The sequence below is a fragment of the Salegentibacter echinorum genome (assembly GCF_900129445.1).
Classification (GTDB): Bacteria; Bacteroidota; Bacteroidia; order Flavobacteriales; family Flavobacteriaceae; genus Salegentibacter; species Salegentibacter echinorum.
Window position 1 is genome coordinate 57,672 of record NZ_FQVT01000003.1, and the last position, 57,671, is coordinate 115,342.

Annotated in this window: 51 protein-coding genes (2 of these 51 cut by a window edge); 37 read left to right on the forward strand and 14 right to left on the reverse strand. The window is 38.1% G+C overall.

Translation table 11 applies throughout. The features are described from left to right. The 6 genes from BUA71_RS06310 to BUA71_RS06340 all read left to right on the forward strand — a co-directional run. Positions 1–27, forward strand: the 3' end of a protein-coding gene (locus BUA71_RS06310; RefSeq protein ID WP_072877859.1) for an NADPH-dependent FMN reductase. It extends 528 nt beyond the left edge of the window; 27 of the gene's 555 nt are visible here — the last part of the coding sequence; the start codon falls outside the window, past its left edge; it ends in the stop codon at positions 25–27. Between the two features lie 540 nt (positions 28–567). Then, a complete protein-coding gene (locus BUA71_RS06315; protein WP_072877862.1) occupies positions 568–1,959 on the forward strand; it encodes an anthranilate synthase component I family protein in 1,392 nt (463 codons plus the stop codon). A gap of 110 nt (positions 1,960–2,069) precedes the next feature. Next, positions 2,070–3,380 (forward strand): tRNA lysidine(34) synthetase TilS, encoded by a 1,311-nt coding sequence (gene tilS / locus BUA71_RS06320; RefSeq protein ID WP_072877864.1) that lies wholly within the window; start codon positions 2,070–2,072, stop codon positions 3,378–3,380. A 266-nt stretch (positions 3,381–3,646) separates the two neighbouring features. Then, the gene (locus BUA71_RS06325) at positions 3,647–5,494 is read left to right on the forward strand and encodes a CocE/NonD family hydrolase (protein WP_072877865.1); all 1,848 of its coding nucleotides are present in this window, start codon (positions 3,647–3,649) and stop codon (positions 5,492–5,494) included. Positions 5,495–5,502: 8 nt separating this feature from the next. After that, on the forward strand, positions 5,503–6,669 hold the full coding sequence (locus BUA71_RS06335; RefSeq protein ID WP_262506745.1) for an aldose epimerase family protein: 1,167 nt from the start codon (positions 5,503–5,505) through the stop codon (positions 6,667–6,669). Between the two features lie 125 nt (positions 6,670–6,794). Then, the gene (locus BUA71_RS06340; protein ID WP_072877866.1) at positions 6,795–8,471 is read left to right on the forward strand and encodes a sodium/sugar symporter; all 1,677 of its coding nucleotides are present in this window, start codon (positions 6,795–6,797) and stop codon (positions 8,469–8,471) included. Positions 8,472–9,119: 648 nt separating this feature from the next. Here BUA71_RS06340 and BUA71_RS06345 read toward each other — a convergent pair. Beyond that, positions 9,120–11,675 (reverse strand): adenosylcobalamin-dependent ribonucleoside-diphosphate reductase, encoded by a 2,556-nt coding sequence (locus BUA71_RS06345; protein ID WP_072877868.1) that lies wholly within the window; start codon positions 11,673–11,675, stop codon positions 9,120–9,122. 289 nt (positions 11,676–11,964) lie between these two features. After that, positions 11,965–12,846: an alpha-amylase domain-containing protein gene (locus BUA71_RS06350; protein WP_083572047.1), complete on the reverse strand. Its 882-nt coding sequence runs from the start codon at positions 12,844–12,846 to the stop codon at positions 11,965–11,967. Positions 12,847–12,884: 38 nt separating this feature from the next. Here BUA71_RS06350 and BUA71_RS17980 point away from each other — a divergent pair, with 38 nt between their 5' ends. The 28 genes from BUA71_RS17980 to argH all read left to right on the forward strand — a co-directional run bounded on the left by BUA71_RS17980 (position 12,885) and on the right by argH (position 43,135). After that, positions 12,885–12,977: an alpha-amylase family glycosyl hydrolase gene (locus BUA71_RS17980; RefSeq protein WP_394333529.1), complete on the forward strand. Its 93-nt coding sequence runs from the start codon at positions 12,885–12,887 to the stop codon at positions 12,975–12,977. After that, entirely contained in the window at positions 12,977–13,489 is a 513-nt protein-coding gene (locus BUA71_RS06360) for an alpha-glucosidase C-terminal domain-containing protein (protein ID WP_072877869.1), read from the forward strand. Before BUA71_RS17980 ends, BUA71_RS06360 begins: the two co-directional genes overlap by 1 nt. A 275-nt stretch (positions 13,490–13,764) precedes the next feature. After that, on the forward strand, positions 13,765–14,751 hold the full coding sequence (gene pfkA, locus BUA71_RS06365; protein ID WP_072877870.1) for a 6-phosphofructokinase: 987 nt from the start codon (positions 13,765–13,767) through the stop codon (positions 14,749–14,751). Positions 14,752–14,767: 16 nt separating this feature from the next. After that, positions 14,768–15,766, forward strand: a complete 999-nt coding sequence (gene gap / locus BUA71_RS06370; RefSeq protein WP_072877872.1) for a type I glyceraldehyde-3-phosphate dehydrogenase — start codon at positions 14,768–14,770, stop codon at positions 15,764–15,766. An 88-nt stretch (positions 15,767–15,854) separates the two neighbouring features. Beyond that, complete coding sequence (locus BUA71_RS06375; RefSeq protein ID WP_072877873.1) at positions 15,855–16,712, forward strand: N-acetylglucosamine kinase; 858 nt, start codon at positions 15,855–15,857, stop codon at positions 16,710–16,712. 57 nt (positions 16,713–16,769) lie between these two features. Then, positions 16,770–18,308, forward strand: a complete 1,539-nt coding sequence (locus BUA71_RS06380) for a YifB family Mg chelatase-like AAA ATPase (protein ID WP_072877875.1) — start codon at positions 16,770–16,772, stop codon at positions 18,306–18,308. 133 nt (positions 18,309–18,441) lie between these two features. Further along, the gene (locus BUA71_RS06385) at positions 18,442–19,593 is read left to right on the forward strand and encodes a DUF2891 domain-containing protein (RefSeq protein WP_072877876.1); all 1,152 of its coding nucleotides are present in this window, start codon (positions 18,442–18,444) and stop codon (positions 19,591–19,593) included. Then, positions 19,593–20,816 (forward strand): Nramp family divalent metal transporter, encoded by a 1,224-nt coding sequence (locus BUA71_RS06390; RefSeq protein ID WP_072877878.1) that lies wholly within the window; start codon positions 19,593–19,595, stop codon positions 20,814–20,816. Before BUA71_RS06385 ends, BUA71_RS06390 begins: the two co-directional genes overlap by 1 nt. A gap of 87 nt (positions 20,817–20,903) precedes the next feature. Further along, positions 20,904–21,644: a 5-oxoprolinase subunit PxpA gene (gene pxpA / locus BUA71_RS06395; RefSeq protein ID WP_072877879.1), complete on the forward strand. Its 741-nt coding sequence runs from the start codon at positions 20,904–20,906 to the stop codon at positions 21,642–21,644. Continuing rightward, positions 21,641–22,372, forward strand: a complete 732-nt coding sequence (gene pxpB, locus BUA71_RS06400) for a 5-oxoprolinase subunit PxpB (protein WP_072877881.1) — start codon at positions 21,641–21,643, stop codon at positions 22,370–22,372. The genes pxpA and pxpB overlap by 4 nt, the downstream gene beginning before the upstream one ends. Further along, positions 22,362–23,231, forward strand: a complete 870-nt coding sequence (locus BUA71_RS06405) for a 5-oxoprolinase subunit C family protein (protein WP_072877882.1) — start codon at positions 22,362–22,364, stop codon at positions 23,229–23,231. The genes pxpB and BUA71_RS06405 overlap by 11 nt, the downstream gene beginning before the upstream one ends. A gap of 496 nt (positions 23,232–23,727) precedes the next feature. After that, positions 23,728–24,126, forward strand: a complete 399-nt coding sequence (locus BUA71_RS06410) for a hypothetical protein (protein ID WP_072877883.1) — start codon at positions 23,728–23,730, stop codon at positions 24,124–24,126. A gap of 705 nt (positions 24,127–24,831) precedes the next feature. Then, positions 24,832–25,620, forward strand: a complete 789-nt coding sequence (locus tag BUA71_RS06420) for a sensor histidine kinase (RefSeq protein ID WP_072877886.1) — start codon at positions 24,832–24,834, stop codon at positions 25,618–25,620. Then, positions 25,613–26,239: a response regulator transcription factor gene (locus tag BUA71_RS06425; RefSeq protein ID WP_072877887.1), complete on the forward strand. Its 627-nt coding sequence runs from the start codon at positions 25,613–25,615 to the stop codon at positions 26,237–26,239. The genes BUA71_RS06420 and BUA71_RS06425 overlap by 8 nt, the downstream gene beginning before the upstream one ends. A 524-nt stretch (positions 26,240–26,763) precedes the next feature. Further along, positions 26,764–28,437 carry a dihydroxy-acid dehydratase gene (gene ilvD, locus BUA71_RS06430; protein ID WP_072877889.1) on the forward strand — a complete coding sequence of 558 codons (1,674 nt, stop codon included), beginning with the start codon at positions 26,764–26,766 and terminating at the stop codon, positions 28,435–28,437. Between the two features lie 11 nt (positions 28,438–28,448). Then, entirely contained in the window at positions 28,449–30,182 is a 1,734-nt protein-coding gene (ilvB, locus tag BUA71_RS06435) for a biosynthetic-type acetolactate synthase large subunit (RefSeq protein ID WP_072877890.1), read from the forward strand. Then, on the forward strand, positions 30,182–30,712 hold the full coding sequence (ilvN, locus tag BUA71_RS06440; RefSeq protein WP_072877892.1) for an acetolactate synthase small subunit: 531 nt from the start codon (positions 30,182–30,184) through the stop codon (positions 30,710–30,712). Before ilvB ends, ilvN begins: the two co-directional genes overlap by 1 nt. A 9-nt stretch (positions 30,713–30,721) precedes the next feature. After that, a complete protein-coding gene (gene ilvC, locus BUA71_RS06445) occupies positions 30,722–32,197 on the forward strand; it encodes a ketol-acid reductoisomerase (protein WP_072877893.1) in 1,476 nt (491 codons plus the stop codon). Then, positions 32,198–33,472, forward strand: a complete 1,275-nt coding sequence (gene ilvA, locus BUA71_RS06450) for a threonine ammonia-lyase IlvA (protein ID WP_072877894.1) — start codon at positions 32,198–32,200, stop codon at positions 33,470–33,472. Between the two features lie 337 nt (positions 33,473–33,809). After that, on the forward strand, positions 33,810–34,457 hold the full coding sequence (locus BUA71_RS06455; RefSeq protein ID WP_072877896.1) for a GNAT family N-acetyltransferase: 648 nt from the start codon (positions 33,810–33,812) through the stop codon (positions 34,455–34,457). Between the two features lie 166 nt (positions 34,458–34,623). After that, complete coding sequence (gene argG, locus BUA71_RS06460) at positions 34,624–35,811, forward strand: argininosuccinate synthase (RefSeq protein WP_072877897.1); 1,188 nt, start codon at positions 34,624–34,626, stop codon at positions 35,809–35,811. Further along, the gene (gene argC / locus BUA71_RS06465; protein WP_072877899.1) at positions 35,808–36,770 is read left to right on the forward strand and encodes an N-acetyl-gamma-glutamyl-phosphate reductase; all 963 of its coding nucleotides are present in this window, start codon (positions 35,808–35,810) and stop codon (positions 36,768–36,770) included. Before argG ends, argC begins: the two co-directional genes overlap by 4 nt. A gap of 190 nt (positions 36,771–36,960) precedes the next feature. Next, complete coding sequence (proC, locus tag BUA71_RS06470) at positions 36,961–37,755, forward strand: pyrroline-5-carboxylate reductase (protein WP_072877900.1); 795 nt, start codon at positions 36,961–36,963, stop codon at positions 37,753–37,755. A gap of 2 nt (positions 37,756–37,757) precedes the next feature. Then, positions 37,758–38,885: an aspartate aminotransferase family protein gene (locus BUA71_RS06475; protein ID WP_072877902.1), complete on the forward strand. Its 1,128-nt coding sequence runs from the start codon at positions 37,758–37,760 to the stop codon at positions 38,883–38,885. A 77-nt stretch (positions 38,886–38,962) separates the two neighbouring features. Continuing rightward, positions 38,963–39,937, forward strand: a complete 975-nt coding sequence (locus BUA71_RS06480; RefSeq protein WP_072877903.1) for an N-acetylornithine carbamoyltransferase — start codon at positions 38,963–38,965, stop codon at positions 39,935–39,937. 17 nt (positions 39,938–39,954) lie between these two features. Then, complete coding sequence (gene argB / locus BUA71_RS06485; protein ID WP_072877905.1) at positions 39,955–40,734, forward strand: acetylglutamate kinase; 780 nt, start codon at positions 39,955–39,957, stop codon at positions 40,732–40,734. Next, positions 40,734–41,804, forward strand: a complete 1,071-nt coding sequence (locus tag BUA71_RS06490; protein WP_072877906.1) for a M20 family metallo-hydrolase — start codon at positions 40,734–40,736, stop codon at positions 41,802–41,804. Before argB ends, BUA71_RS06490 begins: the two co-directional genes overlap by 1 nt. Positions 41,805–41,857: 53 nt before the next feature. Beyond that, a complete protein-coding gene (gene argH / locus BUA71_RS06495; protein ID WP_072877907.1) occupies positions 41,858–43,135 on the forward strand; it encodes an argininosuccinate lyase in 1,278 nt (425 codons plus the stop codon). 236 nt (positions 43,136–43,371) lie between these two features. Here argH and BUA71_RS06500 read toward each other — a convergent pair whose 3' ends face one another. The 6 genes from BUA71_RS06500 to BUA71_RS06525 all read right to left on the reverse strand — a co-directional run bounded on the left by BUA71_RS06500 (position 43,372) and on the right by BUA71_RS06525 (position 48,863). Further along, entirely contained in the window at positions 43,372–43,713 is a 342-nt protein-coding gene (locus tag BUA71_RS06500; protein WP_072877909.1) for a HepT-like ribonuclease domain-containing protein, read from the reverse strand. Further along, on the reverse strand, positions 43,697–44,005 hold the full coding sequence (locus BUA71_RS06505) for a nucleotidyltransferase family protein (protein WP_072877910.1): 309 nt from the start codon (positions 44,003–44,005) through the stop codon (positions 43,697–43,699). The genes BUA71_RS06500 and BUA71_RS06505 overlap by 17 nt, the downstream gene beginning before the upstream one ends. A gap of 395 nt (positions 44,006–44,400) precedes the next feature. Then, positions 44,401–45,516, reverse strand: a complete 1,116-nt coding sequence (gene leuB / locus BUA71_RS06510; RefSeq protein ID WP_072877912.1) for a 3-isopropylmalate dehydrogenase — start codon at positions 45,514–45,516, stop codon at positions 44,401–44,403. 177 nt (positions 45,517–45,693) lie between these two features. Next, positions 45,694–46,305: a 3-isopropylmalate dehydratase small subunit gene (leuD, locus tag BUA71_RS06515; protein ID WP_072877914.1), complete on the reverse strand. Its 612-nt coding sequence runs from the start codon at positions 46,303–46,305 to the stop codon at positions 45,694–45,696. A gap of 1 nt (position 46,306) precedes the next feature. Beyond that, positions 46,307–47,689 (reverse strand): 3-isopropylmalate dehydratase large subunit, encoded by a 1,383-nt coding sequence (gene leuC, locus BUA71_RS06520; protein ID WP_072877916.1) that lies wholly within the window; start codon positions 47,687–47,689, stop codon positions 46,307–46,309. Between the two features lies 1 nt (position 47,690). Further along, positions 47,691–48,863: a 2-isopropylmalate synthase gene (locus BUA71_RS06525; protein WP_072877918.1), complete on the reverse strand. Its 1,173-nt coding sequence runs from the start codon at positions 48,861–48,863 to the stop codon at positions 47,691–47,693. A 147-nt stretch (positions 48,864–49,010) separates the two neighbouring features. Between BUA71_RS06525 and BUA71_RS06530 the strand changes: the two genes are divergently transcribed. Next, a complete protein-coding gene (locus BUA71_RS06530; protein ID WP_072877920.1) occupies positions 49,011–50,555 on the forward strand; it encodes a hypothetical protein in 1,545 nt (514 codons plus the stop codon). On the opposite strand, the gene BUA71_RS17985 is transcribed toward BUA71_RS06530, so the two are convergent. The 4 genes from BUA71_RS17985 to panB are packed head-to-tail and all read right to left on the reverse strand — an operon-like array spanning position 50,552 to position 52,689. After that, entirely contained in the window at positions 50,552–50,797 is a 246-nt protein-coding gene (locus tag BUA71_RS17985; protein ID WP_139277077.1) for a type II toxin-antitoxin system RelE/ParE family toxin, read from the reverse strand. The two genes, BUA71_RS06530 and BUA71_RS17985, sit on opposite strands and share 4 nt — an antisense overlap. A 35-nt stretch (positions 50,798–50,832) precedes the next feature. Next, a complete protein-coding gene (locus tag BUA71_RS06540; protein WP_072877924.1) occupies positions 50,833–51,072 on the reverse strand; it encodes a hypothetical protein in 240 nt (79 codons plus the stop codon). A gap of 38 nt (positions 51,073–51,110) precedes the next feature. Further along, entirely contained in the window at positions 51,111–51,812 is a 702-nt protein-coding gene (locus BUA71_RS06545) for an RluA family pseudouridine synthase (protein WP_072877926.1), read from the reverse strand. Between the two features lie 58 nt (positions 51,813–51,870). After that, a complete protein-coding gene (gene panB / locus BUA71_RS06550) occupies positions 51,871–52,689 on the reverse strand; it encodes a 3-methyl-2-oxobutanoate hydroxymethyltransferase (RefSeq protein WP_072877928.1) in 819 nt (272 codons plus the stop codon). Positions 52,690–52,928: 239 nt separating this feature from the next. On the opposite strand from panB, the gene BUA71_RS06555 reads away from it, so the two are divergent. Then, a complete protein-coding gene (locus tag BUA71_RS06555; RefSeq protein ID WP_072877930.1) occupies positions 52,929–53,390 on the forward strand; it encodes a hypothetical protein in 462 nt (153 codons plus the stop codon). Between the two features lie 39 nt (positions 53,391–53,429). On the opposite strand, the gene BUA71_RS06560 is transcribed toward BUA71_RS06555, so the two are convergent. Together BUA71_RS06560 and BUA71_RS06570 are read right to left on the reverse strand one after the other, a co-directional pair. Then, the gene (locus BUA71_RS06560) at positions 53,430–54,116 is read right to left on the reverse strand and encodes a CPBP family glutamic-type intramembrane protease (protein WP_245812547.1); all 687 of its coding nucleotides are present in this window, start codon (positions 54,114–54,116) and stop codon (positions 53,430–53,432) included. Between the two features lie 436 nt (positions 54,117–54,552). Further along, entirely contained in the window at positions 54,553–55,986 is a 1,434-nt protein-coding gene (locus BUA71_RS06570; RefSeq protein ID WP_072877934.1) for an L-serine ammonia-lyase, read from the reverse strand. A gap of 537 nt (positions 55,987–56,523) precedes the next feature. Between BUA71_RS06570 and dnaK the strand changes: the two genes are divergently transcribed. Then, a protein-coding gene (gene dnaK, locus BUA71_RS06575; protein WP_072877935.1) for a molecular chaperone DnaK crosses the window boundary here: on the forward strand, positions 56,524–57,671 show its 5' portion. It continues 784 nt past the right edge of the window; the window shows 1,148 of its 1,932 coding nt (coding positions 1–1,148); its start codon is at positions 56,524–56,526; its stop codon lies off the right edge, out of view.

The window sequence follows — 57,671 nt, forward strand, 5'->3', positions numbered from 1 at the left end:
GATCAAATTGAAGCAAATGAATCCTAAATTAATGGCATTAGTTTCTTATGCTACGGGATAGATAAAATCTGGTCTTAGAAAAACAATGTGGTTAATTACTCGAACTCCCCAAGTAATTGGCTTTTTTAACTTCTGGAGTAAATTCCTCATTGGTCCGGCCTATATTTTTTAAATCTGCTGCAGTTTTACCGGCAACCTCCATATCTTCCCAACTTCAATTCACCCGTGAAAAACGAGAAAAAAGGATTAAAGGAGTTTACTTGATAACCGAAATTTATCGCGAAACGTATCTGGAGCACCGAGACTTGCCTCGAAATTAAATTATTACTCATTTATAATACCTCATGGGCTTACCCCGGGGTAGTTTGTTGGTTTGGTAAAACCATAACCGGGTTTAGCAATGCAAAAAAGAATAAATCATTTTAGAAAGTTTAAAGATAAATTCTGTTCTAAAATTAAATAGGATAATACTGATCTTTTTCTTAGAAAATCAAACAAAATACAGAAGCTTTAAAATAGTGGCTACATTAAATTGTTTTTATCTTTGCTTACCAAATTCACAATCGAGTGCGTACTACTAAAACCTTTATTTTAGAGAATCCGTTATTATTCAAGCAGCAATTACTGGAATGGAGCTTACAGTTTGAAGAGATTGCCTGGTTGGATAGCAATAATCACGCAGAAAACTATGGTGAATTTGATGCGGTTATGGCAGCAGGAGCTTTTACTGCTTTAAAAACTGATGCTGTGCAAGGCTTCGATAAACTCAGGGAATATCAGGAGACCACAAAAGACTGGATTTTTGGTTATTTATCTTATGACTTAAAAAATGACGTGGAGCAACTGACTTCCAAAAATTTTGATGGTCTCGATTTTCCAGATCTTTATTTTTTTCAACCTCAAAAGTTATTTCTGCTGAAGGGGAACCAGTTAGAAATGCAGTATTTGCGAATGGTAGATGATGAAATTGAAGAAGATTTTACTAAAATATGTTCTCCGAGCTCGCAAAAGGAGAGTAGCGAGAGTATCAATGAATGTGAAAACGATAATAAGAAAGTCGATAACCAAAACCCGATATCTGATAACTCACAACAGACAACTAATAACCGCAGATCTTCAACCGGCAACCTGCAAACAAGCATGAATTCTCGAATTTCAAAAAAAACCTACCTTAAAAAGGTGGAGACAATGCTTTCACATATTCAACGCGGCGATATTTATGAAGCTAATTTTTGTCAGGAGTTTTTTGCTGAAAACAGGGAAATTGAACCTGTTTCAGTTTTTAGGGAACTTAATGACATTTCAAGTCCGCCCTTCGCCACTTTTTTAAAATTAGAAGAACATTATTTACTCTCTGCTTCTCCAGAGCGGTATTTAAAAAAGTTTGGAGAGAACTTAATTTCCCAACCTATTAAAGGTACTGCCAGGCGTGCCGATAATGCTTCTGAAGACCGGGAACTCGCTCAAAAGCTTTCTAAAGACCCTAAGGAACAATCGGAGAACGTGATGATTGTAGATTTGGTGCGAAATGACCTTTCAAAGATTGCAGCGAAGGGCAGTGTGCGGGTGGAAGAATTGTGTAAAGTTTATACCTTTAAACAAGTACATCAAATGGTCTCGACGATTTCAGCAAAAATAGCCGAGGGAATTCCGCCGGTAGAAGCATTACGGGTTACATTCCCAATGGGGAGTATGACCGGAGCCCCAAAAGTTTCAGCAATGAAAATTATTGAAGATCTGGAGGAAACAAAACGCGGACTTTATAGCGGGGCTGTGGGATATTTCACTCCTTCTGGTGATTTCGATTTTAATGTTGTAATACGCAGTATTCTTTATAATGCTGTGAAAAAATATGTGTCTTTCTCTGTAGGAGGTGCGATTACCGCTGCTTCGGTGCCAGAGAAAGAATATGAGGAATGCCTGATAAAAGCTGCCGCTATGCAACGGGTTTTGAATTAAAAAGCCCATCTCCAACCCTTTCCAAAGGGAAGGGAAAAAACGCGAATATATCAATGTTTGCTATTTACTGGAAAGGATTTAGGTAAGGCTTATTTTGTATATTTGATTTTATGGAAAAAGCCTTTAAAAACCTGCTGAAATCAAAGCTTGCATATCTTACCAACCACAAATTATTATTGGCGGTAAGTGGTGGTGTAGATAGCGTAGTGCTTACCTATTTATGTCACGCAGCAAAATTGGATTTTAGTATTGCGCATTGTAATTTTCATCTTAGAGAAGGAGCTTGTGATGAAGATGAGACTTTTGTGAAAAATTTGGCTGAAAAATTAAATGTAGATTTTTATGTAGAGCAATTCAATACCAATAAATATGCAGAAGAGCAGGGGGTATCTACCCAAATGGCTGCTCGTGATTTGCGTTATAATTGGTTTAATGAATTAAGATTTCGCAATCAGTTTGAGTATATCCTTACCGCACATCACGCCAATGACGATTTAGAAACTTTTTTCATTAATTTAATTCGAGGTACCGGTTTAGAAGGCCTTAGCGGCATAAAAGAAGTGAATAATGCTATAGTTAGACCTTTACTTGGTTTTTCCAGGAGCCGGATAGAGGTCTATGCCGAAGCAAATAACATTGAGTGGCGGGAAGACTATACCAATGCAGAAACCAAATATATTCGGAATAAAATAAGGCATCATCTTGTACCAATGCTCGAGGAAATGAATCCCAAATTTTTGGAGAGTTTTTTAAAAACCCAGTCTCATCTAAGAGAAAATGAGGCTTTGGTGGAAGATTATTTAAGTTTATTGTATCCTAAAATAATAAGTAAATCGGCTTATGGTTATAATTTGGATATAAATTATCTTAAAAAGATTCCAAATACACCGGCAGTGCTCTATCAATTGCTCAAAACTTTTGATTTTACCGAGTGGGATGATGTGTATAACTTGTTAAATGCACAACCTGGTAAAGTGCTTTTCTCTAAAACCCATCGTTTGGTAAAAGATAGAGAATACCTTATTCTTACAGAACGGAACCAGATAGAAGATAAGGTTTATAAAATCACAAAAAATGATGAATTCGCTATGTTGCCAATGGGAACTTTTTCTTTTAATAAAGTTGAAGAGATCGTAGAAAAAAATAAAAATTGCATTTATGTAAACCCCGATAAATTAAATTATCCATTAACGGTAAGAAAATGGCAAAATGGTGATTACTTTTATCCTTTTGGTATGAAAGGTAAAAAGAAGATAAGTGATTACTTTAAAGATAAAAAGCTATCCTTACCGGAAAAAGAAAATACCTGGCTACTCTGCTCTGGGAATGAAATTGTTTGGGTTATAAATATGCGGGCAGACAGGCGTTTCGCTATTACTTCTCCCCGGCAGGAAATAGTGAAAATCACGTGTAACCCATAAAGTTGTAGCCATTTTTCTATCGCTTTTTTGTGGAACATACCGGGGTAGAAGATTTTGATCGATAATCTATTCGTCTCGAAATTAAAATAATATTTCTGTCTCATACATATCCCTCCAACTCGTTCCGGAATAGTTTTTTTAGAAAAACTTGAATATCTAAGCAGCTTAAGGTTTTCCTAAATTAGAAAATCCGCGGAAAATTTAATTTTTCTTTAGGTTTATCGGTGTAATTTCTATCTTTAGGCACTTTAAAAGTATGCAATACTATGAAATTACTTCAATTATCCCTCCTGGTCTTTTTTCTGAACTTTCTTCCATTTTCATCGATAAGTCAAGAGAAATATAATGTAAAAGAAAATTATAATAAGATGGAGGTAGATATTCCAATGCGGGATGGCACCTTGCTTCATACCACCATTTATAGTCCCAAAGATACCTCGCAGGAATATCCAATTATTATGCAGCGAACGCCATATAGTTCCAGGCCTTACGGGAAAGATCAATTTAGGTCTAGAATTGGCCCCAATAAATATTTGATGCAAGAAGGAAATATTATCGTGTATCAGGATGTTCGCGGGCGTTGGATGAGCGAAGGGAGTTACGATAATATGCGTGCCATTATTCCGAAGAAAACTAAAAAAGAGTTCGATGAATCTACCGATACTTATGATACCATAGAATGGCTTGTCAATAATGTAGAAAACAATAACGGAAGGGTAGGCACCTGGGGGATTTCATACCCCGGGCATTATAGCGTGGTTTCCCTGGTAGATTCCCACCCCGCTCTAAAAGCGGCATCTCCACAAGCCGGAATTGGTGATTTCTTTTTCGACGATTTTCATCATAACGGGGCTTATTTGCTTAGCTACTGGCGTGCGACCGCACTTTTTGGTTACGAAAAAGACGGCCCAACTACCAAAGCCTGGTATGATTTACCAGATTTGGGCACACAAGATCAATATCAATTCTTTTTGGATATTGGACCTTTAACTAATTTAGATAAATATTACGGTGAGGATAATATTTTCTGGCAGCAGTTAAAAGACCATCCCAATTATGATGAATTTTGGCAGAGCAGGGATATTATACAACATTTAAACGATGTAAAACCGGCAGTAATGGTTGTGGGCGGATTATTTGATGCTGAAGATTTATACGGCCCATTCAATACTTATAAAAAGATTGAAAAAACCAGTGATAATTTTAATATGATGGTTTTTGGCCCCTGGAGCCACGGCGATTGGGCAAGACAATCTAAGAGACAGGCTGTGGGTAATGTATATTTTGGCAATGATATTTCCAAACATTATCAAAAAGATATTGAAACGAAATTTTTTAATCACTTTTTAAAAGGTGATGGCAGCAAAGATGTAGATCTGCCCGAAGCTTATGTTTATGATACCGGGGCAAGAAAATGGAATGCTTATGCCCAGTGGCCTCCAAAAAATGTCCAGGCTAAGGTTTTTTATCTAGGCGATGAACAAAAACTGACTAACGAGCCCGATGATAATAAAGAAAGCTTTGTTAGTGATCCCAAGAAACCGGTTTCTTACAACAATGAAATTAAAGCAGTTTTTACACCCAGGGAATACATGACCGGAGATCAACGTTTTGCTGGCAGAAGACCAGATGTGCTAACTTTTGAAACCGATGTTTTGGAAGAAGATATGAAATTGGCAGGTGAGATAGAGGCCCGTTTACAGGTAGCGACCACGGGTAGCGCTGCAGACTGGATTGTAAAGGTAATAGATGTTTATCCAGCAGATGCCGAGGATTATGAAGAAACCATGGAACATTTAGATATGGATAATTATCATATGATGGTGCGAAGTGAGGTAATGCGCGGCAGATTTAGAAATAGCTTTGAGCAACCCGAGCCTTTTGAACCCAATAAGAAAACTGCCGTGAATATCACACTGCAGGATATTAACCATACTTTTAAAAAAGGTCATAAATTGCAAATACAGGTGCAAAGTACCTGGTTTCCGCTTATCGATTTGAATCCGCAAACTTATGTGCCCAATATTTTTAAAGCTGAAGAAGATGATTTTCAAAAACAAACCCACAGTGTTTATGGAGATTCGGCTATAGAATTTTCAGTTTTAAAAGAGTAGCATATAAAATTAAGGTTCATAAAATATTGGAACTGCGAAAAACTGCAAAGAAAAAAATAAAAGATTTTAAAATTAAGCAGTTTCATGAGGTGATTCTTGTGCGTGGAACCTTACCTTTGAGCATTCTGGAAGAAAAAGTTAATGACTGGATTGTCGAAAAAACAACTAAAGAATATATTTTGGATAAAACAGAAGAAAAAGCGCTAAAAGTTATCACTTTAAATAATGAAGCTGGTAATTCGTTGGAAATTTTGAATTTTGGAGCGGCTATTTTAGGCTTTAAGATGAATGATAAAAGAGGAGAAGAGGTAAATGTAATTGTCTCCCCGCATTCAAAAGAATATTTAAGCCCGGTTTACAAAGAGCACAATAAGTGTTTTGGCGCTTCGGTGGGACGTTATGCAGGTAGAATAGCTAACGGCACTTTTACATTGGATGATAAGGAATATAAACTTAGTACAAAAAACGGTGTTCACCTGCACGGTGGAGAATCTGGTTTTCAATATAAGTTTTGGGAAGTTGGCGAAGAGAAATCGGCACCTAACCCATCGGTAAAGCTTAGCTATACCAGTGAAGATGGTGAAGAGAATTATCCCGGTAAGCTTGAGGTAAGTGTACTATATACCCTAACCGAGAATAATGAGATCCTCATTGAATATTCAGCAAAAACCGATAAGAAAACAGTGGTGAATATCACTAATCACGCTTATTTCAACTTAAATGGAAAAGGTAGTGTTAGCGATCATTTTCTACAAATTGAAGCTGAAAAAATACTGGAAGTAAATGAAGAGCTACTGCCTTCTGGAAATTTGACCAAATTGAAAAAACATCCTAAGAATTTTAATGAAAGTAAGCTCATTGGTAATAGAAGCCTTGATGATGCATTTGTGCTTAGATCTGGTAAAGATGAGGTTGCTGCAAGGCTATTCTCACCATTAACAGGTATTAAGTTGGAAGTAGAAAGCAATCAACCTGCGCTTATTGCTTACGCACCAGAAGATCTTCCCGAAGATTTAAATTACCGTACAGAAATCGCAGATGAATATCCATCTATTTGTTTAGAAGCACAAAACTTTCCAAATGCACCCAATTTTAGAAATTTTCCTGTTGCATTATTAAAACCGGGAGAGGAGTACTATAATAGAATAAACTACCGATTTTCGGTCTCAAAATAATACTAGTAAAAAGAACTTTTTAGAAATTTAATTTTAAATTAGCGAAACTTTGCTAATATCAACTATTAGGTTTTGAAACTTAAAGTCACACCCTACGCTTTTCGCGTTTTTTAATAGCTTATTTTATGGAATTTGGATTATTAGATCAAATTATTTTTGCGGCATATGCTCTGTTAATCGTGGGCATTGGTTTGTATGTATCTAGGGGGAAAGGAGATTCTTCTGAAGGATACTTTTTAGCAGATAAAAGTTTACCCTGGTGGGCCATTGGAGCCTCTTTAATTGCAGCAAATATCTCTGCAGAACAGTTTATTGGCATGTCTGGCTCTGGCTTTGCTATAGGTCTCGCCATTGCTTCCTATGAATGGATGGCGGCAATTACCCTACTTCTTGTAGGGAAGTTTTTCCTGCCTATTTTTATTAATAAAGGTCTATACACAATTCCCGAGTTTATTGAGGTGCGATACGGTTCGAACTTAAAAACAATTCTGGCCGTCTTCTGGATTTGTCTTTTTGTGTTTGTAAATCTCACATCTGTGTTATATCTGGGTGCTACAGCCTTAGATACCATTATGGGGGCCGGTGATGGATCTTTCTTTATTTATGCCATTATAGGCCTCGCCTTTTTTGCCGCAGCTTATTCGCTATACGGAGGGCTTTCGGCTGTAGCCTGGACCGATGTTGTGCAAGTAGTCTTGCTCATTATTGGTGGGCTTATTACCACATTTATTGCCCTTTCACACGTGACAGAAGATGGCGGGGTAATCTCTGGAATGGTCGCTGTATATGAAGAAGTTCCCGAGAAATTCTCTATGATTCTCGATAAAGGAGAAATTATTACCCCAAATGGCAAAGATGCCTGGTGGGATTTACCCGGTCTTGCAGTATTAATTGGTGGTCTATGGGTAGCTAACCTTTACTATTGGGGCTTTAATCAATATATCATTCAGCGTACTTTAGCGGCAAAGAGCCTTAGGGAATCACAAAAAGGAATTATCCTAGCCGGATTTTTAAAATTAATTGTTCCATTAATTGTAGTTATTCCCGGTATCATCGCTTTTGTGATGAATACTGGGCCAGATGGTACAATTTCTCAATCTTTTACCGATGCTTCCTTCTTTAGTGGTAATGGTAATATCATTAATGATAATGCAGCACCCTGGCTTATTCAGGAGTTTGTTCCTGCCGGTTTAAAAGGTTTGGTGCTTGCAGCCTTGGCGGCGGCGATTGTGTCTTCTGTCGCTTCTATGCTTAATTCTACAGCCACAATATTCACTATGGATATTTATAAACCATACTTTGGCAAAGCTTCTTCAGAAAAGAAATTAGTAACTGTAGGAAGACTTTCTGCAACCATAGCACTGGTTATTGCAGTTATATTGGCACCTCAATTAAATAATTTAGGGCAGGTTTTTCAATATATTCAAGAATACACCGGGGTAGTTAGTCCGGGGATATTAGCTGTATTTATGCTAGGTTTATTCTGGAAGAAGACAACAAATAAAGCGGCAATCTATGGGGTGCTGGCTTCTATTCCTATCGCACTTTTCTTTAAAATAGGTCCTAATGGCTGGATTGATAACCCTATTTTTGTAACGCTTCCATTTATGCATCAAATGATGTACACCTGGATCCTTACTATGCTCTTGATGATAAGCATTAGTTTGGCAGAAAATAAAGGACGTGATCACGAGAAAGGAATTGAGCTTAGCAGTAAACTATTTAAAACAGGACCGGCATTTAATATTGGTGCCTTTGCAATTCTTTTAATTGTTACTATGCTTTATGCGATGTTCTGGTAAATGATATTGACTTATTAGTTTAGAAAAGTCCGGTTTTGCCGGACTTTTTTATTACTGAAAATTGGCGTTGTTAATGACTGGCGGTTTATACCAATTTAACCATATAATGACGCATTCAAACTCGTTCATTTTTTGCTCTATTTTCCCTGCCTGCCGGCAGGCAGGTTGCTCATAATTTCCATAGCTATGCTTCGACTAAGCTAAGCACAGGCTTAATGCTAAACCATTTCCAGCGTCATAGAACAAAAAACAGCTTCGCCTTCTGTGCGACATTACAAATGTTAAATTGATATTATAAAAATAAAAACGCCGTTTTTGCTGTAATGGAACCAGGTTAATCGTAGAAAAGTCGCCACGAATTCACAAATATTCTTTATTATTTCTGAATACTTAATTTTTCAACTTGAATATTTAAGATTTAGAAAACGCCGAATTTACTTGATTCTCAAAAAAGACTTAGTTGAGAAATTTTATTTCTGAAAAAAATAAAGTTTTTCAGTTAATTGCAGTTTAGTCTTTTCTCTTTTTTCTTACAGCGAGAGCGATCTTGGTTCTTTAACCGAAAAATAGTGATAAAAATAAAAAGGTCTTCTGAATTAATCAAAAGACCTTTTATAATCTAATCTGTAAATTACAAGAGCTATACTACTATCCACATTTGGAAGAGCCGCAATCCTGGCAGGTTAAGCAACCTTCCTGATAGATAAGATTAGATGAGTTACAATTGCTACATTTTTGTTTTGGCGCCTTGGTGCCATCGGCGATAAAGCGTTTCAATGCTCGCGCCACCCCATTTTTCCAGGTGTTGATAGATTCACTGTCCAACTGCAGGCTATTAATAAGATCTACGACCTTATCTATAGACATTCCGTGGCGCAGCGTACTGGAAATTAATTTCGCATAGTTCCAATATTCGGGATTAAATTTATGCGATAAACCTTCTATAGTAGTTTTATAACCACGTTTATTCACGTATTGAAAATCATAACGGGAAGTTCCATCTTCATTACGGTTTTTAATAATATAACCATTGGTCACCCAACGCGGGATTAAAATTCCGTCTTCATCATCGGCAAAACCAGTAAAGATTTCATAAGGTTTGTCGTCAATAAGCCCTATAAATGCAATCCACTTATCCTTATTGTTTTGAAACCTTACCACATCTGCATTTAAAGTTTGCGGTCGGGTAGTGGGGAACGGGGAGTTGCTCTCACCATCTTCGCTCTCTTTTTTCTCCTCATTAGAGATTAAAACCCCAGAGCGTGAACCGTCGCGATAAACGGTTACCCCTTTACAGCCAGCCTGCCAGGCTTCTAAATATAGTTTACCTACCAGGTCTTCACTAACATCGTTTGGAAGGTTAATTGTAACACTAATGGAGTGATCTACCCATTTCTGCACCGCTCCCTGCATCTTCACTTTGCTTAACCAATCTACATCATTGGAAGTCGCTTTGTAATAAGGTGAAGCTTTAATAAGCTCATCTAATTCGGTTTGGGTATAATCGTCTGTAATTTCGTGACCATTTACTTTCATCCATTCTTTAAAGCGATGATGAAAAACTACATATTCTTCCCAGGAATCCCCAACTTCATCTACAAAGTCAACTCGGGAATCTTTATCATTGGGATTAACTTTTCTTCTTCTTTTATAAACCGGAAGAAAAACTGGCTCAATCCCAGAAGTTGTTTGGGTCATTAAACTGGTAGTGCCGGTTGGTGCAATGGTGAGCAAAGCGATATTACGACGGCCGTATTCCAGCATATCATAATAGAGTTTTTCATCGGCTTCTTTTAACCTAAGAATAAACGGATTTTCCTTTTCACGCTCGGCATCAAAAATACCGAAAGCGCCTCTGTCTTTGGCGGCATAAACTGAAGCTCTATAAGCTTCAAGAGCGATGGTTTTATGAATTTTTACTGAAAAATCCACGCCTTCATCACTTCCGTATTGAATACCCAGGCCGGCAAGCATGTCGCCTTCTGCAGTAATACCAATTCCGGTTCTACGTCCTTCTTTTGCTTTTGTTTGAATATTTTTCCAAAGATTATATTCTACGCTTTTAATTTCACCGCCTTCAGGATCGGCGTCAATTTTCTCGAGAATAGCGTCAATTTTTTCCAGCTCCAGGTCAATGATATCGTCCATGATACGCTGCGCTGCGGCAACGTGTTTTTTAAACAATTCAAAATTAAAGGAAGCTTTTTCGGTAAATGGATCTTCTACGTAAGAAAATAAATTAATAGCCAGTAACCTACAGGAATCGTATGGGCAAAGAGGAATTTCCCCACAAGGATTAGTAGAAACTGTTTTATAACCAAGGTCTGCATAGCAATCTGGCACCGATTCGTTAATTACCGTGTCCCAGAATAAAATACCGGGCTCTGCAGATTTCCACGCATTGTGAACAATCTTTTTCCAAACTTTTTCAGCTTCAATTTCTCGTGTCTTCTTAGGATTTTCGCTAAAAATAGGATACTTCTGGGTGTATTTTTTATTGTCTTTCACCGCTCGCATAAACTCATCGTCTATACGCACAGAAACATTGGCGCCGGTAACTTTACCCTGCTCCATTTTTGCATCTATAAAATCTTCAGAATCGGGGTGGTTTATAGAAACGGAGAGCATTAGGGCGCCACGGCGACCGTCTTGTGCTACCTCGCGGGTAGAATTGGAGTAACGCTCCATAAAAGGCACAATTCCCGTAGAGGTAAGCGCCGAGTTTTTTACTGCGGAACCTTTTGGGCGTATGTGGGAAAGATCGTGCCCTACACCACCACGACGTTTCATAAGCTGCACCTGTTCCTGGTCTATTTTCATTATTCCACCATAGGAATCTGAATCCCCGTCGTTACCAATTACAAAACAGTTGGAAAGCGAGGCAATTTGGTAAGGATTACCAATACCGGCCATTGGGCTACCCTGAGGAACGATGTATTTAAAGTCTTTTATAAGATCAAAAACTTCATCTTCGCTCATAGGGTTGGGGTAGCGTTGTTCAACACGGGCAATTTCTTTAGCAATTCGTTTGTGCATGTCGTTTGGCGTAAGCTCATAAATACTCCCCTGGGAATCTTTAAGAGCATATTTGTTTACCCAAACCCGTGCGGCTAGATCGTCTCCTTTAAAATAGTCCAGAGAAGCCTTAAATGCTTCTTCCTGGCTGTAGGTTTTAGGAGCGGCGGTAGTAGTATTCACACCCATTGTAATTTTGATTTTAGGATTATTATTTCTTAATAAGGAGTGTAAATATAGACAAAGAAACACAGGAAAATAAAATTATGTTGAAAAAAGTTATCAAGAAAATAGTGTTAATATATTGTAAATCAATAGAGTACGTATTTATCAACACTTAAAAGTTAACAAATTTTGAAAAAACATTGGGAAAGGCTTGTGTAGTAGTAAGCTGCTGATTTCAAGTAAAAAAAGAGGCCGATTGAATGAACAATCGGCCCGCTTTTGAATTAACACCTATGAAAATTCAAAATAAAAACTATTTAGTTATAGACCAAATTGAAAACCCGTTTGCAGGGGCTTCAAGTTTTACCATTCCGTTTTCATTGGAGGTAGGGTTGTATGTTGTGTTACCGCTGTAATCATTTAAGGTAACATTATTCCAATTTGTTTGAACCTGGCGGCGTTTTGTCGTTCCGCTGGTGCTAATATATAGAATTAATCCGGGGTTTTCTGCATTGCCTTTTCTTTTCATGATATATTCATCTTCATCAACATGTAAAACTTCTACTTCGCCCGTGGCTAAACTATTATGAATCTCGATCAATCGCTTTAATTTTCTTTGAAAAGCGTCGTTTTCGTAATCTGAATAAAAAATTGTAGGATAACCGTCATGCGTTAAAATGTATGCATAAGCCTTCATTTTATTTGCACTGGCTATACGGTTGTCTTCATTTTCATCTTTTTCTGTATCATGATTGGCTACAAAAGTTACCGCTTGCCCCGGATGGCTCTTTCTAAGCATCTTTCCATCCAGGTAATTTAGATCATCAAAACGGTCAAAAGCTTCTTCCATTTTGTAGAAAGCCGCAAAATCGAAGGCCGATACTCCTGCTTCTTCTACCCATTTAACCAGTACATCTGCATTGCCATCATAATTTTCGCCAACGGCAAATCCGCCAACTTCGTCCATCCATTCTTTTATTACCCAGGGTTCAAATCCTTTTACGTAATCGAAACGCCAGCCATCAAAACCCATTTCGTTTTTATAATATTTTGCCACGGAATTTTCTTTTTTCCATAACCAGTTTTGAACGCGTTCCCGGTGGTGATCCAGGTTGGTCTCTGGGTAGAAAAGACTGTTATCATAATAGTTGTTTACGCTATTGGGATAGAAATCTTCATAAGTCCTGTTGAACATGCCGGAAGCATTTCCATGGGTTTCGTTGAATCGGGTATATTTCAGATTATACCGACGTAAATCCTGAATTTGGAACTTTTGAAGATTTTGAAGAGCTCGTAGAAACGACACACCAAAACGGTCTTATCTAATGAATTTTGTGACTAATCACGATGAGAATTCCTGGAACGGGACTGTTGCCGAGCGAATGGGAGAAGCTTCCGAAACTATGCTGGCTTTAACTTATACTTTACCCGGAGTTCCGTTAATTTATAGCGGTCAGGAATATGATATGAACAAAAGATTGCGATTTTTTGAGAAAGACACAATTCCGAAGAAAAAAGCAAAAGTGTGGCCTGTTTTAGAAAAACTGGGAGCCTTAAAGAATTCCAGCAAAGCTCTGCACGGGGCAAAACAAGCCGCCGGTTATGAAAATATAAAAACTTCTGCTGAGGATAAAATCCTCGCTTTCAGAAGACATAAAGAAGGAGAAGAACTTGTCTATATCGCTAATATGAGTGAGGAGGCTGTATCATTCAACATAGAAAAAGAGGGTGCATTTAAGAATTATATGACCGGAGAAGAAATAGAAATTAAAGCTAATGAAAAAATGCAATTAAACCCCTGGCAATATCTTATTTTGGTTAACGAGCATGTGAAATAATCTCTTAAAAGCTTTAAAGTTCAGGATTAAGAGTGGTTTAAAATGACTTAAAGGCTTTAGATTTTAAAAATGCACCAATTGCTTGTTTTCTAAGCTTATATCGTTTAAAAAAATAATTAATGTAAATGCTAATTAGATAATAAATAAGCAAGAATAATCCTAAAATTCTAAAAGCAGCCTCATAGAAAAGGCTGCTTTTTTTAGTTATTAACCGAAAACGTTTTAGTTTTTTGAGAAATTAGGTTATATTATAAAATTAAGATAGCTTTGGCCTAATGGCAAAAACAATAAACAAAATTGCAGTACTAACATCGGGTGGGGATGCACCTGGTATGAACGCTGCCATAAGGGCAGTAGTAAGATCCTGTTCCTATTACAATTTAGATTGCATAGGAGTTTATGGGGGTTTTCAAGGGCTTATTGAGGCAGATTTTGAGACGCTTACGGCGCGTTCTGTAAGAAATATTATCAACAAAGGAGGAACGTTTCTTCAATCTTCCAGGTCTATTGATTTTAAAACTAAAGAAGGTAGAAAAAAAGCTCATAAAAATTTAACCGATGCGGGCGTAGATGCATTAATTGTGGTTGGTGGCGATGGGACTTTTACAGGAGCCTTACATTTTTATAAAGAATTTGATTTTCCGGTTGTGGGAATCCCTGCAACTATAGATAACGATATTAACGGTACAGATTGCACCCTTGGTTATGATACTGCTTTAAACACGGTGGTAGAAGCTATAGATAAAATTCGCGATACTGCCAGTTCACATAACCGTTTATTCCTTATTGAAGTTATGGGGCGTGAAGCAGGTGATATTGCTTTAAATAGTGGTATTGGTGCTGGAGCTGAAGAAATTTTACTTCCCGAAGAAAAACACGGAATTCAACGTATGATGGATTCTTTGGAGAAAAGTAAGAAGTCTGGGAAAACTTCCAGTATTATTGTTGTTGCCGAAGGTGAGAAGAGTGGAAAGAATATTTTTGAACTCGCAGAATTTATTTCAGAAAGCCATAAAGAATATGATATTCGGGTTTCTGTTTTAGGACATATTCAGCGAGGTGGTTCCCCCAGTTGTTTTGATCGCGTACTTGCCAGTAAACTTGGCGTGGGTGCAGTAGAAGCATTAACCGATGGGGCAACCAATATTATGGTGGGATTGTGCCATCAAAAGGTGGTCCATGTTCCGCTTAAAACAGCCCTGAAGTCTGACAGGGAGTTAGATAAAGAATTGAGAAGGGTGGCAGACATCACTTCAGTTTAAAATTAAAATGTAAGTTATGAGTACAAAAATTGGAATTAACGGCTTTGGCCGTATTGGACGTATCGCTTTTAGAATCGCGGCACAAAGAGATGATGTAGAAGTAGTAGGAATTAACGATTTGCTTGATGTAGATCACCTGGCTTATATGTTAAAGTATGATTCTGTACACGGGAAATTTAAAGGTGAGGTTTCTGTAAAAGATGGAAATCTTATTGTAGATGGTAAGACCATTCGTGTTTCTGCTGAAAAAAATCCGGCAGACTTGAAATGGGACGCCGTTAATGCAGATGTTGTATTGGAATGTACAGGAATCTTTAAAGAAAAAGATTCAGCACAGGGTCATATCGATGCTGGTGCTAAAAAAGTAGTGATTTCTGCGCCATCTAAAACAGTACCCATGTTTGTAATGGGTGTTAACCACAAAGATGTAAAAGCAGACGATACTATCGTTTCTAACGCTTCTTGTACTACAAACTGTCTTGCCCCAATGGCAAAAGTTATAGATGATGAATTTGGTATTAAAGAAGGTCTAATGACTACCGTTCACGCGAGTACTTCTACCCAATTTACCGTGGATTCTCCATCTGCCAAAAATTACAGGTTAGGTCGTAGTGCCCTTGCCAATATTATCCCAACTTCTACTGGAGCTGCAGTAGCGGTTACTAAAGTAATCCCTTCTTTAGAAGGTAAACTTACCGGGATGGCGTTTAGAGTACCAACTACCGATGTCTCTGTAGTAGATCTTACTGTAAAAACCGAAAAGTCTGTAAGTTATGATGAGGTGAAAGCAGCAATGAAAAAAGCTTCAGAAGGTGACTATAAAGGTATTATTTCTTATACCGAAGAAGCTGTTGTTTCTCAGGATTTCGTTTCAGATGAACACACTTCAAACTTTGATGCCGATGCCGGAATTGCTTTAAATGATAACTTCTTTAAATTAATCGCCTGGTATGATAACGAATATGGTTACTCTGCCAGTATCCTGAATTTAGCTTTACACGTAAATTCAATTTAATATTATTTCTTTAAAGCCTGAAGAAAACTATGCATAGACACCAGTCTAAAGCATATTCTTCAGGCTTATTAATTTAAAGCAAGCACACATGATATTAATAGCAGACGGTGGTTCAACAAAATGTGATTGGATCTTACTTAGCTCTACTGGCGAAGAGATTTTGAGAACCCGAACCAAAGGATTAAATCCAGCAGTTTTTTCTGAAGATGTGTTGGAACGACGTGTAGAAGAAAATGCCGATCTAAGGGACGTAAAAGATAAAGTGGAAAAAGTCCATTTTTATGGTGCCGGTTGCGGTACTGCAGCTCCCAGTAAAAGGTTAGAAGGCATTTTTACCAACTTTTTCACAAATGTTCAGGAAGTACTTATTTATGAGGATATGGTTGCAGCTGTATATGCAGCGACCAGAGAGCCGGGTATTGTTTGTATTTTAGGTACCGGTTCCAACAGTTGTTACTTTGATGGTAAAGATATTCACCAGGCTGTGAACTCCCTGGGGTATATCCTTATGGATGAGGCCAGTGGAAATTACTTCGGAAAAAGATTGGTAAGGGATTATTACTACAAAAGAATGCCCCCGGAATTAGCTGAAGATTTTGCTAAAAAATACAATATGGATTCCGATGAGATTAAAAAGAATCTCTATAGGAAGGATAATCCTAACACTTACCTCGCTTCTTTTGCAGAATTTATATTCTCTAACGAGCGAAATGGCTATTTCTATAAATTAGTTCACGAAGGAATTACAGATTTTATGCATTCCCGTGTACTTTCTTATAAAGAAGCCAGGAGCATGCCAGTTCATTTTATAGGTACTATCGCCTATTTTAGTGAAGATATTATTCGCGCTGTTGCGCAACCATATGGTATTGAAATTGGTAATATTGTTCGCAGGCCTATTGATGGATTGTTAGAGTATTACCGAAATGATGTTCTTAAAGCTTAGTATTTGATAAAATTCATAAAACTTTTTAGTACATTTAAGAAATTATATCTCTCTTAGATGCTTATTAAGGTTTATGGAAGTGCAGTTTTTGGGGTAGAGGCCACAACAATTACTATAGAGGTGAATGTTGCTACCGGTATTGGTTATCATCTTGTGGGTTTGCCCGATAATGCGGTGAGGGAAAGCAGTTTTAGGATTGCTGCCGCACTTCAAAATAATGATTACAAATTCCCCGGAAAAAAGATTATAGTAAATATGGCACCGGCCGATCTAAGGAAAGAGGGATCGGCCTATGATCTTAGCCTTAGTCTTGGGATTCTGGCCGCTTCTGGCCAAATTAAAGCAGAAAATATTTCAGATTATCTTATTATGGGAGAGCTTTCCCTGGACGGTAGCCTACAACCCATAAGAGGGGCGTTACCAATTGCTATAAAAGCAAAAGAAGACGGTTTTAAAGGCTTTATCCTTCCAAAACAGAATGCCAAAGAAGCCGCAATAGTTAGTGGTCTGGAAGTTTATGGCGTAGAAAATATTACTGAAGTAATAAATTTTTTCGATACAGGAGCAGTCCTGGAACAAACTATAATCAATACCCGCGAAGAATTTTATAAAAACCTGGATCATCCTGAACATGATTTTGCCGATGTAAAAGGACAGGAATCTATAAAACGCTGTATGGAAATTGCAGCGGCCGGTGGGCATAATATAATTCTTATAGGTCCGCCGGGAGCCGGTAAAACCATGCTGGCTAAACGTTTGCCCAGTATTTTACCACCTATGACGCTTAGGGAGGCATTGGAAACTACAAAAATACACAGCGTGGTAGGTCGCATTAAAGAGCACGTGGGGTTGATGTCTCAGCGTCCTTTTAGGAGCCCACACCACACGATTTCAGATGTAGCTTTAGTAGGAGGCGGTGCTTATCCGCAACCGGGGGAGATTTCACTTTCTCATAATGGTGTACTATTTTTAGATGAATTACCTGAATTTAAACGCGGAGTTTTAGAAGTGATGCGGCAACCTTTGGAGGATAGGGAAGTTACTATTTCCCGGGCAAAATTTACAGTAACCTATCCATCCAGTTTTATGCTGGTAGCGAGTATGAATCCCAGTCCCAGTGGTTATTTTAACGATCCCGATGCCCCGGCAACCTCTTCGCCGGCCGAAATGCAACGTTATTTGGGTAAAATAAGTGGTCCGCTTTTAGACCGTATAGATATTCATATTGAAGTGACGCCCGTTCCGTTCGATAAGTTAAGCGAGGAACGTCGCGGTGAAACGAGTGTGGAGATTAGAAAAAGGGTGACCAGGGCCCGGCAATTGCAAACAGAAAGGTTTCAGGAGTCAGATACGGTGCATTATAACGCGCAAATGAATGTGAAGCAAATAAGAAAGTATTGCGCGTTAGATGAAGCTTCAAAAAGCTTACTCAAAACAGCGATGGAGCGCTTAAACCTCTCGGCCCGGGCTTATGATAGGATTTTAAAAGTTTCACGCACTATTGCCGATTTAGAAAATTCAGCAAACATACAGGGGAGTCATATTAGTGAAGCGATACAATATCGCAGCCTGGACCGCGATGGTTGGTTGGGTTGATGTTTCTTCAGAAATAAGTATTTAACCATTCCAAGTAGTCGATAATTTTAGAACAACTATGTAAGTATTTAAATTATATTTACTTTTTGTTTACCATTATAAAAAATAGAAGCTTATTTTAAGACCAACCACTATGAAAAAAGTTTTTTTGCTGCTACTGGGTGTATTGATATGTTCTTGCAAAGGAGATCCAAAAGTTGAAACTAAAACAGAAATGAACATCGATAGTATTAATGAAGCAGATTCTTTAAGTATAAATTTGTTAACAGAAGAGAAAATAGTATTCACTTTGTCTGAAGCCAATAAACTGGCCGAAATGCCTTTAAGCTGCCTTAATACCGAATATCCCAATAAATTAAACCAGGTTTTAGAAAATGAAAAGGCCCTGGGAGAGCCTTCAGAATTACATCCGGCGTTTTATGGTTGTTTCGATTGGCATTCTTCGGTACACGCACATTGGTCTTTGGTTAGTCTTTTAAAGCAATTTCCAGATTTGGAAAAAGCAGCTGAAATTAGAAAAAAGCTTCAGGAATCGCTTTCAAAAAAGAATATCCAGGGGGAAATTGCCTATTTTAAGCGAAAAGAAAGTGGTTCTTTTGAGCGTACTTATGGGTGGGCCTGGCTTTTAAAACTTTCAGAAGAAATTGAAACCTGGGAAGATCCTATGGCTAAAGAACTGGAAAATAATTTAGCTCCTTTAACCAGTCTTATCGTAGAAAAATACCTTGAATTTTTGCCAAAACTAAATTATCCAATTAGGGTAGGGGAGCATTCTAATACTGCATTCGGACTTAGTTTTGCTTACGATTATGCACAGGCAACTAAAAAAGATAGCCTTATGGGTGTTGTTTCTAAAAAAGCCCGTGATTTTTATTTAAATGATGATAATTGTCCCTTGGGTTGGGAACCCAGTGGCTTCGACTTTCTTTCACCCTGTCTCGAAGAGGTAAGTATTATGCGAAGGGTGCTGCCGAAAAATGCCTTTCAAATGTGGCTGGGTGATTTTATGCCACAACTTAAAAAGGCCGATTTTAATATTCCGGTAGCCGAAGTTTCAGATAGGACCGATGGTAAATTAGTACATCTCGACGGACTCAATTTTAGCAGGGCCTGGGTCTTTTATGACCTTATTAGTAAATACCCCGATTTGTTTTCCCACCTACAGCCATTAGCCAATAGGCATATAAAAAAGTCTTTTCCCAATGTAGTGGGCGATAGCTATGAAGGTGGGCATTGGTTGGGTACTTTTGCTATTTATGCCCTGCAGGAATCTAAAGATATTTAGTGCGAAACTTTATAAAAAACCTTGGTCCCGGCATCCTGGTTTCGGCTGCATTTATTGGTCCCGGAACGGTGACGGTTTGTACCCTGGCTGGCGTAGAATTTGGGTATGGCTTGCTATGGGCTTTACTGCTTTCTATACTTTCCTGCCTTGTTTTACAGGAAATGGCAGCGCGCCTGGGGATTATTTCCCAGAAAGGTCTAAGTGAAGTACTGCGGGAAGAAATAAAGCACCCTGTAGTCAAAATTTTGGCCCTTACACTAATATTTTCGGCTATTGTGATTGGAAATGCCTCTTATGAAGCCGGAAATATTACCGGTGCCGTTTTAGGTGCCGAAGCACTTTTTGGCGTGCAGAAACTGCAGCTGGGGGATTTTTCACTCAATCTTTGGAGTTTACTAATTGGCGCGATAGCCTTTGCGTTGCTTTATTCTGGCAATTATAAAAGGCTTGAGAAGATTTTTATTGGCCTGGTGTTGCTTATGAGTTTCAGCTTCGTATTAACAGCCATACTCACCCGACCAAATCTTACAGCACTGTTAAAAGGCTTTGTGCCGTCAATTAATTCTACCACGGGTTTGCTTGGTGTAATGGCAATTGTTGGCACTACAGTAGTTCCTTATAACCTTTTTCTGCACGCTTCCCTTGTTAGTGAGAAGTGGAAAAGCCCATCTGCTTTACCTATAGCAAGAAAAGAACTTCTGGTGTCCATTCTTCTTGGAGGGATGGTTTCCATGGCTATTTTAGTTAGTGCTGCTTCGGCTGGTTTTTCAAATATTGACTCGGCGGCGTCCATGGCGGTGAGTTTAGAGCCGCTATTTGGTAGTTATGCCACCTGGTTTATGTCCCTTGGGTTAATGGCAGCCGGAATTACCTCGTCAATCACAGCGCCCCTTGCAGCCGCTTATGTGGTAAAAGGATGTTTTGGCTGGAATGGCGGATTACGAGCAGCAAAGTTCAAAATGATTTGGGCTTTTGTCTTGTTAATGGGGGTTTTCTTTTCTTCCCTAAAGATCAATCCGATAGAAATCATACGTTTTGCTCAAGTTGCAAATGGGATTTTATTGCCCGTTATCGCTATTTTCTTATTTTGGATAGCTAATAAAGCTTCGGTGTTGGGAGAAAACCGAAATTCTAAATGGCAAAACCTCCTGGGTGCTATTGTAATTGCAATTGCAATGTTTTTGGGTTTTAAGGCGATATTAAGCGTATTACAGAATTTTTAATGCTGCTGAAAATATAGTTGTAGCGATGTTTTCTCATATCCATTTTGAATGGGTAACTTGAAGTTTACTAATCTAAAAGTATAAATTATGAAAGAAATCCACATTAACTGCGATTTAGGTGAAGGCGGAGATTTTGATGCAGCGCTTATGCCGCATATTTCTGCCTGTAATATTGCCTGTGGCGGCCACGCAGGAAATTTAGAAACCATGCGTGACACTATTCGTTTAGCAATGGAAAACAATGTTGAAATTGGTGCGCATCCTTCATACCCAGACAAGGAAAATTTTGGTCGGAAACCAATGGATATTTCTTCGGAAGAATTAAAGCGAACGGTAGTCGCCCAGATTTTAAGTTTAAAACAATTGGCCGAAGCAGATGGGGTAAAACTCACTCATGTAAAACCCCATGGAGCACTTTATAACGAAGCTGTAAAAGATGAAAAAACTGCCAAAATTATTGTAGATGCGATGCTTGAATTCGACCAGAATTTAGCATTATTTTGTCCGCAAAATTCAGTAATTTCTAACCTGGCTATGGGAAAAATTACGGTTGTTTTTGAAGCCTTTGCAGACCGAAATTACACCACAAATTATCAACTTGTTTCCCGGTCTAAACCCAATGCTTTAATCACCGAAAAAGAAGCGGTTTTTAAGCATGTTTTTTCAATGTTTTCTGAAGGGAAAATACACTGTGAAAACGGAGAGAAATTAGACTGTAAAGCGGGTACTTTTTGCTTGCATAGCGACACACCAAATTCGGTAGAAATCATGTTATTTTTACGTAAAAAGTTTGCAGAAAAATCTGTAAAAATCAAGCACGCTCAATGAAAGGTTTTCCAAAGATAAGTCCTATGGGGGAGCGCGGGGTCCTCATAGAATTTGCTCCTATAATTGATGAAATACTACTTCAGGAGATATTGTTCTTCAAGAATAAACTTGAAAATTTATATATTAAAGCAAATGTTGAAGTAATTAACACATATAACTCGTTATTAATTAACTACCTGTTTAGTATAGAAGATGTCTATGGTGAAATTTCTAAGCTTAAAAAGCTGTTTGAAAATGCTAAGATAGAAAAAATAAGTGACCAGAAAATTGTTTACTTGCCGGTTTGTTATGACGAGGATTTTGGTTGGGATTTAGAATTCATTTCCAAAGAAAAAGACCTGACTAAAGAGGAAGTAATTAGCTTGCATACAGCCCCGCTCTACACCGTTTATTTTATAGGTTTTTTACCCGGGTTTTTATACCTGGGCGGCCTGGATGAAAAGCTACAAATTTCCCGTAAAAAACAACCGCGTTTAAAGATCGAAAAAGGAGCGGTTGGAATAGGCGAAAACCAGACGGGAATTTATCCAAAATCGAGTCCCGGCGGATGGCAAATTTTGGGAAATTGTCCCGTTAATTTATTTGATAAAAATGCTAATCCGCCCTTTGAAATTTCTTCTGGAGACAAGGTGAAATTTGAGAGGGTGTCTAAAGCCGAATTTCAGGAAATTCGAGAACAAATTTTAGAAGGAAAATTTCAGTTAAAAAAGGAAAAATATGAAGGCTAAACTTAAAGTTTTACAACCGGGATTACTTTCCACAATTCAGGATTTTGGGAGACGCGGATTTCAAAAATATGGAGTTCCCAGTAGTGGCGCTATGGATAAAAACGCTTCGAAAACCGCGAATCTTATTTTACAAAATGATGCTAATGCGGCTACTTTAGAAATTACTCAAATGGGACCAAAGCTGGAATTTGAAGCAGCGGCAAAAATTGCAATTTCCGGTGCCGATTTATCTCCAAAACTTAATGATTCTAAAATTGAAAATAATGAAATTATAAAAGCTGAAGCCGGGGATATTCTTTCTTTTGGAAGACCAATTATAGGAATGCGGGCTTACTTAGCTATAAAAAACGGTTTTCAATTGGAAAAAATCCTGGAAAGTAGAAGTTGGTATGCTGAAATTACCGAAAACACAAAACTGGAAAAAGGAATGACCTTAACCTATTTATCTTCCGAAGAAGAAAAAATTGAAACCCATACTTCGGTTAAGTACAACGATGCTTATCTGGAAAGTGAAAATTTGAGTGTTTTTCCCGGTCCCGAGTATGATAACCTGCCGGAAACTTTAAAAAGTCATCTAAGACAAAGCGCGTTTAGCCTGGATAAAAACAACAACCGAATGGCGATTCAATTGAGTGAAATTTTAAAAAATGAACTCGATCCTATTATTACGGGACCTGTTCTACCGGGAACTGTACAGTTAACCCCAGGAGGAAAATTAATAGTCCTGATGCGTGACTGCCAAACTACCGGGGGATATCCACGGGTACTGCAGTTGAGCGAAGATGCCATAAACACCATAGCACAAAAAAAGACCGGTGATAAAATTAGGTTTAAAAGCGCCCCGATCCCCAAAGGATGAGAAGCATAACCCTGAAAAAGTAAGGTTAATTTTTTCTTTGTACTTATGTTAAGCTGAATTTATTTTAACGTTTAACTTGATAAATGTTCGAATAAAGTTCGTAATAGGTTCTGAATGAAGTTCAGGTTGAAAAATTACTTTAAGCAAAGAGGTGAGAATTCCCCCTTCGGGGGTTAGGGGGCTTTCACTAATAAAAAAGTGCCGTTTTGGATATATAGAAATCCGATTACCCTACCAATCGAACCTCACACCATAAACGACACTTTTTTGCCCCAAAACATTTTAGCTACCTAAAATGACTATGTCAAATGTAGTTTAAGAGCTTAGCGTTCACAAGGGGAAAAATCCCCTTTTTCTAAAAACTCGCTGCCTGTAAGGGTAGAACAGCTATATTTTTTTTAATCCTAGCTGGAAGAACAAAAAACTTTGGCTAATTCAATTTTTCGGTTAAATTTACTTTAACATAATTTTAAACCAACCAATCGATTAAACTCTTATGAAAAAGCCTAAAAAATGTATTAGTGTCGAAGAAGCTAGAAGAGAGCAGGATGAATGGGTGAAAACCAGAGGAAAGGATATTGAAAAATGTTGTGGCTATGAAGATACCCGCGAATTCTGGTATAGCCTGGACGAATTACAGGAATACCTGGATTACGTTCGCGAAAAATCTAAGGAACAGGATGTAGAAAAACCGGGAATTCGGTTTTATTTAGGGGCTTATCCTAAAACTAAAGGGAAAAGAAGTTATACTACCATGTTCCTTTCACCCACCAAAGAAAAATCGAGAAAATTAAGAAAATTAAATTATAAAAATGATGGTGATGACAATGAGAATAATTATGATATTGAGCCTATGAATATAATTCAGGGTGGCGAACCTCCAAGAAACTATTAATGCAACACCTTACTTTTTTGGTAATTCTACTTGAAGGTTTTGCTGCGATTTCCGGATTATATTATTACAGTAAAAAGCCGACCGATAAAGCGGTCGGTTTTTTTTCCTATTTTTTATTGCTTACCTATTTTGTGGAAGCGCTAGCTGCAATACCCAAAATAATTTATTGGAATGAGTCTTTGCATTTTCTGAAGAATACTTTCCTGTATAACAATTTCTGGATATATAATCCTTACTTGATTATAAGTTTTTTGGTTTATATTCTATATTTTACCTGGAATATTTCAAATAAAAAAATAAAAAACATTATCCACATAAGCTTGATCCTGTATGTTATAACCTGTATCCTCAATTTAATTTTTTCAGATGTGTTTTTTGAAAGTCATTCTATAGTCACTTATATTACAGGGAGCTTCCTTTTGGTGGTAGTGATTTTCTATTATTATCTTGAAATTTTATTGAGTTCAAAAATATTAAGCATCAAAAGGGAGATTAGTTTTTATATTTCTTTTATGGCGCTCCTGTTTTTTTTGACTTCCACCCCTATTTTGATCTATTATAAATATTTTACTTTCCAGAGTCCGGAGTTTATTAAACTTAGTAAATCTGTTTTAGTTGGTTTGAGTCTTTTAATGTATAGTTTTTACAGCATTGCTTTTTTATACCTGGCCAATAAGAAAAAGTCAACTTCTAAAATATTTACAAATGATCACTAAAGAAGACCTGCTGCTTATTATTTATTTTATCGTGGTCATCTTGTTGCTAACAGGGTTTGTGATCGTGTTTTTTGTGGTGTACCAGCGGCGTAAAAACAAAATGTTGCAGGAACAATTTGAAGCTAAGCAGCGTTTTGAAAGAGAGATTTCTCAATCGCGAATAGAAATGCAGGAGCAAACCTTAAAAAATGTAGGTTGGGAATTACACGATAATATTGGGCAATTGCTTTCTGTAGCGGTTTTGCAATTAAATATCTTAAACAAAAACGCGAAGGAAGAAAATAGACAGTCTTTTGAAGAAGTGAAAGAAACTGTTGCTAATTCCCTTAGAGAGGTACGCTCGCTTTCTAAATCGTTAAACAACGAAGTAATAGGCTATGCTGGTTTACAAACTGCCATCGCGAATGAGTTAACCAGGTTTCAGCGATTAGGGGTGATAGAGACCAGGTTAGTAATTAAAGGGGAGAAGAAAGAAATAGAACAACAGCATAGCATTATCTTATTTAGAATTCTTCAGGAGTTTTTTGCCAATGTGATTAAGCATGCTAAAGCTTCAGAATTAACCGTACGCTTAAGTTTTACTTCCGAAGAATTAATAATTACCGCTAAAGATAATGGGAAAGGATTTATATTAAATGATATAAAAAAGAGTTCGGGGTTGTTTAATATGGAGAGTAGGGCAGCACTAATTTCAGCAAATTTTAAATTAAAATCTGCCCCGGGCGAAGGAACTTCTCTATATTTACGCTACGCTTTAAAAGAAGATACCAATGAGTAGAACGGTAGCCATTGTAGATGACCATACTTTGTTCGCCCAATCTTTAAAAAACCTTATAAATACGTTTGATGGTTATGAGGTTTCAGGCATTTACAAAAACGGGCGGGAATTGACACATCAATTTGAAGCCAATCGCGCTAAACCCAATTTGGTTTTACTGGATATTAAAATGCCAATTATGGATGGCCCCGAAACTATGTGCTGGCTTAAGGAAAACTATCCCACCCAAAAGGTGCTCGCATTATCCATGGAAGATGACGAAGAAACGATTACTTTTATGGTGAAACAGGGTTGCAGGGGGTATTTATTAAAAGACATAGACCCCGATGGTTTTAAATTTGCCTTAAATAAAGTAATAGAAGAAGGCTATTTCTATACCGATGCTGTTTCTGATGCTATTAAAAATAAAGAAAAAAGTTTATCAAAACTTACCAAAAGAGAAATTGAATTTCTAAGTCTGGCCTGTACCGAAATGACCTATAAAGAAGTGGCAAGCGAAATGAATCTAAGCCCAAAAACTATAGACGGTTACCGGGAAAGTTTATTTCAGAAGTTAAATGTGAAAAGTAGGACTGGCCTGGTACTTTATGCCATAAAAAATCGAATTCTGCTACTCTAACAAATTAGAAAAAAATCCTTGGTAAATATAGGTATCGCTTCTCTTTAGAAAGTTGTGTTGTTTTCTAAACGTAAGGGATGTGAAATTGTAAGAAAGGATATGTAAGTCTAAAGAAAAAAATAAAACTTTGATTTATCAGAAATAAAGCATAAGTTTGTCTAAAGTTAAGATAGAAAATTGAATAAAAGAATTACCATATCCATTATTATAGAGATCATTTTCCCCGTGAAAACCTGATCCGGATTTGGTGTGCAAGATAAAAGTTATAAAACCATCCTTCCGGGATGGTTTTTTTGTTTTAAAAATAAATATGCGGATTATGAAAGAATGTTAAAAGAAAATAACAGAAGATTTCAATAGATTAATTATATCAGCAATCGTAATATTTTAAACTATAATGCGATGAGGTACAGAATTTTATGAGGTTTTACTTAGTTATGGAAATAGTTTTTCCAGACTAAAAATTACCATAAAGACAACTAAGGAAAGTAATTTTAATTTCACAAAGTAGATAAAGATTCTCCATGTATAATAAATTCAGTAAAATTTTAACACAAAGCGATTCTCAACCGGCATCTCAAGCTATGCTGCACGCTATAGGTTTAACCAAAGAAGATTTTAAAAAACCATTTGTTGGGATCGCCAGCACGGGTTATGAGGGAAACCCTTGTAACATGCACCTTAACGACCTGGCTAAATTGGTGAAAAAAGGCGCTAATGAAAGCGAATTGGTAGGTTTAATTTTTAACACCATAGGGGTTAGCGACGGTATTTCCATGGGGACGCCGGGAATGCGTTATTCCCTTCCTTCCCGCGATATTATTGCCGATTCTATGGAAACAGTAATCCACGCAATGTCTTATGATGCCTTAATTACCGTGGTGGGCTGTGATAAAAATATGCCGGGCGCATTAATGGCGATGCTGCGCATTAACCGGCCGGCGATTTTGGTTTATGGTGGCACAATAGCTTCAGGATGCCATAAAGATAAAAAGCTGGATATAGTTTCGGCTTTTGAGGCCTGGGGCGCAAAAACTGCCGGGGATATTGAAAAAGAAGAGTACGATAGTATTATTGAAAAAGCCTGTCCCGGGGCAGGTGCTTGTGGTGGGATGTACACGGCAAATACCATGGCTTCAGCTATTGAAGCATTGGGTATGGCCCTACCATATAACTCTTCCAATCCCGCAGTGGGCGAAGAAAAGAAAAAGGATAGCGAAGAAGCGGGGAAAGCGGTTCGCCTGCTTATAGAAAAAGATATTAAACCTCGCGATATTGTAACCAAAAAAGCGATAGAGAATGCCATTCGTTTGCTTACGGTTTTAGGTGGTTCTACCAATGCCGTACTGCATTTCCTTGCGATAGCGAAAGCGGCAGAAGTTGATTTTAGCTTAACCGATTTTGAAAAAATTTGTGATAACACGCCCTTTTTAGCAGATCTTAAACCAAGTGGTAAATATGCGATGGAAGATGTGCACAGAATTGGCGGTATCCCGGCAGTTTTAAAATATATGTTGCAAAACGATATGTTGCACGGCGACTGTCTAACCGTTACCGGTAAAACCCTGGCCGAAAACCTGGCTGAAGTGCCAGAAATGGAAGAAGGACAGGATGTATTTAGGCCGCTTGATAATCCTATTAAGAAAACCGGACATATTAGAATTCTCTACGGAAATATAGCTGAAGGTGGATCTGTAGCGAAAATAACCGGAAAAGAAGGTTTGCAATTTACCGGAACGGCCAAAGTGTTCGATAGTGAATATGCTGCAAATGATGGTATTGCTGAAGGAAAAGTGAAGAAAGGCGATGTAGTCGTCATTAGGTACGAAGGCCCAAAAGGTGGCCCGGGAATGCCCGAAATGCTTAAACCTACTTCGGCCATTATGGGTGCGAAACTAGGGAAAGACGTAGCTTTAATTACCGATGGAAGATTCTCTGGAGGAACCCACGGGTTTGTAGTAGGCCATATCACCCCGGAAGCCCAGGAAGGCGGATTACTGGCTTTCCTAAAAGACCGGGATGAAATTACAATTAATGCTGAAACCAACCGCATTGAGGTTGCGCTTTCAGAAGAAGAAATAACAAAAAGAAAGAAAAACTGGAAAGCCCCAGATTTGAAATTTAAAAAAGGAGTGCTTTATAAATATGCAAGAACGGTTTCTTCGGCCTCAGATGGCTGCGTTACCGATGAATTTTAATAAGGTGAATTATGGAAGTAAAAACAGCGAATTTTGAAAAAGTAGCTTCTCCAAAAGCAACCACGGTATCTGGCGCAGAAGCCGTGATTAAATGTTTGTTGGAAGAAGGCGTGGAGACGCTTTACGGCTATCCCGGCGGTGCTATTATGCCCGTTTATGATGAATTGTATAAATACCAGAACCAAATTCACCACGTCCTCACACGCCACGAACAAGGCGCAACACACGCGGCACAGGGGTATGCCAGGGTAACCGGTAAAGTAGGGGTTGCCATGGCAACTTCGGGACCGGGGGCCACAAACCTGGTTACCGGTATTGCAGATGCACAAATAGATTCTACCCCTATGGTATGTATTACCGGGCAGGTAGGTTCACATTTGTTGGGAAGTGATGCTTTTCAGGAGACTGATATTATTGGGATTTCTACGCCAATTACAAAGTGGAATTATCAAATAACCAAAGCCGAAGAAATCCCGGAAATTTTAGCAAAGGCTTTTTATATCGCTCGCTCGGGAAGACCGGGGCCGGTTTTAATAGATATTACTAAAGATGCCCAATTTGATTCTTTAGATTTTAATTATAAAAAATGCTGCGGTATAAGGAGCTATAAGCCAATTCCTGAAATAAACCTGTTGCAGGTAGAAAGAGCAGCAGAAGCTATTAATAACGCTAAAAAGCCAATGATTGTTTTTGGTCAAGGCGTGATTTTAGGGGGTGCTGAGGATCTCTTTAAAGAAGTAGTAGAAAAATCTGGGGTGCCGGCGGCCTGGACTATTTTAGGCCTTTCTGCCCTGCCTTCAACACATCCATTAAATGTGGGAATGGTGGGTATGCATGGGAATTATGGACCCAACGTACTTACCAATGAGTGCGATGTTTTAATTGCCATTGGAATGCGGTTTGACGATAGGGTAACCGGAGATTTAAGCAAATACGCTAAGCAGGCACAGGTAATTCACTTTGAAATTGATCCAGCCGAAATAAATAAAAATGTTCATGCAGATATCCCGGTTTTGGGTAATGTAAAAGAAACACTTAAGGTTTTACTGGAATTAATAAAACCAAATAAACACGAAGCCTGGCACCAGGAATTTAAAGATCATTACCAGGTAGAATATGACAAAATCATTAAAAATGATCTAAATGCCGAGCGGGGTAAAATTGGTATGGCCGAGGTTATTGATGAAATAAATACCTGCTCTAAAGGTGATGCAGTAATTGTTTCAGATGTTGGCCAGCATCAAATGGTGGCTTGTCGCTATTCTAAATTCAATAAAACCAGGAGCAATGTAACCTCTGGCGGACTTGGGACCATGGGGTTTGCACTGCCGGCAGCCATAGGTGCCAAAATGGGCACGCCTAACAGGGAAGTGGTTGCAGTAATAGGCGATGGAGGTTATCAAATGACCATTCAGGAATTGGGAACTATTTTTCAAACTAAAGTTCCGGTGAAAATTGTGGTGTTAAATAATGGATTCCTGGGAATGGTACGCCAGTGGCAACAGTTGTTTTTTGATAAACGCTATGCCTCTACAGAAATGATTAATCCAGATTTTGGCACTATAGCCCAGGGTTTTCATATTAAAAACAGAAAAGTTACCGAACGTTCGAATTTAAAAGATGCGGTAAAGGAAATGATGGAGTCTAAGGAGTCTTATTTCCTTGAAGTAGTTGTTGAACAGGAAGAGAATGTGTTCCCTATGGTTCCTAGCGGAGCATCAGTTTCAGATATAAGATTGGAATAATGGAAAAGAAAAATTTTACCGTTTCGGCATATACCGAAAACAATATAGGCTTGTTAAGCCGTATTTCAGCTATTTTTCAGAGAAGACATATTAATATAGAAAGTATTACCGCCTCAAGAAGCGAGGTAAATGAGGTGATGCGGTTTGTTATTGTAGTTTCTGTAACTGAAGAACAGGTTAAGAAAATTGTGCGCCAAATAGAGAAACAAATTGAAGTGATAAAAGCTTTTTATCATCTCGATGAAGATATGATCTACCAGGAAACCGCGCTTTACAAAATTAATTCAGCAGAATTTGTAGAAGATTTGAGCATTCAGGACTTTATAAAAGAATCCAATGCACGTATCGTGACAGTTACACCAAAATTCTTTGTAATAGAAAAGACCGGTAAACGTCACGAAACAGATAGTCTTTACGAAAAATTAAAACCCTACGGCTTAATGCAGTTTGTGAGATCGGGGACTATTGCCGTAACTAAAAGTGAAATGCCGATCTCCAACATTTTAGAAAAATTTGATACAACCAATTAAATAAGAGACATGACAAATTATTTTAACAGTCTTTCTTTACGTGACCAATTAGCCCAATTAGGAACCTGTAGGTTCATGGAAAGTGATGAGTTTAACGAAGGAGTGGCTGCTTTAAAAGGAAAAAAAATAGTAATTGTAGGCTGTGGGGCACAGGGCCTTAACCAGGGACTTAACATGCGCGATAGCGGGTTGGATATTTCTTATGCGCTTCGGGAAGGTGCTATTAAGGAAAAACGACAATCCTATAAAAATGCTTCAGAAAATAATTTTACTGTTGGGACTTATGAAGAATTGATCCCAACGGCAGATTTGGTTATTAACCTTACGCCAGATAAACAGCATACTTCAGTAATAAAAGCGATTCAGCCACACATTAAAAAAGACGCGGTACTTTCCTATTCACACGGATTTAATATTGTGGAAGAAGGTATGGAAATTAGGAAAGATATTACCGTGATTATGGTAGCGCCAAAGTGTCCCGGTAGTGAAGTTAGGGAAGAATACAAAAGAGGTTTTGGCGTACCTACTTTAATTGCTGTACACCCAGAGAACGATCCGCAGGGGATTGGTTTCGAATGGGCCAAAGCTTATGCTGTGGCTACCGGTGGAGATAAAGCAGGGGTTTTGGAATCTTCGTTTGTTGCCGAAGTGAAATCTGATTTAATGGGAGAGCAAACCATTTTATGTGGAATCTTGCAAACCGGTTCTATTTTAAGTTTTGATAAAATGGTGGCAGAAGGAGTAGATGCTTCCTATGCTGCAAAGCTAATCCAATATGGATGGGAAACCATTACCGAGGCTTTAAAACACGGCGGAATCACCAATATGATGGACAGGCTTTCTAACCCGGCAAAAATTAAAGCCAATGAGATTTCTGAAGAATTAAAGGAAATTATGCGTCCGCTTTTCCAGAAACATATGGACGATATTATTTCGGGGGCATTTAGCAGCAGAATGATGAAAGACTGGGCTAATGACGATAAAGAATTATTGGAATGGCGAGCCGCGACCGGGGAAACCGCATTTGAAAAAACCGAGGCTACTTCTGAAGAAATTAAAGAACAGGAGTATTTTGATAAAGGCGTGCTTTTGGTCGCATTTGTAAAATCTGGAGTAGAACTGGCTTTTGAAACTATGGATGAAGCGGGAATTATACCAGAATCGGCTTACTATGAGTCTTTACACGAAACGCCGTTAATCGCGAATACCATTGCGAGAAAGAAATTGTTTGAGATGAACAGGATTATTTCAGATACTGCAGAATACGGTTGTTATTTATTTGATCACTCGGCCAAACCGCTTATTAAAGATTTTGTAAATAACCTGCCAAAGGAAGTAATTGGCCACGCTTATGGAACCGATTATACCGGGGTGGACAATCAGGAATTAATTGCAGTTAATGACGAGATAAGAAAACATCCGGTTGAAAAAGTGGGTGGCAGACTTAGAAAAGCAATGACAGCAATGAAAAAAATACAGGAATAAATGGATACAGTACTGGCAAACAAAAAAATATACAAACCTCAATTATCAGCTGTTAAAAAAGCGGCTGAGCGAATTTCTAATGTGGCAGTAAAAACCCCACTAGGACAATCTTTTACTTACAGCAGTAAATTTTCAGCAAATGTGATGTTAAAAAGAGAAGATTTGCAACAGGTAAGGTCTTACAAGATTCGCGGCGCTTTTAATAAAATTTCCAGCTTGCCGAAAGAGCAGATAAATAAAGGGGTGATTTGTGCCAGTGCAGGAAATCACGCGCAAGGTGTTGCTTTTGCCTGCAATAAACTGCAGGCAAAAGGCGTGATCTATATGCCCATTACAACACCGCGACAAAAAGTGGAGCAAACTAAGATGTTTGGTGGCGATTGGGTTGAGGTTGTATTAAAAGGCGATACTTTTGATGATTCTTATAAAAGCGCAATAAAACACGGCGATAAACACGGGCTGGTTTTTATTCATCCTTTTGACGATGAAAAAGTAATTGAAGGCCAGGGGACAATAGGCCTGGAAATATTGGAACAAGCAGAAGAACCCATAGACTATGTTTTTGCTCCATTGGGCGGTGGCGGCTTGCTCGCTGGCTTGTCTTCCATGTTTAAAGAACTTTCTCCCAACACCAAAATAATTGGTGTGGAACCAGAGGGTGCGCCTTCTATGACAGCCTCTTTAAAGGAAGGGAAACTAACAGAATTAAAATCTATTGAACGCTTTGTAGATGGTGCTGCGGTGCAGAAAGTGGGTTCCCGAAATTTTGAAATATGCCGGGAGAACCTTCACAAAGTGATCACAATTGCAGAAGGCAAAATCTGTCAAACAATTTTAGATCTATACAATCAGGATGCTATTGTGGTAGAGCCAGCCGGGGCCATGGCTATAAGTGCTTTAGACTTTTTTGCCGAAGAAATTAAAGGTAAAAATGTGGTTTGCATTGTTAGTGGAAGTAATAATGATATTACGCGAACGGCAGAGATCAAAGAAAGAGCCTTGCTTTATGCAGGCTTAAAACATTACTTTGTGGTAAGCTTTCCACAGCGAGCCGGTGCTTTAAAGGATTTTGTAGAGAAGGTGTTGGGGCCAAATGATGATATTACGCATTTTGAATATTCAAAAAAACACCATCGGGAGAATGCTCCGGCAGTGGTTGGAATAGAACTCAACGACCCTGCCGATTTTGATCCACTGGTGGCGAGAATGAAAACGAAGAATTTTTATGGTGAATATTTAAATGACAAACCAAATTTGTTTCAATATTTAGTGTAAATATTTTGTTGGTTAAAATAATTGTGTACATTTACATTATGCTTTCAAAGAGACAAATAATATTACCCGTTTTTCGCTTTTTCCCGCGCCGCCGCTGGTAGAAAACGAACGCGAATTAACTTTTCTTTTTTAATATTATTTGATTTTAATTTACCTTGAAAGATCCAAAAAACATACATACTATTTTAAACTTCAAAATTAATCCTGAAGTTTTATTTGTACGCCGCCGTTTTCCGCGTCGCACCCCGGTGCGTGTATAATTATTTGGAACTTAGGTGAGTCCGGTTCCCCCTTCAAAAAACATTTTAAAATTATTTTCTCATTAATTCTTTAGCAAATGAAGATTATCATTGCTAACAAATCTCATGCGCAGTACGCAGGGATCATTTGTACAACCATAGAAGAATCTGCAAAGGTTCGAGGCACTGGGATAGCGCAAAGAACGCCAGAATATGTCATTAACAAGATGGAAAAAGGCAATGCGGTTATCGCTTTAGAAGGCGAAAAATTCGCCGGCTTTTGCTATATCGAAACCTGGAGTCACGAAAAATATGTGGCAAACTCAGGTCTTATTGTACATCCAGACTTTCGGAATAGAGGTCTTGCGAAACAGATCAAAGCAGTAGTTTTTAATCACTCCCGGGAAAAATATCCACATGCGAAAATCTTCGGAATTACCACCGGCCTGGCGGTAATGAAGATCAACTACGAGCTGGGATATCAACCTGTGACTTTTTCAGAATTAACCGATGATGACAGCTTTTGGGAAGGATGTAAAACCTGTAAAAATTACGATATACTTACCAGGACCGAAAGAAAAATGTGCCTTTGTACGGGAATGATGTACGATCCCGAGCGCAAAAAAGAAAAGAAGAAAGAGACAAAGAGACAAACAAAGAAAGAAAGTCTAAATGATAAAGCTTTTAAAAGATTAAAGAACATTAAACAGACTTTGTTTTACAAAAAAGAGAAAAACAAATCTTAAAATGGGGAGAGGAAAAAATAACAGAATCTCAGCAAATGAGACCTCATAGGTTTCAAAAACCTGTGAGGTCTGGAGTTAATGCGGCTCGAGATTTTATGAATGAAAACCGATATCTTAAGAAATAATAAAGAACTGGTAGTGAAAACCTGCCTTTTAATTAAACAGAATGAAAAAAGTAGTAATAGCATATAGTGGTGGCCTGGATACTTCCTATTGCGCCAAATATTTATCTAAAGAAGAAAACTTTGAAGTTCATGCGGTAAGTGTAAATACCGGCGGATTTAGTGAAGAAGAAATTAATCATATTGGAGAAAATGCAAAAAAGATAGGTGCAAAAACCTATAAAAACATTGATGCAGTAGCTTCGTTTTACCAAAAGGTAGTGAAGTACCTAATTTTTGGAAACGTCTTAAAAAATAATACCTATCCGCTTTCGGTGAGTGCAGAACGTATAGTTCAGGCAATCGAAATTGTAAATTATGCGAAGGAAATAGGTGCTAAATTTATCGCCCACGGTAGTACCGGTGCCGGTAATGATCAAGTAAGGTTCGATATGATTTTTCAAATAATCGCTCCCGAAATTGAGATCATCACACCAATTAGGGATAAACAATTGAGCCGACAGGAAGAAATTGATTACCTACAGCAAAATGGGGTAGATATGAATTGGGAAAAGTCTAAGTATTCGGTCAATAAAGGTTTATGGGGTACCAGTGTGGGAGGTGAAGAAACCCTTACTTCAAAAGAACCACTTCCTGAAGCTGCTTATCCTTCTCAACTTCAGGAAAAAGAACCTAAAAAAATCACTTTAAGTTTTACCAAAGGTGAACTTTCTGCAGTAGATGGCAAGGCGAACTCCCCGCAAAAAAATATTGAAATTCTTGAAAATATTGCTTCAAAATATGCTATTGGTCGTGATATCCACGTTGGAGATACCATAATTGGGATAAAAGGAAGGGTTGGTTTTGAAGCGGCAGCGGCTTTAATCACAATTAAAGCTCATCATTTATTAGAGAAGCATTGCTTGAGCAAATGGCAGCTACAACATAAAGATTACCTGGCCAATTGGTATGGAACGCATTTGCACGAAGGCCTATATTTAGACCCAGTGATGCGTGATCTGGAAGCATTTTTAGAAAGTTCGCAGGAACAAGTGAGTGGAGAAGTGCATCTAAGCCTGCATCCGTACCGATTTACCTTAGATGGGATCACTTCTAAGAATGATTTAATGAATAATAGTTTTGGAAATTACGGTGAAGAAAATAAAGCCTGGACGGCAGATGATGCGAAGGGTTTTATAAAAATCCTTTCCAATTCGGGTAAAGTATATCAACACGTAAAAGCAGAAAAATGATTAAGGCAGGAATTATTGGTGGGGCCGGCTATACCGCCGGGGAACTTATTAGAATACTTTTAAATCATCCTAAAGTAACGCTGGATTTTGTGTTTAGCACTTCGCAGCCTGGAAAACCGGTTGCAGGAGTCCACCAGGATCTTCTAGGCGATACAGATTTACAATTTAGTGGAGCAATTAATCCTGAAGCAGATGTTGTATTTTTATGTTTAGGACACGGAAATTCGGTTAAATTCCTCACGGAAAATCAATTTTCTGAAAAGACAAAAATTGTAGATCTAAGCACCGATTACAGGATGGAAGGCGAACATTCTTTTGTATATGGACTCCCGGAATTTTACAAGGATGAAATTAAGAAAGCAGAAAAGATTGCCAACCCCGGTTGTTTTGCTACAGCAATTAACCTGGCAATTTTACCTCTCGCAAAAGCAGAAATTTTAAAAGAAGATGTACACATTAATGCAGTAACCGGAGCAACGGGGGCTGGCACTTCACTTTCTCCCACGACACATTTTACCTGGCGTGATAATAATTTTTCTACTTATAAAGCTTTTGAACATCAACACCTCAATGAAATTGGAGAGCGGATAAAAAAATTACAGGATGATAGCCTGCCCGAAATTAATTTTATTCCAAATAGAGGGGATTTCTCAAGAGGAATTCACGCGACTGCTTATACCAAATTTTCGGGTACTCTGGAAGATGCAAAGCAAATTTTTGAAGATGCTTATAAAGCTTCCCCTTTTACCCATGTAATTTCAGAAAATTTACATTTAAAACAGGTAGTAAATACCAATAAATGCCTATTGCAGTTGCAAAAATTTGGTGATAAACTTTTAATAACCAGTATCATCGATAATCTTTTAAAAGGAGCTTCGGGACAGGCTGTAGAAAATATGAACCTCATGTTTGGTTTTGAACAAACCACAGGATTAAAATTAAAAGCGAATTATTTTTAATCGCGGGGCGATAGCCAAGGGTTTAATTCCCCGGGGCTTGCCGCGAAATAAAAGAGTTTTTTCAGAAGCATACCTCGCACCCTTGGGTCGAGGTTGTTAATTAGGAATAAACCTTACACATAATCAGACCTCACAGGTTTTTAAAATTATGAGGTCTAACAGAATCAGTGAGGTCTTAAAAAGTAAAACCATGAAAATAGCCATCATTGGAGCCGGGAATTTGGGACTTTCTATAGCGAAAGGACTTATTGTTAACAATGCTTTTACCACGTTAGTACTTACCAGGCGTAACCTGGAGGAAATTCAGGAATACGAAGAATACGCAAAAGTAAAAGTGACTACAGATAATATGGAAGCGGTGCAGTATTCAGATATATTGATCTTTGCGGTGCAACCCACGCAATTGGAGCGAATTTTAGAAGAAATTAAAGACGATTTAACCGAAAAGCACGTCTTGATTTCTACGGTTACCGGCTATAAAATTTCCAGTATGGAAAGCCTGGTGGGAAAAGAGCAGTTTATTATAAGAGCTATGCCAAATACCGCAATTGCTGTAGGAAAGTCTATGACCTGTTTATGTTGCAATGAAATAGGCGAGAAACGAATCACTATCGCAGAGGCTATTTTCAACAGATTGGGAAGCAGTATAATAATTCCTGAAAACAAAATGCAAGCGGCCACGGTCATTTGTGCCAGTGGTATTGCTTTTTGGATGCGGCTAATTCGCGCCACTACCCAGGGCGGGGTACAGCTTGGTTTTGATGCTGAAGATGCACAGGAGCTTTCCATGCAAACCTGTCTGGGGGCGGCAAGTTTGTTAATTGAATCTGGAAAGCATCCTGAAGAAGAAATAGACAAAGTGACCACGCCCAGAGGCTGCACCATTGAAGGCTTAAACGAAATGGAGCACAACGGGTTAAGCTCGTCGTTAATAAAAGGAATTCAGGCCTCATTTAAAAAAATCAATACCATTACAACAAATTAACTATGGAACTATTTGATGTTTATCTGCTTTATGATATTACGCCCGTGAAAGGGAAAGATGTTTATATTTTTGATAAAGAAGACAACAATTACCTGGATATGTATGGCGGTCACGCTGTAATTTCCATTGGACACTCTCATCCCGCCTACGTGAACGGGATTGCCAACCAGGTAAAAAAGCTGGGATTTTACTCCAATTCTATTAAAAATCCCTTGCAAAAGGAGCTTGCAGATAAGTTGGAAGAAGTTTCGGGAGTAAAGGACTATCAGCTTTTTTTATGCAATTCGGGGGCTGAAGCTAACGAAAACGCTTTAAAAGTAGCCTCCTTTCAAACCGGTAAAGACCGGGTTATATATTTTGAAAAAGCTTTCCACGGAAGGACTTCGGGGGTGGTTGCAGTAACCGATAATAAGAAAGTGCAGGCTGCCTACAATCAGCATCATAAAACCACCAAACTTGCTTTTGAAGATTCCCGGGCCTTGGAAGAAGAATTAAAAAAAGGGGATGTGGCTGCAGTTATTTTTGAAGTGATTCAGGGAGTTGGCGGACTTGATGAAGCTGCGTCAGAATTTTATAAGAAAACTGCAGAATTATCGAAAAAATATGGAGCCTTGTTAATTGCTGATGAAGTGCAATCGGGCTACGGAAGAACCGGAGACTTCTTCGCTTTTCAGAAACACGGGATTAGGCCAGATCTTATTTCTATCGCTAAGGGAATGGGGAATGGTTTTCCCATTGGCGGAGTCTTGATCGATAAAAATATTGAAGCAAAGCCGGGAATGCTCGGTACTACTTTTGGTGGAAACCACCTGGCCTGTGCTGCCGGAATCGCCGTCTTAGACGTTATTCAGAAGAAAAATTTAATGCAAAATGCGAAAGAACTTTTCGATTTTGTAAAAGCTGAAGCAGCAAATATTCCCGAGATTAAAAATGTAAAAGGTCGGGGCTTGATGATAGGCCTGGAATTTGATTTTGAAATTGCCGGGCTAAGAAAAGAGCTTTTGTACAAACATCAAATTTTTACTGGAGCTTCAGCAAATAAAAACCTCTTAAGGATTTTACCGCCTTTAACTATTCAAAAACAGCATTTTAAAGCCTATTTTAAAGCATTAAAAATCGCTTTAAAATAGGCTGAAAATATAGTAAAATAGAACTCACAGGTCTTCGATCCCGTATCGGGACTGTGAGGTCTGGAAAACCTAGATTTATGAAGAATTATATAGATTTATCAGATATAAAAGATTTACAGGCTTTATTAACCGAGGCATCAGAACTTAAAAAAGCTCACGCTGCCTTAGAAATAGGTAAAGGTAAAACCCTGGGAATGTTATTTTTTAATCCCAGTTTGAGAACCCGATTAAGTACAGAAAAGGCTGCAAAATTGTTGGGTATGGATGTGCTGGTAATGAATGCGGGAAGCGATGGCTGGGCTTTAGAGTTTGAAGACGGCGCTATTATGAACTCCAATAAAGCCGAGCATATAAAAGAAGCTGCAGCGGTGCTTTCTCAATACTGCGACATCATTGCAGTAAGGGCATTTCCCGAATTGAAAGATAGAAAGGAAGATGAAGCTGAAAATATATTAAACAGTTTTAAAAATTATGCTTCTGTGCCGGTAGTAAATTTAGAAAGTGCCACGGGACACCCTTTACAGGCGCTTACCGATGCCCTGACTATCCAGGAATTAAAGAAAAAAGATAAGCCCAAAGTTGTTTTAACCTGGGCACCACATCCTAAAGCATTGCCACAAAGTGTGCCCAATTCTTTTACGAAAATGATGCAAAAAATGGAGTTTGATTTTGTGATTACCAATCCCGAAGGATATGATTTGAATCCTGAAATTACTAAAAATACCCGGGTAGTTCACAATCAGGATGAAGCCTTAAAAGATGCCGATTTTGTATATGTAAAGAATTGGAGCAGCTATGAGGATTACGGGCAAAAACTTAGTGAAGATAAAAGCTGGATGATTTCCCAGGAAAAATTGAAGGCGACCAACAATGCCCGAGTAATGCATTGCTTACCGGTGAGACGAAATATGGTTATCGCCGATGATGTTTTGGATTCTTCAAGTTCAGCGGTAATCCTACAGGCCAAAAACCGAACATTTGCTGCACAGGCAGTATTAAAAGAAATTCTGGAAGAAACAGCAAATGCTTCAGAACTAGGAAAAAATGCTTAGAAATTATTAATTGACCAATGACAAGACCAACATTAAAAATCGTAAAAATAGGAGGGAAGCTCATTGAGGATGAGACTAAATTCACTGAATTCTTAGACGATTTTGCTGCTTTAGAGTCGCCTAAGATTTTAATTCACGGCGGTGGAAACTTAGCTACAGAAATGGCTTCAAAGTTAGGTTATAAAACACAAATGCACGAAGGTCGTAGAATTACCGATGTCAACTCGGTAAAAGTAATTACCATGGTTTACGGCGGATTGATCAATAAAAATATTGTGGCCAAATTGCAAGCGAGAGAAAATAATGCTATTGGCATGTGTGGGGCAGACGGGGCCAGTATCATCTCTACAAAACGCCCCGTGAAAGAAGTAGATTTTGGTTTTGTGGGAGATGTGGAGAAAGTGAATTCGGGATTTATTGGTTCGCTTTTAGAACAACAAATTACTCCGGTGTTTTCAGCCATTTCCTGTACTAAAGAGGGGATGTTGCTTAATACGAATGGCGATTCGGTGGCCGCTGAAATTGCCAAAGCGATGAGTGTGGAGTACAAAACAAAACTGATTTTCTGTTTTGAGAAAAAAGGAGTTTTAGCTAATCCTAAAGATGATTTATCGGTAATTGAAAACATAGATGGAGAAAAGTACAAGACGTTATTAGCAGAAAAAGTAATTAGTGATGGGATGCTCCCAAAGCTACACAATGCTTTTGAAGCTTTAGAAAATGGGGTTTCAGAGATAATCCTTGGAGATTTCAAACTTTTAAAAGGAGGTTCAATTCATACAAAAATTGTAAACTAATGCAAATTTCAACACTTCAGAAAGAAGCTATTAATCTACTTAAAGAGCTTATTGGCACCCAGTCCTTTTCGAAAGAAGAAGATAAAACGGCCAATTTGCTAGAGACATGGTTTAATAATCATAACATTCCTTATGAGCGCTACTTAAATAATGTTTGGGCAACCAGCAAGTATTTTGATGAAGCCAAGCCTACTTTGCTTCTAAACTCCCACCACGATACCGTGAGACCCAATTCGGCTTATACGCGTGATCCTTTTGAGGCGACGATAGCCGATGGAAAGTTATTTGGCCTGGGGAGTAATGATGCGGGTGGATGTTTGGTGTCGCTTTTAGCGACCTTTACATACTACTATGCTTCTGAAGATTTAAATTATAACCTCATTTTCGCAGGAACAGGAGAGGAAGAGATTAATGGAAAATACGGTGTAGCCTGCCTGCTTCCTAAAATGCCAAAGATTGATGTGGCTATTGTGGGAGAACCAACCTTAATGAACCTGGCAATTGCAGAAAAAGGTTTGATTGTTTTTGATGCAAAAGTAAAAGGAACTCCTTCTCACGCAGCGCATCCAAATAATAACAATGCGATTTACAAAAGCGCTGAAACTTTAAACTGGTTTAGGGACTTTAAGTTTAAAAAGATTTCACAGGCTCTGGGCGAAGTGAAATTAACGGTCACACAAATTAAGGCGGGCAGCCAACATAATGTTGTCCCAGGGCACGTGGACCTGGTAATAGATGTAAGGGTGACCGATGCTTATTCTAATGCTGAAGTTAATGAAATACTTAAAAAAGAAGCGCCGGTAGATGAACTTAAAGCCCGATCTTTACGTTTAAATTCTTCGTCTATTCCTAAAGATCACGATTTGGTAAAAGCGGGAATCGCTTTGGGTATGGAAACATATGGTTCTCCTACACTTTCAGACCAGGCGATGTTGAATTGCCCATCCTTAAAATTAGGGCCCGGGGATTCCACGAGATCACACTCGGCAGATGAATTTATATATGTAAAGGAGATCGAAGAAGGAATAGAAAAGTATATAAAATTATTAGAAAGAGCATTAAAAAACTAGAGACCTCCCAGGTTTCAAAAACCTGTGAGGTCTTATTTCAAGACAAAAAAATTATGAAACTTTGGGATAAAGGATTAGCGATAGATAAAAAAATAGAAAATTTCACGGTGGGAAATGACCGGGAATTAGATATGCATATCGTAAAATATGACATTGCAGCTTCTAAGGCTCACGCAAAAATGTTGGGAGAAGTTGGTATTATTACTTCAAAAGAAGTGGAGATTTTAGAACAGGAGTTGCTAAAATTACAGGAACAGGTAACCGATGGTAGTTTTCAAATTGAAGAAGATTTTGAAGATGTTCATTCCAAAATTGAATATGAACTCACCAAAGCCCTGGGTGATACCGGTAAAAAGATACATACTGCCAGATCACGAAATGACCAGATCCTGGTAGCTATGCAGTTATATTTTAAAGAAAACTTACAGGAAATTTCAGGAAAAACAAAAGACCTAAGCGAGTTGCTTTTAGATTTAGCTGAAGAACATAAGGAAAAGTTGTTACCTGGATATACTCATTTACAGGTGGCAATGCCTTCTAGTTTTGGCCTGTGGTTCTCGGCTTATGCTGAATTGTTGATAGACGATCTTTATTTGCTAGAAGCCGGATTAAAAGTAGTAGATCAAAACCCTTTAGGTTCGGCAGCTGGCTATGGTTCTTCTTTCCCCATAGACCGGGAATTCACGACCAGGGAATTGGGCTTTTCAAACTTAAAATATAATGTAGTCGCCGCACAATTGGGACGCGGAAAATGTGAGCGTACCGTAACGGCTAATATCGCTGCGGTAGCTAACACATTATCTAGATTTGCTATGGATATTTGTCTTTATATGGGTCAGAATTTTGGATTTATTAGTTTTCCCGACGAATTAACCACGGGATCCAGCATCATGCCGCATAAAAAAAATCCAGATGTTTTTGAGTTGATTAGAGGTAAGTGCAATAAGCTTCAGGCTATTGCCAATGAGATGATCCTCATCACCAACAATTTGCCCAGCGGTTATCATAGAGATTATCAGCTTATTAAAGAAAACAGTATTTACGCCGTAGAGAATATTAAAGAAATTTTAGAAATATTTATTCACGCTATTGCAAAGATTGAAGTGAAGGAAATAGATTTAACCGATGAAAAATATCAATATTTATTTACTGTAGATAGTATTAACGACCTGGTGTTGCAGGGGAAATCCTTTAGAGAGGCTTATCAAATTATTGGAGGACAGGTGCAGGAGGGCACCTATAAAGCCGGAGCAAATAAAGAACATACCCATCTGGGCAGCAAAGATAATTTAGTTTTAAATGAGATTAGGAAAAAGCTGAAGGAGGTTTAATTAAAAAGCTTGGGGTTTCAAGTTTATACAGTTTAGATTAACATTAAAAAAAGCCACAAAGGCTCCAAAACTCCAAAAAAAAGGAACTAAGATTATCTTTTTGTATCTTGGTAATTTCCTGTCTTAGTGACAAAATATGCCTGACGTTTACTCGATAATCGAGATTTATCCCGGTACTTATCGGGAGCTCCGTAGCTATCGGGATACCTCGAAATCAAAATAATCCGATGTTGTGGTTAGTGCTGACCTTGTAAGTTGTTTATTTCTTTTTTAAGTTTTGGTAACTCTCTTAAAATAATGGTCCAAATAACTTCATCCGATATGTTGTCATATTCGTGGGTGATCCTGTTTCTTGTTCCTATAATTTTTTGAGCATTTTTTATTTTTAAATTTGAATTTTTGTGTTTTGAAATTCTGTTGATCGCTTCTCCAATTATCTCAATATTTCTTTCAATCGCTTTCTTCGTTTTTAAATCTTTTTGATATTCAAAAAAATCTCTTTTTTCAGGAAGGAAGTCAAATATTTCATCAATTGACCTAATAATATCTTCAAGCCAGGCATTAATTCTGTTGTCCATAAATCAGAATTTTCGTGTTATCTAATTCTTTTCTGAAATATGTATTTTTAATACCTCTTTCTTCAATAAGATCAATTTGTCGTTTTAGTAATTTTTCTAATTTTTCTTTAAGCTGAAAGTATAAGTCCGTATATATAAAAGGATCATTTTCTTCGAAATCAACAACGAAATCGATATCAGAATCACTTTTAAAATCTTCTCTCGTTACTGATCCGAAAGCGGAAAATGTTTTCACTTTATATTGCTTACAAAGTTTTTTGATCCGATTAATATTTTTTTCATCTATTTTCATAATTCAAAAATAATTAAAATTTCCTGATCAATTTTCTTCTGTACTACGATTATTCTGGCATTAGCCACAACGGTTACGGTTATCGCAAGTTACGGGAGTTGGGACACGAATTTGTCGGCCTCGTTGTTTTTATAATTGGTCTCTAAAATTACACTTTTTCGGCAATATCCGTTATTTGCGATGAACCTTCTATATAATACCTCGTGGGCTCGCCCTGAGGTAATTTAGTGAAATCTGGATTAAAGACCCCGATCTTCATCGGGGTTAATTCAACTAAAGATTTACAGGTATTAAAAATGTCAGTAAATCTAAGTTTCAAAAAAAAACCTCCCACATAACCACACGAAACATGAGAGGTTCAAAACATAAATGAAGAAATAATAATCGTAAATATTTTAAATAATTGTCATTTGCCCAAGATTCAGGTTTTCGTTGTTTATGCTTATATTTTCAACTTCGCTAATAAGACCTTCCAGGAAACCACCCACTTTATCGGTGGTGTAGTGGTTGTCTTTATTAATATCTATGGTACAAACATTCAGTTTAATACTTAGTTCTACCGATTTTTTTACGGCTTCGGCTTCTTCAGTTAAACCAAAATGCTCCAACAGCATGGCTGCGGATAAAATAGAAGCGACAGGATTGGCAATTCCTTTTCCCGTAGCCTGTGGATAAGAACCGTGAATAGGCTCGAACATTGCATTTTCTTTCCCAACTGAGGCAGAGGCCAGTAGCCCAATACTACCACCAATCACACTGGCTTCATCAGATAAAATATCGCCAAACATATTTTCGGTTAAAATTACATCAAACTGAGTAGGATTAAGGATCATTTGCATTGCAGCGTTATCTACAAAAAGGAAATCGAGTTTAACCTGCGGATATTCCTTTGCAATTTCAGTAACTGTTTTTCTCCATAATCTCGAAGTTTCCAAAACATTGGCTTTGTCTACCAGGGTCAACTTTTTATTACGTTGCTGTGCGGCTTTAAATGCCAGGTGCGCTATTCTGGTAATTTCTTCTACCGAATAACTGCAAAGATCGCTGGCGCTTTGCCCATCTTCTGCGGTGGATTTTTCACCGAAGTAAATTCCACCGGTAAGCTCGCGATAAATCACCATATCTGCTCCGCCAATGCGATCTGCTTTTAGCGGTGACTGTGGAATAAGTTTGTCGTAAGCCTTAACTGGCCTAACGTTAGCAAAAAGACCTAATTCTTTTCTAAGTTTCAATAGTCCCTGCTCGGGTCTTACTTTTGCATCTGGGTTATTGTCATATTTGGGATCGCCAATAGCCCCAAACAACACAGCATCAGAATTTTTGCATAGTTCTAATGTAGCTTCCGGTAACGGACTGTCCAATAAGTCTATGGCTGCCGCTCCTACCAGGGCTTCTTCAAATTCAAAATGGTGATCAAAACGATCTGCTACTGCTTTTAAAACTTTAACCGATTGCTGCGTTATCTCAGGACCTATCCCGTCCCCGGGTAAAACTGCTATTTTTAATTTCATATTTTTCTTCTTATGTTTTATTCGATAATCGAGTTGTATCCCGATAGCTATTGGGATACCTCGAAATCAAATCATTACTTCTTTATAATACCTCGCGGGTTTGGCCGGAGATAGTTTATTTTTTTGTAAATTATTTCTTGTTCCAATGTTCTTCTTTTTTTATTTGGAACACGTCAACTACAACTGTGTGGCAGGTTGTAATTTATTATTTTTTTCTTCAAATTTTTTAATGGCGTCCAGCTTACTTACCAGAAAATCGATATCATCAAAACCGTTCAACAAACAGGTTTTTTTATATGGATCTATTTCAAATTTTTCTGAAATGTTTTTCTGCGGAATTTCAATTTTTTGAGCTTTCAAATCTACCTTTATTGCTATTGAAGCATCTTTACTGATTTCGGCAAAAAGCTGTTCTAAAAACTGCGGACTTACCTGCACCGGAAGTAAGCCATTATTTAAGGCGTTGCCCTTAAAAATATCTGCAAAATAACTGGAAACCACTACTTTAAATCCGTAAGCTTTCAAAGCCCAGGCGGCATGCTCTCTACTGGAACCGCAACCAAAGTTATTTCCCGCAACCAATATAGAACCGGAATATTCTGGCTTATTTAAAGGAAACTCAGGTTCTGGTTCGTCGTTATTATTAAACCGCCAATCCCTAAAAAGGTTTTCTCCAAAGCCGGCTTTATCGGTTGCTTTTAAAAATCTCGCCGGAATGATTTGATCGGTATCTACGTTCTCTATGTCTAAAGGAACCGCCGTATCTGTTAAGGTGATAAACTTTTCCATCTTAATTTAAATGTTTTGTGAAATCGGTTATTTTTCCTGAAACAGCCGTCGCTGCAGCTGTTAATGGACTAGCCAATATGGTTCTTGATCCCTGTCCCTGCCTGCCTTCAAAATTTCGGTTACTGGTAGAAACACAGTATTCCCCGGCAGGTATTTTATCGTCGTTCATTGCCAAACAAGCCGAACAACCAGGTTGTCTTAAGGTAAAACCGGCATTTTCAAAAACTTCCCTTAAACCTTCGGCTTCAATTTGAGCCGCTACCTGTCTTGAACCGGGAACAATTAGTGCATTTACATTATTCGCTTTTTGCTTTCCTTTTATATAAGCGGCAGCCTGGCGAAAATCTTCTATCCTGGAATTGGTGCAACTACCAATAAAAATCCAGTTAATGGTTTTCTCCAATAACGTCTCGCCGGGTTTAAAGCCCATGTAGGAAAGAGCTTTTGCATCGCTTTTTCCGCCTTCTGTGGGAATGGCACCGGTAATTTTTATTCCCATACCGGGATTAGTGCCATAAGTTATCATTGGTTCTATATCTTCAGCATCAAAACTGAATTCCTTATCGAATTCAGCATCGTCATCGGTTTTTAAGGTTTCCCAAAAGGATTTTAATTGCTCAAATTCGGCTCCTTTTGGAGCGAATTCTTTGTCTTTCACATATTCAAAGGTAGTCTCATCTGGTGCGATTAAGCCGCCGCGGGCGCCCATTTCAATACTCATATTACAAACGGTCATACGGCCTTCCATAGACATTTCTTCAAAAACATTTCCGGCATACTCGCAAAAATATCCTGTGCCGGAGTTTGTGCCCAATTTGCTAATAATATAAAGGATAACGTCTTTTGGAAGTACGCCTTTTTTAAGTTTTCCGTTTACATTTACCCGCAATTTTTTAGGTTTTTCAACCAACAAACACTGGCTGGCAAAGGCCTGGGAAACCTGGCTGGTACCAATCCCAAAAGCAATAGTGCCAAAAGCACCGTGGGTAGAGGTGTGGCTGTCGCCGCAAACCATAGTCATTCCCGGTTGTGTAATTCCCAGTTCTGGCGCCATAACATGAACAATTCCATTATAAGGATGTCCCAGCCCATAAAGGGTAATATTGTTGGCTTCGCAGTTTTCACTTAATTCTTTTAGCTGTTTTCTGGACAGGAGATCTTTAACCGGTAAATGTTGATTTTGGGTCGGGGTATTATGATCTGCCGTGGCAACGATTTGATCTGGTCTAAACACGGGGATATCGCGCTCCTTTAGCTCGTTAAAAGCTTGTGGACTGGTAACTTCGTGGATAAGGTGTTTGTCTATATATAAAATATCGGGACCGTCTGGTATAGATTCTACTACGTGACGATCCCATATTTTATCAAATAAAGTCTTTTTCATTTTATGCTATGGCTCTAATTTTTCTTTCTGAAATTTGCATTATTTCGTGTATATCGTGATCTTCTACGCATCTTCTGGCATCGGCAAAGTTTAGGAACTCAGCATAAACTTCATCTAATTGAAGCTTGGTTAATTCATATCCCATTTTCTTGGCTTTGTGTGCTAACGCAGCTCTACCACTTCTGGCTGTAAGGATAATTGCCGATTCTGTTACCCCAACTTCTGCAGGATCGATAATCTCATAGGTTTCACGATTCTTAATTACCCCATCCTGATGGATTCCAGAGCTGTGAGCAAAAGCATTTGCTCCTACAATAGCCTTATTTGGCTGTACAAACATGCCCATTTCTTTGGAAACCATGCAACTGGTATCGAACAAGAATTTTGGGTCTATTAGCGTGTTTAAGTTTAAGGTTGGGTGTTGTCTTAAAATCATCACCACTTCTTCCAGGGCGGTGTTCCCGGCACGTTCTCCAATTCCGTTAATGGTACACTCAATTTGGCGGGCACCGTTCATTACCCCGGCAATTGCATTTGCAGTAGCCAAGCCTAGATCATTATGACAATGACAGGAAATCCTCACCTTGTCAATATCTTTCACATTGTCTTTAAGATATTTTATTTTTCTTCCATATTCTTCGGGAAGGCAGTAACCTGTGGTGTCTGGAATGTTCAGTACCGTAGCCCCGGCTTTGATCATTTCTGTACAAACGCGGGCTAAGAATTCGTTGTCGGTTCGGCCGGCATCTTCAGCATAAAATTCCACATCATCTACAAAATTTTTGGCGTAGGCAACCGCTTTAGAGCCACGCTCAATAATTTCTTCACGGGTAGAATTAAATTTGTGCTTAATATGAGGATCAGATGTTCCTATCCCGGTATGAATACGTGGCTTTTTTGCATATTTTAAGGCTTCGGCAGCTACCTCGATATCTTTCTTAACAGCACGGGTGAGCCCACAAACAGCGGCATTCTTGGCCAGTTTTGAGATTTCTGAAACCGATTGAAAATCACCTGGGCTGGAAACCGGAAACCCGGCTTCAATTACATCTACCCCCAGTTCATCCAGTCTTGCAGCTATTTTTAGTTTTTGAGCTGTATTTAATTTACAGCCTGGAACCTGCTCTCCGTCTCGTAACGTCGTGTCAAAAATTTCTACCTTTTCTGTGCTCATAAGAGATTTATTTTGCTTTATCTTTATCTAAAGTATTGTTAATCTATACACTCGCGACCTATGCAGATTGGGTCATTACGATAATTAAACTTGAAATTAAACTGTAATAACACTGTAAATCAGTATGTTAAAAACTATTCTGTTACAATGACTAATGATTTAACCGATAACCTTTTTTCTCTTATTAAGTCACTTTCTCCTTCAGAAAAGAGACAATTTTCGCTATACGTGGGAAGAATTGGCGTAAATACCGATAGTAAATTTTTGAATTTATTTAAGGTAATGACCAAAATGAAGAAGTATAATGAAAAAGCCATTTTACAGAAGACAAAGATTAGCAAACAACAGTTGTCTAATGTAAAGGCACATTTGTACAAGCAGATCCTAATTAGTTTAAGGTTAAATCCCGCCCACCAGAGTGTCCCTGTACAAATAAGGGAACAGTTCGATTTTGCATATATCCTTTATAGGAAAGGTTTGTATAAGCAGAGTCTTAAACTTTTGGATAAAATTAAAATTCAGGCTTTAGATTATGAAGAAAAGAACCTTGCCTATGAAATTCTTGAGCTAGAAAAAGTAATTGAGTCGCAATATATCACACGCAGTATAGAAAACAGGGCCGATAGCCTTATTAAGCAAACTACAACTTTAAGCGATCTTAATTTAATATCCAGTAAACTGTCTAATTTATCGCTGCAGTTGTATGGCATATTTTTAAAGATGGGCTATGCCAGGACCAAAGAAGAAGCCGAGAGTATTCGTAATTATTTTTATCAAAGTTTGCCCGAATATAAATTTAGCGAGATAGGTTTTAGGGAAAAGTTATGGTTATATAAAGCACATTTGTGGTATAGTTTTATCACTCAGGATTTTTTAGCTTGCTATCGCTATTCCATGAAATGGATTGATCTCTTTAATGATTACCCCCATTTGGTGCCTATACATCCTGTTTCTTATTTAAAAGGGAATCATTATTTATTGGAATCCCTGTTTTATTTAAACCATACCAACTTATTTGAAACTACATTAAAAAACCTGGAATCTACATTAAAAAACCCAAAAATTCCAGACGATGATAATATTAAGGCGCTGGCATTTCTATATCTCTACTCCAATAAACTAAACCTTCGTTTTATGCGGGGTAATTTTGCGAATGGTGATGAGCTGGTAGAGAAAATTCAGAAAAAAATAAAAAAATTTCAGAATCGTATCGATGGGCACCACATTATGGTTTTTTACTATAAGATTGCCTGTCTTTACTTTGGCGACGGTAACAATAAAAAGTGTATTGAATTTCTGAATAAGATTATTGAAAATAAATCGCTTGAAATGCGTGAAGATCTTATGTGCTTTTCCCGTATTCTAAGTTTGGTAGCTCATTATGAAGCTGGTTTAGATTATCATTTAGATCGTTTGGTAAAATCTACTTATAAGTTTTTGATTAAAATGAACGATTTACACGAGGTGCAAAAAGAAATGATTCGTTTTCTTAGAAATTTACCTGAAGTTTCTCCTTTAGATATTAAAGCTGAATTCAAAAAACTCCATGCGAAATTAAAAAGTTATGAAGATCATCCTTACGAGCGCAGGGCATTTCTTTATCTGGACATTATTTCCTGGCTGGAAAGTAAGATAGAGAATAGACCGGTGGCTGATGTAATCGCTAAAAAAGTGGCATCAGCAAAACGTTAATATCTCTTGTGGGATATTGAAGATCTGGTGTCGAAAAAATTTAAAACTATTAAAACATCTTCATCTACACGATAGAACATTATGTTATGCTTTGAAATAAGAAAGCCCCTTATTCCTTTCTTAGGATTTTCTAGTGTTCCCAAATTAGGTTGTTTCTTTAAAAGAGCCAGCATGTCAAATGTTTTTGAAACAAAGCTCTGAGTTACGTTTTTACCCCAGTTTTCCTTCAAATGATCAAGAATTTTATCATATTAATCGGCAGCCCTTTCCGTCCATACTATTCTATGAACCATTTGGAATGTTTTTCTGAAAGCTTTTCGTGTGAAATTAATTTTGAAGAATCTAAACTTTCTTCATAAGACAGAAGCAACTCATCTTTTTCAAGCTCCGATAATCTCTTCCATAATTCACCGGATTCATTTTGGTGTAACCGATTTACCAGCTTATAGTAAGACTTTAGATTCTTATCATTCCCGATAGCATCAATAAGTTTATGAAAGCGTGCTTTTGTATTCATAATACGAGTTTAAGGTTTTTAAAGATAAGAATATTTCCCTAAACTTTTATAGCTTTCCAGATAGCATCTAAGTGGGGGGGTGGGGCAACAATATGAATTTCTTCTTTTTTTACAGGATGAATAAATTTTAACTCCCTGGCGTGTAAATGAATGCTGGCGTCTTTATTACTTCGGTCAAAACCATATTTTAGATCGCCTTTAATGGGACAGCCAATTGCTGAAAGTTGGCTCCGAATTTGATGATGTCTTCCAGTATGTAAAGCTACTTCCAGTAAAAAATAATTATCCAGTTCTTTTAAAATCTCATAATCTAATATGGCTTCTTTACTATTGGGCACCTCTTTTATATGAGCGTAAGATTTGTTCTGTTTGGGATTGCGTTTTAAAAAATGGGTTAGACGATCGTTGTCTTTGGGAGGAGCATTTTTCACCACCGACCAATAGGTCTTTTGTGCTTCTTTTTTCTGAAAAATTTTATTGAGCCTGGGAAGCGCTTTAGATGTTTTTGCAAAAAGTACGATACCACTGGTAGGCCTGTCCAATCTATGTACCACCCCCAAATAAACATTTCCCGGTTTATTGTATTTTTCTTTTAAAAAAGATTTCACCACGTCACTTAGAGGTTTGTCACCGGTTTTATCCCCCTGCACAATATCCCCGGGTCGCTTATTGACCACAATAATATGGTTGTCTTCATAAAGCACCTGAAGATTATTTTTATCTGAAATTATTTTTTCCACGCCATAAATTTAAAGAGAGAGAAGAACTCCTCCCCTTTGGGGAGGCTGGGAGGGGCTATTAATATTGTTCATCATCGGCAGGAAAATCCCTGCTTTTCACATCGTCGCGGTAAGACTCAAAAGCTTTGGTCATTTCAGAATAAAGATCGGTGTACCTTCTTAAAAAACGCGGATTAAATTCGTGGGTCATCCCCAGCATATCGTGTACCACTAAAACCTGCCCATCTACACCGTTTCCGGCACCAATGCCAATTACTGGAATACTTATACTCTCGGCAACTTCTTTTGCTAATTTGGCGGGAACTTTCTCTAATACTACGGCAAAACAACCTAATTTTTCTAATAAACGAGCATCAGATTTTAACTGCTCGGCTTCGGCTTCTTCTTTGGCGCGAACCGTGTAGGTTCCAAATTTATAAATAGATTGGGGCGTTAAGCCTAAATGTCCCATCACCGGAATACCGGCGTGCAAAATTCGCTTTAAAGACTCTTTAATCTCCTTTCCACCTTCTAATTTTACCGCGTGAGCACCACTTTCTTTCATAATCCTAATGGAAGATCGAAGCGCTTCTTTAGGATCACTTTGGTAGCTTCCAAATGGTAAATCTACCACTACGAGCGCCCTGTTTATGGCGCGTACCACGCTAGAAGCGTGATAGATCATTTGATCTAAAGTTATAGGCAGGGTAGTTTCGTGACCGGCCATTACATTACTGGCCGAGTCTCCTACTAAAATCACATCTATACCGGCACTATCTACGATTTTCGCCATCGAAAAATCGTAGGAAGTGAGCATTGCGATTTTTTCGCCATTTTTCTTCATATCTACCAAAGATTTGGTAGTGACCCTTTTGTATTCCTTTTTAGCTACAGACATGAGCTTTTATTTAATGTGAAAAATAGCCCGGGATAGACCCCAAAGGCGTTTCCCATTTACATCTTAAATAAATGGGGTAGGTTGAAAATTAAGAAACACTTTTTCGGCAGGCTTTCTAATATTCTTTTTAAAGTTACATAAAAGAGCCAGCGATAAAGATTCTGCTTAATTTTTGAATCCAGTTTCTACTTAGTGAGTAAAAATAGTAAATTAGTAAGCTACAATCAAAATACAGTGGAATGAAACCTCTAATTTTATTCGCTTCTTTATTGGTTTTTCAGGCATCTTTTTCACAGGTTGTTGAAGATAAAAAAGCCGCGAAACAGCTTATAGAAGATTTTTATGAAGCTTTTCACAAACAGGATGAAAAAACTTTAAAAACCTTTGCTCATCCTAAAATTAAAATGCATTCGGTGAGTATTGATGCCAGGGGAAGCACTTCCCTGTCTTCAGAGACTTTTTCTAATTTTTTAGATTATTTGGTTGCTATTCCTGCTTCTACCAAATTTAATGAAAAACTGCACAACTTTGAGATCACTTTAAATGGAATGATAGCCACAGTGAGTGCGGCGTATTCTTTTTACATTAACGATCAATTAAGTCATTGCGGGGTAAATACTTTTCAGCTTATAAAATCGAGAGCGGGGAACTGGAAGATTATTTATTTTGTAGATACCCGTAGCAAGTTAGGTTGTGAGTAGGTTGCTAAAGCATATTTTTTCTTCTTTAGAAATAAAAAATTAATAAATTCCAAACAACTTTGGAAGCATAAAGAAAGCGACAATACCATTATTCATGGCATGCATAGCGATTGGCCAGAGCAGGCTATGATTTTCAAGCTTTATTTTTCCGAAGAAATAACCAGCGATAATCCTTGGGAAAATTAGTAGGAATAGAATAAGATCAAATTGCCAGCCTTCTACATAATTCCAAATATGTACAACGCCAAAAATAATCGCACTCAACCACCAAACCATCCTATAATTTCTATGTAAAAAGATCCTGAATTTTCTAAACCAGGTAGAAGGCTTTAGCGATTGCAAAAACAAAAAGATGATAACCCCAGATAAAATAATGATCCCAAACTTTAGCAGGGCATGCGCTTCCAGAGGGATAAAACCAAGGCTAATAAAAGCTAAAATAGCGCAAATGAAAATGTATATTTCTGTAAAAGAAGGCTTGATTAGCGTTCTAAACATACTTTCTTCCAAGACCGGCGCAATCACAACGGCCATAAATATAAACGTAAACGGACTTTCATCCATTAAGTTAAAGAGTTCGGTTTGCTGATATTTACTTAAATCTAAATTGGGCAAAAACGAATTTAAAATTCCGGTTAAAAAGAAAAACAGGAAATAAGCACCCAACATTAAGGAATAGTTGAGAAATAGGTTCTTAGTTTTGGGTGAAATTTTAATTATCGACAATTTAGTTCAAGGTTCAAGGTTCAATGAAAAATCAGTAGGCAGTCGCGGTATTCAGTGGGCAGTGGCAGTGTATATTAAGCAGAAACTCCAAACCCCAAAAGACTACCTAGAGATTGCCGCGCGCCTGCGTCGCTCGCAATGACACGTAACCATTTTACAGTGGCGGTATTCAGTAAGCAGTCGCAGTATTCAGTGGGCAGAACTCCAAACCCCAAACAGCAAACTCCCAGTAACCGAGAGATTGTCACGCTTCTGCGTCGCTCTCAATGACACACGGCCAGTTTGCAGTCGCGGTATTCAGTAAGCAGTCGCAGTTATTACTGGGCGGAAACTTCAAACCCCAAACAACAAACAACAAATAACCGGGAGATAGGCGCGCTCTTGCGTCGCTCGCAATGTCAAACTGACAACTGATAACTCATAACCCACAACTGTCTTAGCAGTCGCTTAGGTTTACTTTTACTGCGAGTCCACCTTCTGAGGTTTCTTTATATTTAGAGTTCATATCTTTTGCGGTGTCCCACATGGTCGCAATCACCTTATCTAAAGGAACTTTAGCTTTGGTGGCATCACTTTCCAGTGCGATTTCAGCAGCATTAATTGCTTTTATGGCCCCCATAGCGTTTCTCTCAATACACGGCACCTGTACGAGTCCGCCAATAGGATCACAAGTCAGCCCTAGGTGATGCTCCATGGCGATTTCTGCAGCCATAAGCACCTGTGCAGGGGAACCACCAAGCAATTCTGTAAGTCCGCCGGCAGCCATAGCCGAAGATACACCAATCTCTGCCTGGCAACCGCCCATCGCTGCAGAAATTGTGGCGCCTTTTTTAAACAAACTACCAATCTCACCCGCTACCAGCATAAAGCGTTTTAAATCTTTAAACGTCGCTTCGTGATTTTCTATAACCATATAATACATCATTACCGAGGGTAAAGTACCCGCACTTCCATTGGTAGGCGCGGTTACCACGCGGCCCAGGGACGCATTTACTTCATTTACGCTTATTGCGAAGCAGCTCACCCATTTAAGGATTTGCCTAAACTTAACTTCGGTTCTTCTAATGGCGGTAATCCAACTTTCTGGAGAATCATATTTCTCATCTCCAATGAGCCTTTGGTGCATTTCAAAAGAACGTCTTTTTACATTTAAACCGCCTGGCAGGGTGCCTTCGGTATGACAGCCTATATACATAGATTCCAGCATCACTTTCCAGATATCCCTTAAACCATCGTCGATTTCTTTTTCGCTGCGAAGGGATTTTTCATTTTCCAGAACAATTTCAGAAATTGTTTTATCTTCTGCATCGCAATATTCCAGCAACTCGGTTGCTTTTTCTATGGAAAACGGAAACTCCATAAAGCTTTTTATCTTTTTACTGGCGTTTTTGCGTTCTTTTTTAACTACAAATCCCCCGCCTATAGAATAAAAAGAAGAGGAGGTTTTTTTGCCATTTTTTAAAGTAGCGCGAAAGGTCATTCCGTTAGGATGAAATTCCAGAAAATTCTTATTGAATTTTACATCGTCTTTTATACTAAAATCTATAGTCCTTTCAGCATTTAATGACAGTTTGCCCGTTTCCCTAATTTTATCAATTTCAGGATTAATAATATCAATATCCATCGTAACAGGATCGTGGCCGCACAAACCTAAAATGGTTGCGATATCTGTAGCGTGGCCTTTTCCGGTAAGGGATAAAGAACCATAAAGATCTATATGAATCGCTTCAACTTCATTAAAGATTTCTTTTTTCTTTAATTCGTCTATCCAACGCTGGGAAGCACGCCAGGGTCCTAAAGTATGGGAGCTTGAGGGACCTACGCCCACCTTTAGCATATCAAAAACACTTATGCATTCAATTTTTCGCATGGTATATCTTTACTTTTACTCGATAATCGAGATTTATCCCGATAGCTATCGGGATGCATCGAAATCAATTTTCTTATTTTTTTGTAATACCTCATGGCCTTTTCCTGAGATAGTTTATTCTAAAATTTTAGTATTTAAAACATCCGCATTTAAAATACCGGATGGTTCCTTCTGAATTTAATTTTCTCAGGCTTATTTATTACTTTCCACATCTTTCTTTGCACGAGGAATCGCAGTGCAAAAATAAGGATTTGTTCTGATGATAAATAATTAAACAACCAAAGAAAAAACGTTTGCGTAAGCCGGAGTTTTCAGTGAGCAGTTGCAGTTTGCAGTCAATATAAAATCACATAACAAATTATATATGAAGGTTTATTGCATTAAGGTGTCACTTTTGAGGTAGGTTATATAAAGAAGGAATGACAAGTCTTTTAGAAGAAAAATGACAACTTGTCACAAGTTTTTCGCTGGCACAAAGATTGACTTTAACATGGCGAGCATTTGAAATAATAATATAAAAATTCAACGTATAAAGTTATGAGTAAAATAATTGGAATTGACTTGGGTACTACCAATTCTTGCGTTTCTGTAATGGAAGGTAATGATCCCACGGTAATACCTAATGCTGAAGGAAAAAGAACAACCCCATCTGTAATAGCATTTGTTGAAGATGGTGAAATAAAGGTAGGTGACCCGGCAAAACGCCAGGCGGTAACTAACCCAGAAAAAACTATTTCTTCTATAAAACGTTTTATGGGTAATAAATTCTCTGAGTCTTCTAAGGAAGCGGGAAGAGTACCTTATAAAGTAGTAAAAGGAGATAACGATACACCACGTGTAGATGTGGATGGTAGAAAATATACGCCACAGGAACTTTCTGCAATGATTCTTCAAAAAATGAAGAAAACAGCAGAAGACTATCTTGGGCAGGATGTAAATGAAGCTGTAATTACTGTACCGGCATATTTTAACGATTCTCAACGTCAGGCTACTAAAGAGGCTGGAGAGATCGCCGGGTTAAAAGTAAGCCGAATTATTAACGAGCCAACCGCGGCAGCTTTAGCTTACGGATTGGACAAGAAATCGCAAGATCAAAAAATTGCTGTTTATGACCTTGGTGGTGGTACTTTCGATATTTCTATTCTTGAATTAGGAGATGGCGTGTTTGAAGTATTATCTACACACGGTGATACACATCTTGGAGGTGACGATTTTGATGAGGTATTGATAGACTACCTTGCAGATAGCTTCCAAAAGGCAGAAGACATCGATCTTAGAAAAGATCCAATGGCACTTCAACGTTTAAAAGAAGCTGCAGAAAAAGCTAAAATTGAATTGTCTTCTTCAAGCCAAACGGAAATTAATCTTCCTTATGTAACGGCGACTTCAAGCGGTCCTAAACACCTTGTAGAAACTATTACCCGTTCTAAATTTGAGCAGCTTTCTTCAGAATTGGTGACCAGATCTATGGAGCCGGTGAAAAGAGCGCTTAAAGATGCAGGGCTTTCTACAAGCGAAATAGATGAGGTTATTTTAGTAGGTGGTTCTACCCGTATTCCTAAAATTCAGGAAGAAGTAGAAGCATTCTTCGGAAAAAAACCATCTAAAGGAGTAAACCCAGATGAGGTTGTGGCAATTGGAGCAGCCATTCAGGGTGGTGTATTGACTGGAGATGTAAAAGATGT

What these genes read in the sequence shown, in the direction of transcription:
- tilS (WP_072877864.1), top strand. Translation starts at nt 2,070, where the DNA reads ATGGAAAAAGCCTTTAAAAACCTGCTGAAATCAAAGCTTGCATATCTT.
- BUA71_RS06325 (WP_072877865.1), top strand. Translation starts at nt 3,647, where the DNA reads ATGAAATTACTTCAATTATCCCTCCTGGTCTTTTTTCTGAACTTTCTT.
- BUA71_RS06340 (WP_072877866.1), top strand. Translation starts at nt 6,795, where the DNA reads ATGGAATTTGGATTATTAGATCAAATTATTTTTGCGGCATATGCTCTG.
- BUA71_RS06345 (WP_072877868.1), bottom strand. Translation starts at nt 11,675, where the DNA reads ATGGGTGTGAATACTACTACCGCCGCTCCTAAAACCTACAGCCAGGAA.
- BUA71_RS06350 (WP_083572047.1), bottom strand. Translation starts at nt 12,846, where the DNA reads ATGTTCAACAGGACTTATGAAGATTTCTATCCCAATAGCGTAAACAAC.
- BUA71_RS06360 (WP_072877869.1), top strand. Translation starts at nt 12,977, where the DNA reads ATGAATTTTGTGACTAATCACGATGAGAATTCCTGGAACGGGACTGTT.
- pfkA (WP_072877870.1), top strand. Translation starts at nt 13,765, where the DNA reads ATGGCAAAAACAATAAACAAAATTGCAGTACTAACATCGGGTGGGGAT.
- gap (WP_072877872.1), top strand. Translation starts at nt 14,768, where the DNA reads ATGAGTACAAAAATTGGAATTAACGGCTTTGGCCGTATTGGACGTATC.
- BUA71_RS06375 (WP_072877873.1), top strand. Translation starts at nt 15,855, where the DNA reads ATGATATTAATAGCAGACGGTGGTTCAACAAAATGTGATTGGATCTTA.
- BUA71_RS06380 (WP_072877875.1), top strand. Translation starts at nt 16,770, where the DNA reads ATGCTTATTAAGGTTTATGGAAGTGCAGTTTTTGGGGTAGAGGCCACA.
- BUA71_RS06385 (WP_072877876.1), top strand. Translation starts at nt 18,442, where the DNA reads ATGAAAAAAGTTTTTTTGCTGCTACTGGGTGTATTGATATGTTCTTGC.
- pxpA (WP_072877879.1), top strand. Translation starts at nt 20,904, where the DNA reads ATGAAAGAAATCCACATTAACTGCGATTTAGGTGAAGGCGGAGATTTT.
- pxpB (WP_072877881.1), top strand. Translation starts at nt 21,641, where the DNA reads ATGAAAGGTTTTCCAAAGATAAGTCCTATGGGGGAGCGCGGGGTCCTC.
- BUA71_RS06405 (WP_072877882.1), top strand. Translation starts at nt 22,362, where the DNA reads ATGAAGGCTAAACTTAAAGTTTTACAACCGGGATTACTTTCCACAATT.
- BUA71_RS06410 (WP_072877883.1), top strand. Translation starts at nt 23,728, where the DNA reads ATGAAAAAGCCTAAAAAATGTATTAGTGTCGAAGAAGCTAGAAGAGAG.
- BUA71_RS06420 (WP_072877886.1), top strand. Translation starts at nt 24,832, where the DNA reads ATGATCACTAAAGAAGACCTGCTGCTTATTATTTATTTTATCGTGGTC.
- BUA71_RS06425 (WP_072877887.1), top strand. Translation starts at nt 25,613, where the DNA reads ATGAGTAGAACGGTAGCCATTGTAGATGACCATACTTTGTTCGCCCAA.
- ilvD (WP_072877889.1), top strand. Translation starts at nt 26,764, where the DNA reads ATGTATAATAAATTCAGTAAAATTTTAACACAAAGCGATTCTCAACCG.
- ilvB (WP_072877890.1), top strand. Translation starts at nt 28,449, where the DNA reads ATGGAAGTAAAAACAGCGAATTTTGAAAAAGTAGCTTCTCCAAAAGCA.
- ilvN (WP_072877892.1), top strand. Translation starts at nt 30,182, where the DNA reads ATGGAAAAGAAAAATTTTACCGTTTCGGCATATACCGAAAACAATATA.
- ilvC (WP_072877893.1), top strand. Translation starts at nt 30,722, where the DNA reads ATGACAAATTATTTTAACAGTCTTTCTTTACGTGACCAATTAGCCCAA.
- ilvA (WP_072877894.1), top strand. Translation starts at nt 32,198, where the DNA reads ATGGATACAGTACTGGCAAACAAAAAAATATACAAACCTCAATTATCA.
- BUA71_RS06455 (WP_072877896.1), top strand. Translation starts at nt 33,810, where the DNA reads ATGAAGATTATCATTGCTAACAAATCTCATGCGCAGTACGCAGGGATC.
- argG (WP_072877897.1), top strand. Translation starts at nt 34,624, where the DNA reads ATGAAAAAAGTAGTAATAGCATATAGTGGTGGCCTGGATACTTCCTAT.
- argC (WP_072877899.1), top strand. Translation starts at nt 35,808, where the DNA reads ATGATTAAGGCAGGAATTATTGGTGGGGCCGGCTATACCGCCGGGGAA.
- proC (WP_072877900.1), top strand. Translation starts at nt 36,961, where the DNA reads ATGAAAATAGCCATCATTGGAGCCGGGAATTTGGGACTTTCTATAGCG.
- BUA71_RS06475 (WP_072877902.1), top strand. Translation starts at nt 37,758, where the DNA reads ATGGAACTATTTGATGTTTATCTGCTTTATGATATTACGCCCGTGAAA.
- BUA71_RS06480 (WP_072877903.1), top strand. Translation starts at nt 38,963, where the DNA reads ATGAAGAATTATATAGATTTATCAGATATAAAAGATTTACAGGCTTTA.
- argB (WP_072877905.1), top strand. Translation starts at nt 39,955, where the DNA reads ATGACAAGACCAACATTAAAAATCGTAAAAATAGGAGGGAAGCTCATT.
- BUA71_RS06490 (WP_072877906.1), top strand. Translation starts at nt 40,734, where the DNA reads ATGCAAATTTCAACACTTCAGAAAGAAGCTATTAATCTACTTAAAGAG.
- argH (WP_072877907.1), top strand. Translation starts at nt 41,858, where the DNA reads ATGAAACTTTGGGATAAAGGATTAGCGATAGATAAAAAAATAGAAAAT.
- BUA71_RS06500 (WP_072877909.1), bottom strand. Translation starts at nt 43,713, where the DNA reads ATGGACAACAGAATTAATGCCTGGCTTGAAGATATTATTAGGTCAATT.
- BUA71_RS06505 (WP_072877910.1), bottom strand. Translation starts at nt 44,005, where the DNA reads ATGAAAATAGATGAAAAAAATATTAATCGGATCAAAAAACTTTGTAAG.
- leuB (WP_072877912.1), bottom strand. Translation starts at nt 45,516, where the DNA reads ATGAAATTAAAAATAGCAGTTTTACCCGGGGACGGGATAGGTCCTGAG.
- leuD (WP_072877914.1), bottom strand. Translation starts at nt 46,305, where the DNA reads ATGGAAAAGTTTATCACCTTAACAGATACGGCGGTTCCTTTAGACATA.
- leuC (WP_072877916.1), bottom strand. Translation starts at nt 47,689, where the DNA reads ATGAAAAAGACTTTATTTGATAAAATATGGGATCGTCACGTAGTAGAA.
- BUA71_RS06525 (WP_072877918.1), bottom strand. Translation starts at nt 48,863, where the DNA reads ATGAGCACAGAAAAGGTAGAAATTTTTGACACGACGTTACGAGACGGA.
- BUA71_RS06530 (WP_072877920.1), top strand. Translation starts at nt 49,011, where the DNA reads ATGACTAATGATTTAACCGATAACCTTTTTTCTCTTATTAAGTCACTT.
- BUA71_RS06540 (WP_072877924.1), bottom strand. Translation starts at nt 51,072, where the DNA reads ATGAATACAAAAGCACGCTTTCATAAACTTATTGATGCTATCGGGAAT.
- panB (WP_072877928.1), bottom strand. Translation starts at nt 52,689, where the DNA reads ATGTCTGTAGCTAAAAAGGAATACAAAAGGGTCACTACCAAATCTTTG.
- BUA71_RS06555 (WP_072877930.1), top strand. Translation starts at nt 52,929, where the DNA reads ATGAAACCTCTAATTTTATTCGCTTCTTTATTGGTTTTTCAGGCATCT.
- BUA71_RS06570 (WP_072877934.1), bottom strand. Translation starts at nt 55,986, where the DNA reads ATGCGAAAAATTGAATGCATAAGTGTTTTTGATATGCTAAAGGTGGGC.